53 protein-coding genes (1 of these 53 only partly in view) are annotated in these 56,949 nt (G+C 74.3%); 22 read left to right on the top strand and 31 right to left on the bottom strand.

All coding sequences use genetic code 11. The features are described from left to right. Positions 1–1,105, top strand: partial view of an amino acid deaminase/aldolase gene (locus AB0442_RS27870; protein WP_366166211.1) — the 3' portion only. Its footprint begins 92 nt before the window's first position; only the last 1,105 of its 1,197 coding nucleotides appear in the window; its start codon lies beyond the left edge, outside the window; the stop codon is at positions 1,103–1,105. 30 nt (positions 1,106–1,135) lie between these two features. Here the strand turns inward: AB0442_RS27870 and AB0442_RS27865 are convergent, their stop codons facing one another. Further along, on the bottom strand, positions 1,136–2,164 hold the full coding sequence (locus tag AB0442_RS27865; protein WP_366166203.1) for a DUF2510 domain-containing protein: 1,029 nt from the start codon (positions 2,162–2,164) through the stop codon (positions 1,136–1,138). Between the two features lie 73 nt (positions 2,165–2,237). Beyond that, positions 2,238–2,897: an SDR family oxidoreductase gene (locus AB0442_RS27860; protein WP_366166201.1), complete on the bottom strand. Its 660-nt coding sequence runs from the start codon at positions 2,895–2,897 to the stop codon at positions 2,238–2,240. 138 nt (positions 2,898–3,035) lie between these two features. On the opposite strand from AB0442_RS27860, the gene AB0442_RS27855 reads away from it, so the two are divergent. The 3 genes from AB0442_RS27855 (at position 3,036) to AB0442_RS27845 (ending at position 6,026) form a co-directional block, all read left to right on the top strand. Next, a complete protein-coding gene (locus AB0442_RS27855; protein ID WP_366166199.1) occupies positions 3,036–3,764 on the top strand; it encodes a gamma-glutamyl-gamma-aminobutyrate hydrolase family protein in 729 nt (242 codons plus the stop codon). A gap of 174 nt (positions 3,765–3,938) precedes the next feature. Beyond that, complete coding sequence (locus AB0442_RS27850; protein ID WP_366166197.1) at positions 3,939–5,057, top strand: cation diffusion facilitator family transporter; 1,119 nt, start codon at positions 3,939–3,941, stop codon at positions 5,055–5,057. Between the two features lie 57 nt (positions 5,058–5,114). After that, on the top strand, positions 5,115–6,026 hold the full coding sequence (locus tag AB0442_RS27845; RefSeq protein ID WP_366166209.1) for a 5'-3' exonuclease: 912 nt from the start codon (positions 5,115–5,117) through the stop codon (positions 6,024–6,026). A gap of 72 nt (positions 6,027–6,098) precedes the next feature. Here AB0442_RS27845 and AB0442_RS27840 read toward each other — a convergent pair whose 3' ends face one another. Beyond that, positions 6,099–8,942 (bottom strand): DEAD/DEAH box helicase, encoded by a 2,844-nt coding sequence (locus tag AB0442_RS27840; RefSeq protein WP_366166195.1) that lies wholly within the window; start codon positions 8,940–8,942, stop codon positions 6,099–6,101. Between the two features lie 466 nt (positions 8,943–9,408). Here AB0442_RS27840 and AB0442_RS27835 point away from each other — a divergent pair, with 466 nt between their 5' ends. The 3 genes from AB0442_RS27835 to AB0442_RS27825 all read left to right on the top strand — a co-directional run bounded on the left by AB0442_RS27835 (position 9,409) and on the right by AB0442_RS27825 (position 12,688). Beyond that, positions 9,409–9,783 carry a hypothetical protein gene (locus AB0442_RS27835; RefSeq protein WP_363543572.1) on the top strand — a complete coding sequence of 125 codons (375 nt, stop codon included), beginning with the start codon at positions 9,409–9,411 and terminating at the stop codon, positions 9,781–9,783. 44 nt (positions 9,784–9,827) lie between these two features. Further along, entirely contained in the window at positions 9,828–10,157 is a 330-nt protein-coding gene (locus AB0442_RS27830; RefSeq protein WP_344621633.1) for a metalloregulator ArsR/SmtB family transcription factor, read from the top strand. Positions 10,158–10,324: 167 nt separating this feature from the next. Beyond that, positions 10,325–12,688: an immune inhibitor A domain-containing protein gene (locus tag AB0442_RS27825; RefSeq protein ID WP_366166193.1), complete on the top strand. Its 2,364-nt coding sequence runs from the start codon at positions 10,325–10,327 to the stop codon at positions 12,686–12,688. Between the two features lie 241 nt (positions 12,689–12,929). On the opposite strand, the gene AB0442_RS27820 is transcribed toward AB0442_RS27825, so the two are convergent. Next, positions 12,930–13,556, bottom strand: a complete 627-nt coding sequence (locus tag AB0442_RS27820) for a TetR family transcriptional regulator (protein ID WP_344621631.1) — start codon at positions 13,554–13,556, stop codon at positions 12,930–12,932. 135 nt (positions 13,557–13,691) lie between these two features. Here AB0442_RS27820 and AB0442_RS27815 point away from each other — a divergent pair, with 135 nt between their 5' ends. From AB0442_RS27815 to AB0442_RS27775, 9 genes are all read left to right on the top strand, one after another. Next, entirely contained in the window at positions 13,692–15,266 is a 1,575-nt protein-coding gene (locus AB0442_RS27815) for an FAD-dependent monooxygenase (protein WP_366166191.1), read from the top strand. Positions 15,267–15,330: 64 nt separating this feature from the next. Next, positions 15,331–16,005 carry a helix-turn-helix domain-containing protein gene (locus AB0442_RS27810; RefSeq protein ID WP_366166189.1) on the top strand — a complete coding sequence of 225 codons (675 nt, stop codon included), beginning with the start codon at positions 15,331–15,333 and terminating at the stop codon, positions 16,003–16,005. Further along, positions 16,002–17,336 (top strand): MFS transporter, encoded by a 1,335-nt coding sequence (locus tag AB0442_RS27805; protein ID WP_366166188.1) that lies wholly within the window; start codon positions 16,002–16,004, stop codon positions 17,334–17,336. Before AB0442_RS27810 ends, AB0442_RS27805 begins: the two co-directional genes overlap by 4 nt. A 167-nt stretch (positions 17,337–17,503) precedes the next feature. After that, the gene (locus AB0442_RS27800) at positions 17,504–17,887 is read left to right on the top strand and encodes a hypothetical protein (protein ID WP_030268693.1); all 384 of its coding nucleotides are present in this window, start codon (positions 17,504–17,506) and stop codon (positions 17,885–17,887) included. Continuing rightward, the gene (locus tag AB0442_RS27795) at positions 17,887–18,900 is read left to right on the top strand and encodes a transcriptional regulator (RefSeq protein ID WP_344621626.1); all 1,014 of its coding nucleotides are present in this window, start codon (positions 17,887–17,889) and stop codon (positions 18,898–18,900) included. The genes AB0442_RS27800 and AB0442_RS27795 overlap by 1 nt, the downstream gene beginning before the upstream one ends. 37 nt (positions 18,901–18,937) lie before the next feature. Continuing rightward, positions 18,938–19,372, top strand: coding sequence for a roadblock/LC7 domain-containing protein (locus AB0442_RS27790; RefSeq protein ID WP_344621625.1), 435 nt, complete (start codon positions 18,938–18,940; stop codon positions 19,370–19,372). Between the two features lie 58 nt (positions 19,373–19,430). After that, positions 19,431–19,805 carry a hypothetical protein gene (locus AB0442_RS27785; protein WP_030268696.1) on the top strand — a complete coding sequence of 125 codons (375 nt, stop codon included), beginning with the start codon at positions 19,431–19,433 and terminating at the stop codon, positions 19,803–19,805. 205 nt (positions 19,806–20,010) lie between these two features. Continuing rightward, positions 20,011–21,471, top strand: a complete 1,461-nt coding sequence (locus AB0442_RS27780; RefSeq protein ID WP_366166208.1) for an aminopeptidase P family protein — start codon at positions 20,011–20,013, stop codon at positions 21,469–21,471. Between the two features lie 232 nt (positions 21,472–21,703). Then, a complete protein-coding gene (locus AB0442_RS27775) occupies positions 21,704–23,200 on the top strand; it encodes an amino acid permease (protein ID WP_366166186.1) in 1,497 nt (498 codons plus the stop codon). Positions 23,201–23,222: 22 nt separating this feature from the next. Here AB0442_RS27775 and AB0442_RS27770 read toward each other — a convergent pair whose 3' ends face one another. Continuing rightward, positions 23,223–23,933 carry a TetR/AcrR family transcriptional regulator gene (locus AB0442_RS27770; protein WP_366166184.1) on the bottom strand — a complete coding sequence of 237 codons (711 nt, stop codon included), beginning with the start codon at positions 23,931–23,933 and terminating at the stop codon, positions 23,223–23,225. A 120-nt stretch (positions 23,934–24,053) separates the two neighbouring features. On the opposite strand from AB0442_RS27770, the gene AB0442_RS27765 reads away from it, so the two are divergent. The 5 genes from AB0442_RS27765 to AB0442_RS27745 all read left to right on the top strand — a co-directional run bounded on the left by AB0442_RS27765 (position 24,054) and on the right by AB0442_RS27745 (position 31,151). Beyond that, a complete protein-coding gene (locus tag AB0442_RS27765; protein ID WP_366166182.1) occupies positions 24,054–24,863 on the top strand; it encodes an urea amidolyase associated protein UAAP1 in 810 nt (269 codons plus the stop codon). After that, on the top strand, positions 24,860–25,465 hold the full coding sequence (locus AB0442_RS27760) for an urea amidolyase associated protein UAAP2 (RefSeq protein ID WP_366166181.1): 606 nt from the start codon (positions 24,860–24,862) through the stop codon (positions 25,463–25,465). Before AB0442_RS27765 ends, AB0442_RS27760 begins: the two co-directional genes overlap by 4 nt. A gap of 9 nt (positions 25,466–25,474) precedes the next feature. After that, entirely contained in the window at positions 25,475–29,080 is a 3,606-nt protein-coding gene (uca, locus tag AB0442_RS27755; RefSeq protein ID WP_366166180.1) for an urea carboxylase, read from the top strand. Further along, the gene (locus AB0442_RS27750) at positions 29,077–30,777 is read left to right on the top strand and encodes an allophanate hydrolase (protein WP_366166178.1); all 1,701 of its coding nucleotides are present in this window, start codon (positions 29,077–29,079) and stop codon (positions 30,775–30,777) included. The genes uca and AB0442_RS27750 overlap by 4 nt, the downstream gene beginning before the upstream one ends. Before the next feature lie 101 nt (positions 30,778–30,878). Further along, positions 30,879–31,151 carry a hypothetical protein gene (locus tag AB0442_RS27745; protein ID WP_363543551.1) on the top strand — a complete coding sequence of 91 codons (273 nt, stop codon included), beginning with the start codon at positions 30,879–30,881 and terminating at the stop codon, positions 31,149–31,151. A 15-nt stretch (positions 31,152–31,166) separates the two neighbouring features. Here AB0442_RS27745 and AB0442_RS27740 read toward each other — a convergent pair whose 3' ends face one another. From AB0442_RS27740 to arc, 25 genes are all read right to left on the bottom strand, one after another. Beyond that, complete coding sequence (locus tag AB0442_RS27740; RefSeq protein WP_363543549.1) at positions 31,167–31,874, bottom strand: GntR family transcriptional regulator; 708 nt, start codon at positions 31,872–31,874, stop codon at positions 31,167–31,169. 40 nt (positions 31,875–31,914) lie between these two features. Further along, the gene (locus AB0442_RS27735; RefSeq protein ID WP_366166176.1) at positions 31,915–32,826 is read right to left on the bottom strand and encodes an ornithine cyclodeaminase family protein; all 912 of its coding nucleotides are present in this window, start codon (positions 32,824–32,826) and stop codon (positions 31,915–31,917) included. Then, entirely contained in the window at positions 32,823–33,863 is a 1,041-nt protein-coding gene (locus AB0442_RS27730) for a proline racemase family protein (RefSeq protein WP_366166174.1), read from the bottom strand. The genes AB0442_RS27735 and AB0442_RS27730 overlap by 4 nt, the downstream gene beginning before the upstream one ends. Further along, entirely contained in the window at positions 33,860–35,200 is a 1,341-nt protein-coding gene (locus AB0442_RS27725) for an aldehyde dehydrogenase family protein (protein WP_366166172.1), read from the bottom strand. Before AB0442_RS27725 ends, AB0442_RS27730 begins: the two co-directional genes overlap by 4 nt. 100 nt (positions 35,201–35,300) lie before the next feature. After that, positions 35,301–36,302, bottom strand: a complete 1,002-nt coding sequence (locus tag AB0442_RS27720; protein ID WP_366166170.1) for a proline racemase family protein — start codon at positions 36,300–36,302, stop codon at positions 35,301–35,303. A gap of 120 nt (positions 36,303–36,422) precedes the next feature. Next, on the bottom strand, positions 36,423–37,331 hold the full coding sequence (locus tag AB0442_RS27715; protein WP_366166168.1) for a dihydrodipicolinate synthase family protein: 909 nt from the start codon (positions 37,329–37,331) through the stop codon (positions 36,423–36,425). Between the two features lie 115 nt (positions 37,332–37,446). Continuing rightward, complete coding sequence (locus AB0442_RS27710) at positions 37,447–38,892, bottom strand: FAD-dependent oxidoreductase (RefSeq protein ID WP_366166166.1); 1,446 nt, start codon at positions 38,890–38,892, stop codon at positions 37,447–37,449. Beyond that, the gene (locus tag AB0442_RS27705) at positions 38,873–39,193 is read right to left on the bottom strand and encodes a (2Fe-2S)-binding protein (protein ID WP_344621609.1); all 321 of its coding nucleotides are present in this window, start codon (positions 39,191–39,193) and stop codon (positions 38,873–38,875) included. The genes AB0442_RS27710 and AB0442_RS27705 overlap by 20 nt, the downstream gene beginning before the upstream one ends. Continuing rightward, the gene (locus tag AB0442_RS27700; RefSeq protein ID WP_366166165.1) at positions 39,190–40,446 is read right to left on the bottom strand and encodes an FAD-binding oxidoreductase; all 1,257 of its coding nucleotides are present in this window, start codon (positions 40,444–40,446) and stop codon (positions 39,190–39,192) included. Before AB0442_RS27700 ends, AB0442_RS27705 begins: the two co-directional genes overlap by 4 nt. A 38-nt stretch (positions 40,447–40,484) precedes the next feature. Then, positions 40,485–40,850, bottom strand: a complete 366-nt coding sequence (locus tag AB0442_RS27695) for a hypothetical protein (protein WP_366166164.1) — start codon at positions 40,848–40,850, stop codon at positions 40,485–40,487. Positions 40,851–41,012: 162 nt separating this feature from the next. Further along, positions 41,013–41,954 (bottom strand): twin-arginine translocase subunit TatC, encoded by a 942-nt coding sequence (tatC, locus tag AB0442_RS27690; RefSeq protein WP_366166162.1) that lies wholly within the window; start codon positions 41,952–41,954, stop codon positions 41,013–41,015. Between the two features lie 67 nt (positions 41,955–42,021). Beyond that, entirely contained in the window at positions 42,022–42,294 is a 273-nt protein-coding gene (gene tatA, locus AB0442_RS27685; RefSeq protein WP_344621605.1) for a Sec-independent protein translocase subunit TatA, read from the bottom strand. 203 nt (positions 42,295–42,497) lie between these two features. Continuing rightward, entirely contained in the window at positions 42,498–42,662 is a 165-nt protein-coding gene (locus AB0442_RS27680; RefSeq protein ID WP_363543532.1) for a hypothetical protein, read from the bottom strand. Between the two features lie 20 nt (positions 42,663–42,682). Continuing rightward, on the bottom strand, positions 42,683–42,913 hold the full coding sequence (locus AB0442_RS27675) for a hypothetical protein (RefSeq protein ID WP_344621603.1): 231 nt from the start codon (positions 42,911–42,913) through the stop codon (positions 42,683–42,685). A 3-nt stretch (positions 42,914–42,916) separates the two neighbouring features. Further along, positions 42,917–43,873 carry a WYL domain-containing protein gene (locus AB0442_RS27670; RefSeq protein ID WP_366166160.1) on the bottom strand — a complete coding sequence of 319 codons (957 nt, stop codon included), beginning with the start codon at positions 43,871–43,873 and terminating at the stop codon, positions 42,917–42,919. A 4-nt stretch (positions 43,874–43,877) separates the two neighbouring features. Continuing rightward, on the bottom strand, positions 43,878–44,852 hold the full coding sequence (locus tag AB0442_RS27665; protein ID WP_366166158.1) for a WYL domain-containing protein: 975 nt from the start codon (positions 44,850–44,852) through the stop codon (positions 43,878–43,880). A gap of 182 nt (positions 44,853–45,034) precedes the next feature. Further along, positions 45,035–45,406: an FKBP-type peptidyl-prolyl cis-trans isomerase gene (locus AB0442_RS27660; RefSeq protein ID WP_366166157.1), complete on the bottom strand. Its 372-nt coding sequence runs from the start codon at positions 45,404–45,406 to the stop codon at positions 45,035–45,037. A 152-nt stretch (positions 45,407–45,558) separates the two neighbouring features. After that, a complete protein-coding gene (locus tag AB0442_RS27655) occupies positions 45,559–46,848 on the bottom strand; it encodes an FKBP-type peptidyl-prolyl cis-trans isomerase (protein WP_366166155.1) in 1,290 nt (429 codons plus the stop codon). Between the two features lie 318 nt (positions 46,849–47,166). Next, positions 47,167–48,162, bottom strand: coding sequence for an FKBP-type peptidyl-prolyl cis-trans isomerase (locus AB0442_RS27650; RefSeq protein ID WP_366166153.1), 996 nt, complete (start codon positions 48,160–48,162; stop codon positions 47,167–47,169). A 120-nt stretch (positions 48,163–48,282) separates the two neighbouring features. Beyond that, a complete protein-coding gene (gene pafA / locus AB0442_RS27645; protein WP_030274214.1) occupies positions 48,283–49,644 on the bottom strand; it encodes a Pup--protein ligase in 1,362 nt (453 codons plus the stop codon). Between the two features lie 165 nt (positions 49,645–49,809). Further along, complete coding sequence (gene prcA / locus AB0442_RS27640) at positions 49,810–50,589, bottom strand: proteasome subunit alpha (RefSeq protein WP_366166151.1); 780 nt, start codon at positions 50,587–50,589, stop codon at positions 49,810–49,812. A 36-nt stretch (positions 50,590–50,625) separates the two neighbouring features. Beyond that, positions 50,626–51,465, bottom strand: a complete 840-nt coding sequence (prcB, locus tag AB0442_RS27635; RefSeq protein WP_366166149.1) for a proteasome subunit beta — start codon at positions 51,463–51,465, stop codon at positions 50,626–50,628. Positions 51,466–51,660: 195 nt separating this feature from the next. Beyond that, positions 51,661–51,879: a ubiquitin-like protein Pup gene (locus AB0442_RS27630; RefSeq protein WP_030274209.1), complete on the bottom strand. Its 219-nt coding sequence runs from the start codon at positions 51,877–51,879 to the stop codon at positions 51,661–51,663. A gap of 137 nt (positions 51,880–52,016) precedes the next feature. Continuing rightward, positions 52,017–53,528 carry a depupylase/deamidase Dop gene (dop, locus tag AB0442_RS27625; protein WP_366166147.1) on the bottom strand — a complete coding sequence of 504 codons (1,512 nt, stop codon included), beginning with the start codon at positions 53,526–53,528 and terminating at the stop codon, positions 52,017–52,019. A gap of 91 nt (positions 53,529–53,619) precedes the next feature. Next, entirely contained in the window at positions 53,620–55,386 is a 1,767-nt protein-coding gene (gene arc / locus AB0442_RS27620; RefSeq protein WP_366166145.1) for a proteasome ATPase, read from the bottom strand. Between the two features lie 245 nt (positions 55,387–55,631). Between arc and AB0442_RS27615 the strand changes: the two genes are divergently transcribed. After that, on the top strand, positions 55,632–55,919 hold the full coding sequence (locus tag AB0442_RS27615; protein WP_344621593.1) for a ferredoxin: 288 nt from the start codon (positions 55,632–55,634) through the stop codon (positions 55,917–55,919). A gap of 70 nt (positions 55,920–55,989) precedes the next feature. On the opposite strand, the gene AB0442_RS27610 is transcribed toward AB0442_RS27615, so the two are convergent. Next, on the bottom strand, positions 55,990–56,577 hold the full coding sequence (locus AB0442_RS27610) for a hypothetical protein (protein WP_366166143.1): 588 nt from the start codon (positions 56,575–56,577) through the stop codon (positions 55,990–55,992). Positions 56,578–56,949: the final 372 nt, after the last annotated feature.

Genomic DNA, 56,949 nt, shown 5'->3' with positions numbered 1-56,949 from the left:
CGCCAACGCGGCCGACCTGGTGCGCCGGGCCGGCGGCAAGCCGGTCCGGGTGGCGAGCAAGTCGGTGCGCTGCCGCGCCCTGCTGGAGCGGGTGCTGGCCACCGAGGGCTTCGCCGGGATCATGAGCTTCACCCTGGCCGAGTCGATCTGGCTGGCCCGCCAGGGCTTCACCGACGTCCTGCTCGCCTACCCGTCGGCCGACCGGGCCGGCTTCGGCGAGCTCACCGACGATCCCGAGCTCGCCGGGGCGATCACCGTCCTGCTGGACGACCCCTCGCAGCTGGACCTGATCGACTCCTCCCGCGGGGGCCCGGAGACCGTCCGGGTCTGCCTGGAGCTGGACACCTCGCTGGAACTGTTGGGCGGACGGGTCCGCTTCGGCGCCCGGCGCTCGCCGCTGCGCACCCCCGAGGCCCTGGGCGCCTTCGCCGAGCTGGTGCAGAACCGGCCGGGCTTCGAGGTGGTCGGCCTGATGGCCTACGAGGGCCACATCGCCGGCGTCGGCGACCGGGTCGCCGGCCGGCCGCTGCGCTCGCAGCTGGTGCGGATGATGCAGACCCGGGCCCGGGCGGAGCTGGCCGAGCGGCGGGCCGCGGTGGTGCAGCGGCTGCGGCAGGTCGCGGAGCTGGAGTTCGTGAACGGCGGCGGCACCGGCAGCGTGGAGTCGACGGTGGCCGAATCGGCCGTCACCGAGGTCGCGGCGGGGTCGGGCCTGTACCAGCCCCGGCTGTTCGACAACTACGCGTCGTTCCGGGGGCGGCCCGCGGCGCTGTTCGCCCAGCCGGTGGTCCGCCGGCCCGGGGTGGGCGTGGTGACGGTGCTCGGCGGCGGCTACCCGGCCTCCGGTCCGGCCGGCGGTGACCGCTCCCCCGTGCCGTACCTGCCGGAGGGCCTGCGCTACGACCCGCAGGAGGGCGCGGGCGAGGTGCAGACGCCGCTGCTCGGCGCGGCCGCCGACGACCTGCTGATCGGCGACCGGGTGTGGTTCCGGCACGCCAAGGCCGGCGAGCTCTGCGAGCGCTTCGCGGAACTCCACCTGATGGAGGGCGACCGGGTGGTGGAGACGGTGCCGACCTACCGCGGCGAGGGGCGCACCTTCCTCTGAGGCGCGCCCCGCCGGGTGGTCGGGGATCCGTCAGGTGCCGCCGGGGCCGGTCGCCTTCGCGGCGGCGATGCCCTTGACGATGGTGTCCATCTGGGCGAGGTCGGGCGCCTTGTCGGCGATGTCGAAGCCGAGGTGGACGGCGACCAGGCTGCCCGCCTTCGCGCCGGGGAAGACCACCGTCTCCACGTAGCCGTCGTTGCCCTGCGGGGCGTCGACCTTCCAGCGGACGAGGTAGCCGCTGCGCCCGGCGACGGTGACCGCCTCCGACTTCAGCTCCTGGTGGGACTTCACGTCGCCGTAGGCCTCCTTGGCCGCGACGGCGATGTCGGTGAGGGCGGCCTGCTTGGCGTCGCTGCCCTCGACGGTGCCGGTGGAGGCGCCACCGAGCGAGCAGGTGCCCTCGCCGTCGGGGCAGGTGTACGAGCCGATGGAGAGCGCGGCATGGCCGTCGGGGGTGGTGGCGCCCTGCCAGCCGGAGGGCACCGGCAGACTGATGCCGTTCACCACGTCGACGGCGGTCGTGGCGTTCCGGCCGCCGCGGCCGAGGCCGTTTCCGCCGCCCTGGCCGTCGCCCCGGCCACCGCCCTGGTCGCCGTTCTGACCGGGGAGGCCGGGGAAACCGAAGCCGTCCGAGCCGTTGCCGCCGAGGCGGTGGCGGCCGTCGAAGGGGCGGGCCGCCGACGCCCGGGCGCCGTCGTCGTCCATGGCCAGGTAGGTGATGCCGGAGCCGACCGCGAGGCCGGCCACCGCGGCCACGGCCGCCGCCACGACCACCGGGCGCGAGGGGCGCCGGCGGGGCTTCGGCGGAGCGGGGACGGCCGTCGGCATCTCCGGGTAGCGCACCGTCGGCCCGTCGTCCAGGACACGGCCCTCGATCACGGTGGGCCCGTCGCCGTCCGCGGCCGCCCCGGGGGCCTCGGCACCGGGTGCGGGCGTCTCGCCACCGGGTGCGGGACGGGTGGTCGCCGTCCAGCCCTTGCCGTCCCAGTAGCGCTCGGGCCGGGGGTCGCTGGTGTCCTTCGGATCCGGGTACCACCCGGCGGGAATCTGCTCGCTCACGCCATCGAATCTAAGGGCGGGCGGATAAGCGCCATATCAGCAGGAGGGCCGAAACGCCCTGTTCGCGATGAGATTACGGTGAGAATCGGACCAGGCTGCCGTTGACCCCGGCGGAGTCGTCGCTCGCGAGCCAGGCCGCCGCGGCGGCGAGCCGTTCCGCGTCGCCGCCGCCGAGCGCGTTGAAGCGGATGCCCTCCGGCCCGAAGGCGTCCGCGAGCTCCCGGGTGAGCGCACCGACCCCGGCCGCGGCGACCGCGGCGGCCAGCCCGCCCTCGGCCGCCGGACCGGCCAGGTTGACCACCGAGCCGTGCCCGTGCCGCCGCAGGTAGGGCAGGGCGGCCCGGCAGCAGAAGAAGACGGCGGTCAGCCGGGTGCCCTGGACGACCCGCCAGGTGTCCGGCGGCACCTCCAGCGCCGGGCCGTCGGCGGGCGGCGCGCCGCACGGGCCGTTCACCACCGCGTCCACCCCGCCGAGGGTCTCGTACGCCTCGTCGAAGAGCGCCTCCACCATGTACTCGTCCAGCGGGTCGGTGTGCACGAACAGGCCGCCCACCGAGCGGGCCACCGACTGCCCCGCCTTCTCGTCCGGGTCCGCGCACACCACCCGGGCGCCCTCCGCGGCGAGCCGCCGGGCCACCGCGGCCCCGGCCTCCCCCGCGAAGCCGCTCACCCCGGTCACCACCGCGACCCGGCCGGCCAACCTCCGGGGTACCCCCGGTTCCGCTCCCGCCATCGGGCACCTCCGCCACTCGCCGAGCACGTTCCGACACGACACGGTTACCGTACGTCGTACCGCCGACGGCGGCGGTGTGGCGCGTGCCGCACTGCCCGATCGCGCCACGGCGGCCCGTGAGGAGGCAGAATGCCCGCCATGACTCCTCGGCCCGTGATCGGCATCAGCACCTCCGTCCTCGACGCGGCCTGGGGCCGCTGGGACAGCATCCGCACCGTCCTGCTGGCCGAGCGCTACCCGTCCGTGGTGCAGGCAGCCGGCGGGCTCGCCGTGCTGCTGCCGCCGGACGCGGCCGAACACGCCGCCGACGCCGTCGCCCGGATCGACGCACTGGTGATCGCCGGCGGCGCCGACATCGACCCCGCCCGCTACGGCGCCGCCCGCCACCCCGAGACCGACGGCGGCGAGCCCGAGCGGGACGTCTGGGAGTCCGCGCTGCTGCGCGCCGCGCTCGCCGCCGAGCTGCCCGTGCTCGGGATCTGCCGCGGCATGCAGCTGCTCAACGTGGTCCGCGGCGGCACCCTGCTGCAGCACCTGCCGGACGTGGTCGGCCACCACGGCCACATCGGCGCACCCGGCACCTACGGGCGCCACGCGGTGCGGCCGGTGCCCGACACCCTGCTCGGCGAGCTGCTGCCGGACCCCTCGGTGGACGTCCCCACCTACCACCACCAGGCGGTCGACCGCCTCGGCCAGGGGCTGTCGGTGTCCGCATGGGCCGAGGACGGCACGGTCGAGGCGATCGAGGGCGCCGGGTTCACCCTCGGCGTCCAGTGGCACCCCGAGCAGGGCGACGACCTGCGGCTGATGACCGCCCTGGTGCGGACCGCGGCCGAGGTGCGCGCCCAGGCCGCCGTCACCGCCTGACCCGCGCCCGGCCCGGCCGCGCGGGGGATCGCGGCGCCGTCGCCCGAACGGCCCTGCGCGGCAACGACAACGGTCACCAGTGCAGGCTTTGGATCTTCGTCCGTTCTGGGGTTCACTTCGGGTGCGGGCGCCTTCCGCCGCCCGCACGGGCAGCACGGGCACGAGAGGACTCCGATGGCCGGCGAGCACCACGAGCACGACCGCGGCGCGCACGGGACGGCCCTGCACGAACACGGCGACCACGACCGCGCGGCGGACGGGCACGGCGCCCACGACGGGCACGGGCACGGCGGGAAGGGCCACGCGCACGGCCACGGGGTGTCCGCCGACGCCGACCGCCGCTGGCTGGTCTCCGCCCTGGTGCTGATCACCGTCTTCATGGCGGGCGAGGTCGTGGTCGGCCTGGCGGCCTCCTCGCTGGCGCTGATCTCGGACGCCGCGCACATGCTGACCGACGCGGCCTCGATCGCGCTCGCCCTGGTCGCCATGCGGCTGGCCGCCCGGCCCGCCCGCGGCGGCTACACCTACGGCCTGAAGCGGGCCGAGATCCTCTCCGCCCAGGCGAACGGCGTCACCCTGCTGGTGCTCTCCGCCTGGCTCGGCTACGAGGCGGTCACCCGGCTGATCGACCCGCCGCAGGTGCACGGCTCGCTGGTGCTGTACACCGCACTGGTCGGGATCGTGGTCAACCTCGCGGCCACCTGGTGCATGTCCCGGGCCAACCGCAGCTCGCTCAACGTCGAGGGCGCCTTCCAGCACGTGCTCACCGACCTCTACGCCTTCATCGCGACCGCGATCGCCGGTCTCGTGGTGATGCTCACCGGGTTCGTCCGGGCGGACGCGATCGCCTCGCTGGTGGTGGTGGGGCTGATGCTGCGGGCCGGCACCGGGCTCGTCCGCGACTCCGCCCGGATCTTCCTGGAGGCCGCCCCGGCCGGCGTCGACCCGGACACGGTGGCGGACCGGCTGGTCGCGGTGCCGCTGGTCGAGGAGATCCACGACCTGCACATCTGGGAGATCACCTCCGGCGAGCCGGCACTGTCCGCGCACATCCTGGTCGCCCCCGGCGGGGACTGCCACGCCGTCCGCCGCGAGCTGCAGCGCCGGGTCCGCGACGAGTACGGGATCGCCCACGCCACCCTCCAGGTCGACCACGTCGGCGAGGAGGGACCGCAGGAGCTGCTGCAGATCGGCCGTTCGGCGGAGGCCGACGGGCAGGCCGCGGCCGACGGGCAGGAGCACTGCGCGGACGCGCACGGCCCCGTGCACCGCAGCGGTCCGCACCGGCACTGACGGCCCCGGCCGTCGGACGGGTACGGCATGATGCGGAGGGTGACCGCACCGCGCCTGATGCTGCTCGACACGGCGAGCCTCTACTTCCGTGCCTACTTCGGTGTCCCGGAGTCCCTGAAGTCCCCCGGGGGCGAGCCGGTGAACGCCGTCCGCGGGCTGCTCGACTTCATCGCCCGCCTCGTCCAGGACCACCGGCCGGACCAGCTGGTCGCCTGCATGGACGCCGACTGGCGCCCGCAGTGGCGGGTCGACCTCGTCCCCACCTACAAGACGCACCGGCTGGCCGCCGAGCCCTCGGTCGAGGGCGAGGAGGAGATCCCCGACACGCTCTCCCCGCAGGTGCCGGTGATCGAGCAGGTGCTCGACGCCCTCGGCATCGCCCGGGTCGGCGCCCCCGGCTACGAGGCCGACGACGTCATCGGCACCCTCGCCACCCGCGCCGCGGGGCCGGTGGAGATCGTCACCGGCGACCGCGACCTCTTCCAGCTGGTCGACGACGCCCGCGGCGTCACCGTGCTCTACCCGGTCAAGGGCGTCGGCTCGGCCGAACGCGTCGACGACGCCCACCTGCTGGAGAAGTACGGCGTCGACGGGGCCGCGTACGCGGACATGGCCGCGCTGCGCGGCGACGCCAGCGACGGCCTGCCCGGGGTCAAGGGGATCGGCGAGAAGACCGCCGCCCAGCTGATCCGGAGCTACGGCGACCTGGCCGGGGTGCGCGCCGCGGCCGCCGACCCGACCTCCAAGCTCACCCCCGCCCGGCGGAGGAACCTCCTGGAGGGCGCCGCCTACCTCGACGTGGCGCCCACGGTCGTCCGGGTCGCCACCGACGTGCCGCTGCCCGCCTTCGACCCGGCCCTGCCCGCCGAGCCCCTCGACCCGATGGCCCTGGAGGCGCTCGCCGAACGCTGGGGCCTCGGCGGCTCGCTCGAACGCGTCGTCGCGGTGCTGGCGGACGCCGCGTCCTGATGCGGCTGCGGAGCGGTGCCGCCGGGCGCGCGGGGACCGCCCCGCACATCCGGCGGCACCGCCGGTGGACCGCTAGCCGACCGAGGAGTAGGCGATGATGCCGCGGCGGAGGGAGTCGACCGCCTTGCGGGCGGTGCTCCGCAGGTCGGTGTCCTCGCCGGCGGCGTCCTGGATCTGGCCGAGGACGTCGATCAGCTGCTTCGTCCAACGGACGAAGTCGCCGGCCGGCAGCTCGGCGTCGCGCAGGACGGCGTCCAGGTTGTGGCCGAGCGCCCAGCGCCAGGCGACCCAGGCGAAGCCGAGGTCGGGCTCGCGCTGGCCGACGCCCTCCGCGGTGGAGATCCGGTGCTGCTCCTCCAGGGCGTCGAGGTGGCCCCAGATCCGGATCATCTTGCCGAGCGCCTCCTTGGCGGCGCCCTCCGGGACGCGCGGGGCGACGGCGTCGTCGGACTGCCGGGCCTCGTACACCAGCGCCGAGGCGCAGGCCGCGAGCTCGGCGGCGGACAGGCCCTTCCACACGCCCTCGCGGATGCACTCCGAGGCGAGCAGGTCGAGTTCGCCGTAGAGCCGGCCGAGCCGCTTGCCGTCGTCGGTGACGGTGTCGCCCTGGAGGTAGCCGAGGTCGGCGAGCAGGCCGCAGACCCGGTCGAAGGTGCGCGCGATGGTGTGGGTGCGCGAGCGCATCCGCCGTTCCAGCAGCTCGGTGTCGCGGTGCAGCCGGTGGTAGCGCTCGGCCCAGCGGGCGTGGTCCTCGCGCTCGTCGCAGCCGTGACAGGGGTGCCGGCGCAGCTCGGTGCGGAGCCGGGTGATCTCCGGGTCGTCCGCGGCGGCGGCGCGGCCGCGGCGGTACCGCTCGGGTTCGAGGTGGCCGGCCTTGGTGCGCAGCGCGGAGGCGAGGTCCCGGCGGGACTGCGGGCTGCGCGGGTTGAAGGACTTCGGGATCCGCACGCGCTCGACGGCGGCGACCGGGTACGGGAAGTCGATCATGGCGAGGCGCTTGACCTGGCGCTCGGCGGTGAGCACCACCGGGCGGGGTCCGTCCTGGTAGTCGGGGTGCCGGGGGCCGCCGCGCCCGCCCCGGGCGACCGGCGGCAGGCCGGGGTCGAGGACGAGGGCGAGGCCGGCGAACTTGCCGGTGGGCACGTGGATGACGTCGCCGGGCTTGAGCTGTTCGAGGGCCTCGACGGCGGCGGCCCGGCGCTGGCTGGTGCCCTCGCGGGCCAGCTCGTTCTCACGGTCCTTCAGCTGTCGGCGCAGCGCCATGTACTCGTCGAAGTCGCCGAGGTGACAGGTCATCGACTCGCGGTAGCCCTCCAGGCCCTCCTCGTTGCGCTGGACCTGGCGGGCGATGCCGACCACCGAGCGGTCCGCCTGGAACTGGGCGAAGGAGGTCTCCAGCAGCTCGCGGGAGCGGTGCCGGCCGAACTGCCCGACCAGGTTGACCGCCATGTTGTACGAGGGGCGGAAGGAGGACCTGAGCGGGTAGGTGCGGGTGCCGGCGAGGCCGGCCAGCGCCTCCGGGTCGAGGCCGCGCTGCCAGAGCACCACGGCGTGGCCCTCGACGTCGATGCCGCGGCGGCCGGCCCGGCCGGTGAGCTGGGTGTACTCGCCGGGGGTGATGTCGGCGTGGGTCTCGCCGTTCCACTTGACGAGCTTCTCCATGACCACCGAGCGGGCGGGCATGTTGATGCCGAGGGCGAGGGTCTCGGTCGCGAAGACGGCCTTGACCAGGCCCTTCACGAAGAGCTCCTCGACGACCTCCTTGAAGCGCGGCAGCATGCCGGCGTGGTGGGCGGCGATGCCGCGCTCCAGGCCGTCCAGCCACTCGAAGTAGCCGAGGACGTGCAGGTCCTCGTCGGGGATGTCCTGGCAGCGCTGCTCGACGATCTCGCGGACCTGACGGCGCTCGCCGTCGCGGTTGAGTCTCAGGCCCGAGGAGAGGCACTGCTGGACGGCGGCCTCGCAGCCGGCCCGGCTGAAGATGAAGGTGATGGCGGGCAGCAGTCCCTCGGCGTCGAGGCGTTCGATGACGTCGATCCGGCCCGGGGTCCAGACCCGGCCGGGCCGGCCGGCGGGCATGGAGCGGCCGCGGCCCTTGGCGAAGCGGTCCCGGCCGCCGCGGTCCAGCTCGGAACGGGCGAGCCGGACGAGCTCGGGGTTGACCGCCTTGGCGGGGTTGCGCGGGGCGTCCTTGGGGCGGCCGTCGCGGTCCGGGTTGGCGAACAGGTCGTACATCCGGTTGCCCGCCATGACGTGCTGCCACAGCGGCACGGGGCGGTGCTCGGAGACGATCACCCTGGTGCCGCCGCGCACGGTGTCCAGCCAGTCTCCGAACTCCTCGGCGTTGGAGACGGTGGCGGAGAGCGAGGCCAGCACCACGGACTCGGGGAGGTGGATGATGACCTCCTCCCAGACGGCGCCGCGGAAGCGGTCGGCCAGGTAGTGCACCTCGTCCATCACCACGTAGCCGAGGCCGTTGAGGGAGCTGGAGCCCGCGTAGAGCATGTTGCGGAGCACCTCGGTGGTCATGACGACCACCGGCGCGTCGCCGTTGACGCTGTTGTCACCGGTGAGCAGGCCGACCTTGTCGGCGCCGTAGCGCTTGACCAGGTCGCCGAACTTCTGGTTGGAGAGCGCCTTGATCGGCGTGGTGTAGAAGCACTTGCGGCCGCTCGCCAGGGCCAGGTGGACGGCGAACTCGCCGACGATGGTCTTGCCGGATCCGGTCGGCGCGGCGACCAGGACGCCCTCGCCGGCCTCCAGGGCCCGGCAGGCCTCGATCTGGAAGGGGTCGAGCGGGAAGTCGTAGAGCTGCTGGAAGCCGTACAGCGCGGTGGCCTGTTCGGCGGCGCGGCGGCGGGAGGCCGCGTAGGCCTCGGCGGGACTGAGCTGCTCCTCGGGCAGGGGGGCGTTCATCGGCGTCACCTTCTCTTCCCGTGGGAGTGCTGCCCGTGCGGGCCGGACGGGTGCGCAGACGGCGACGCCTGCGGCTGCGGGGCCGTCCGGACTGTCCGTCCGGCCGGGGCGCAGCTGGTGTGGTGGGTGTGATCGAGCATCTCGCCCAGAGGTTACCCGGCGTGGCCGACATCGATAGCACCCTTTTCCGGGTCCCTCGCGGACCGCCGCGGCGGGTGGTCACGGGGTGCGGTCGGGCCGCTGCGACGGGTCGCAGATGTGTTCGAAGGCGAGCCCCGGACTGGCAGTTCAATCACATCCTTAGTTGCAAATGTCTTCAAGTCGTCGCCGAATCGACGTCAAATGACCGCCGATCACTCATCCGCGATCGATTCCGGTCATCCAGCGAAGATTCCCGACCGTCTCCCTACAGTCGTTGCCGAACCCGCCCGAACGGTGCGGGGACCGCGACAGCAGGAGGAAGACGATGGCGAACCCGGAGACCGCGCTCAAGGAGGCCATGACGATCGAGGGCGCGATCGGCGTCGCCCTGGTCGACTACGGCAGCGGCATGGCCCTCGGGACGCTCGGCGACTCCGCCGAGCTCGACCTCAACGTGGCCGCCGCCGGCAACACCGACCTCGTCCGGGCCAAGATGCGGACGATGGAGATGCTCAACCTGCACGACAACGAGATCGAGGACATCCTGATCACGCTCAGCAGCCAGTACCACCTGATCAGGCCGCTCACCACCTCCGGCGGCCGCGGCCTCTTCCTCTACCTGGCGCTCGCCCGTAGCCGCTCCAACCTCGCCATGGCCCGCCACCAGCTGCGGCGGATCGAGGCCAACCTTGAGGTCTGAGCCCACCCGCGGCCGCATCGACCCGGAGCCGGAGAGGGGGCCGCGTGCCCGTACCGCTGTACCAGGCCAAGGCGGAGTTCTTCCGGATGCTCGGCCATCCCGTCCGCATCCGGGTGCTGGAGCTGCTGCAGGCCGGCCCCACGCCCGTCCGTGAGCTGCTCGCGGACATCGACATCGAGCCGTCCAGCCTCTCCCAACAGCTCGGCCAGCTGCGCCGGGCCGGGCTGGTGACGGCCACCCGGGAGGGTTCCACCGTCGTCTACGCACTGGCCGGCGCCGATGTCGCCGACCTGCTCCGCGCGGCCCGCCGCATCCTGACGGAGCTCATCCAGGACCAGGGCGTGCTGCTCGCGGAGCTCAGGGCCTCCGACTGACGGCCCGACGGCCGCGCACACCCCTCCTCTCCCATGCACCTCGACGACCACCGTCCGCCGGGCGGGGGATCGATGACGCACGTTCACACGTCTTCCATGTGACCGATGACATGTGAAATATTACCCGCGCTCATCCGACCACTCCCGCCCGGAAGGACCGGTCCCCGTTGAAGCGCACACCCTCCACGGCCCTCGCGGCCGTGCTCGCCCTCGGCGCCCTCGTCGTCGGCATACCCGGCGCCGCGGCCGCGCCGTTACCCGCAGGTCCGCGGCTCGCCGCCGAAGCCGCCCCCGGGACCGAGGGCCCGCAGCCCGACCCCGTCCCGCAGGAACGCCGGCGCCAGGCCCTGCGCGCCGAGGCGCTGGAACGGCTCAACCGCGGCACCGTCGCCCGCACCCCCGACCACCGTGCACCCTCGAAGGTCCGGATCGGCGACGACTACGTCCAGCTCGGCGTGGAGCGCCGCGACAAGGTCTTCGTGATCCTCGCCCAGTTCGGCGACCAGGTGGACTCCACCAGCCAGTGGAACGGCCAGCCCCGCTACGGCGGCGCCCCCGGCCCGCGCCACAACGCCATCCCCCGGCCCGACGCGAGCGACACCCACACCTTCTGGAAGGCCGACTTCGACCGGGACTACTACCGCCGGATGTTCTTCGACGCGACGCCCGGCGCCAACTCCGTCCGCAACTACTACCGCACCCAGTCCTCCGGCCGGTACGACATCGACGGCACCGTCAGCGACTGGGTGACCGTCCCCTGGAACGAGGCCCGGTACGGCAGCAACAAGGGCCCGCAGGGCAGCGGCGCCTGGACGCAGACCCAGGAGTTCGTCCGGGACGCCGTGAAGGCCTGGTACGACGGCGAGATCGCCAAGGGCCGCACCCCGGCCGACGTGAAGGCCGAACTCGCCCGGTACGACGTCCACGACCGCTACGACCACGACAAGGACGGCGACTTCGACCAGCCTGACGGCTACCTCGACAACGTGATCGTGGTGCACGCCGGCGTCGACGAAACCTGGGGCGGCGGCGCCCAGGGCACCGACGCGCTGTGGGCGCACCGCAGTTGGGCCTTCCCCGACCCGACCGGCAGCACCGGGCCGGCCGGCGACCGGATCGGCGGCGTTCCGGTCGGCGACAGCGGCCTCTACGTCTACGACTACCTGCAGGCTGGCGAGAACAGCGGCGTGGGCCTCTTCTCCCACGAGTACGGCCACAACCTCGGCCTGCCCGACCTCTATCCGCTGACCGGCGGCGACAACTCCGTCAACTTCTGGTCGCTGATGTCCTCCGGCTCCTACCTGGGCACCGGCCGGAAGAACACCACCGGCGAGTACCCGGGCGACCTCGACGCCTGGAGCCGCCTCCAGCTCGGCTGGCTGAACTACGACGAGGCGCAGGCCGCCACCCGCTCCAGCCACGCCCTCGGGGTGAGCGGCTACAACACCGACCAGGCCCAGGCCGTCCTGGTGCACCTGCCGCCGGGCCGCACCACCACCGACCTCGCCGACCCGTACGAGGGCGGCGCCCAGTGGTGGAGCGACACCGGGGACAACCTCGACAGCACGCTCACCCGCACCGTCGACCTCGCCGGCCGGACGGGCCCCGCCGCCCTGGACGCAGCGGCCTGGTACGACCTGGAGCAGGACTACGACTTCCTCACCGTCGAGGCCTCCACCGACGGCGGGAAGACCTGGCGGCCGCTGCCCGGCGCCGTCGACGGCGCACCCGTCCCCGCCACCCCGGCCGGCACCCCCGGCCTCAGCGGCGCTTCCGGCGGCTGGCGGAAGCTGCACGTCCCGCTGGACGGACTCGTCGGCAGCAGCGCGGAGCTGCGCTTCCACACCACCTCGGACTCCAACACGCACGGCAAGGGCGCGCTGGTCGACGCCGTCCGGATCACCGCGGACGGGACCGAACTCCTCGCGGACGGCGCCGAGCACGGCGGCGACCCCGGCTGGACGGCCACCGGCTTCTCCGTCGTGCAGGGCCGCGCGGCGGTGCGCGAGCACCCGCGGGCCTACCTGGTCGAGAACCGGCGGTACGCGGGCTACGGCGCCTACCTGCGGACCGGGCCGTACAACTTCGGGTGGACCGGGGTGGCCGGCAAGGCCGGGGTGATCGACACCTACCCCTACCAGGAGGGCGTGCTGGTCTGGCTCTGGGACACCGCCTACTCCGACAACAACACCAAGGACCACCCCGGCGCCGGGCTGATCCTGCCGGTGGACGCGCACCCGGGCGCGATCCGCTTCAAGGACGGCACCCCCGTGAACGGGCGGGCCCAGACCTACGACGCGGTCTTCTCGCTGAAGGGCACCACCGCCTTCACCCTGCACAAGGCGGGCGAAGCCGTCCGGATCGGCGCCGAGCCGGCCGTCCCGGCCTTCGACGACCACCGCGGGGTCTACACCGACCCGGCGCTGCCCCAGCTCGCGGTCGCCGTCCCGGACACCAACACCCGGATCGAGGTCGTCCGGGAGAGCCAGGGCGGCCGGATCACCACCGTCCGGGTCGGCCCGGCCTCCTGACCACCGCCCCGGACGGCCGCACCCCGGCCCTCCGGCAGCACAGAACCGGAGCACCACGGCACGACCGCACCCCGGCCTGACGGTGCGACAGCACGACCGGCTCACCGGCCCCCGGCGGATCTCCGCCGGGGGCCGGTGGCGTTCCGGCCGGCCGGGGTCGGCTTGTCACCGGGAGGTCGGGAGGCCAGGGTCCGGGGGTCGGTGGCCGGGGGCCGGGGCCGGAGGCCTGCGCGGCCCCGGCTCAGTAGCCGAAGCCGGCCGCGCCGGTGCGCAGCAGCGCGAAGGCGGTGCCGGTGTCCTCGACGGCCCGCCGGTGGGCGTCCGCCTCCGGCACGCCGTCGGAGAGCCGCCGCCAGTTGATGCGGGTGAGGTCCTGCCGGACCGAGACGAACTGGGCGGCGAGCAGCCGGGCCGTCAGCTCGCCCTCGCCGCCGAGGGCCTCGGCGAGCAGCTCCGTGTCACGGGCGATCCAGTCCAGCAGGTGGGAGGAGAGGCTGGGCGTCCCGTAGACCAGCCGGTGGAAGGCGAGGACCTCGGGATCCGCGCAGAGGCCGGTGACCGCGTCCCGGGCGGCGAGCCGGTCGAGCTGGTGGCGCTGGAGGGCGTCCAGCGGGGTCTCCTGCGGGCCGCGGGCGGCGACCACCCGGCCGGACTCGCCGAGGTGGTCGGCGATCCGGTGCAGGACGAGCTCCTCCTTGGTCGGGAAGTAGCGGAACAGGGTGGGCTTGGAGACCTCGGCGGCGGCGGCGATCTCGAGCACCGAGACCCCGTCGAAGCCGTGCGCGAGGAACAGGCCGATCGCCGTGTCGGCGATCGCCTGCCGGGTGCGCTCCTTCTTGAGGGTCCGCAGACCGGGCGGCTCGTTCATGGCAGCGATTCTAACCCGGAGAACTGACTCGGACTCTTTTGTTACCGGGTTGCATTTCTTACCGGGTTGCTGTTCCATGGACGTTGTCCGGGCCTTCCAGAAGCCGAGCCCGGGCCCCAGGGGAGGAGTTCCACCATGTCCAACGCGATGTCCGACGCGATGTCCGACGCCACGCCCACCGCCGCGCCCGGGACCACGCCCGCCACCGCCCGCGAGACGACGTCCGTCCTGATCTCGGGCGCCGGGCCGACCGGCCTGACGCTGGCCTGCCTGCTGGCCCGCCAGGGCGTGGCCGTCCGGGTGGTCGAGCTGGCGCCCGAGCCGCACTCCGGCTCCCGTGGCAAGGCGCTCAACGCCCGCAGCCTGGAGGTGCTCGCCGACCTCGGCCTGGCCGACGCCCTGCTCGCCTCCGGCCGGACCAACCTGCCGTTCCGCCGCTACTTCGAGGGCGCCTTCGTCGCCGAGTCCGACCCGGCGGCGGAGACGCCGGCCACCCCGGCCGCCCCCTACCCCGGCTCGCTCTTCCTGCCGCAGGACAGGGTGGAGGCACTGCTGCGGGGCCGACTGGAGGAGCTCGGCGGATCGGTCGAGTTCGGCACCGAGCTCGCCGGGTTCACCCAGGACGGCGAGCGGGTCACCGCCCGGCTCGCCGACGGACGGGAGATCGAGGCCCGGTACCTGGTCGGCTGCGACGGCGGGCGCAGCACCGTCCGCAAGCGGCTGGCCATCCCCTTCACCGGCGACAGCGAGCCGGAGCCGGCCATGGTGGTGGGTGACCTGGAGATCGGCGGCCTGGAGCCCACGGCGTGGCACCAGTGGTTCGGCCCGCAGGGCGCGCTGCTGCTCTGCCCGTTCGGCGACGAGGACGGCCGGTGGCAGGTGCAGGCCACCCCCGAGACCGGCCCCGACGGCACGGCGCTCGCCCCCTCGCTGGAGGGGTTCCGCCGGATCGTCGCCGAGCACACCGGCGACGAGTCCATCGAGGTTCGCGGGGCCGGCTGGCTCTCCAGCTGGCGGGTCAACGTGCGGGTGGCGGAGCAGTACCGGGTCGGCCGGGTGCTGCTCGCCGGCGACGCCGCGCACGTCCACCCGACGGCGGGCGGGCTCGGGATGAACACCGGCATCCAGGACGCGTGGAACCTCGGCTGGAAGCTGGGCCACGTCCTGACCGACCTCGCCCGGCCGGCCCTGCTCGACACCTACGAGGAGGAGCGACAGCCGATCGCCGCCTGGACCTTGCGGACCTCCACCGCCGGGATGGCGGCGGTGGCGGAGGGCGCCCGCACGCCGGGCGTCGGCCTGGAGGCCGTCCGGGTCGACGACCTCACCGGCCTCTCGCTGGGGTACCGCTGGAGCCCGCTCGCGGAGGACGGGCTCGGCACGTCCCTACAGGCCGGCGACCGTGCACCGGACGCCCCCCTCGCCGACGCCGAGGGCCGCCCGATACGACTCCTGGAGACGTTCGTGGGCGACCGGTTCACCCTGCTCGCCTTCGGCCACCAGCCCTCCGCCGACCTGCCCGGACACGTCCGCACGGTGACGGTGGACGCGGACGACCCGGCCGGGCTGCGGGACACCGACGGGCACGCCCGGCGGGCCTACGGCATCGAAGGCGCGGCGCTGGTGCTGGTCCGGCCGGACAACTACGTGGCATTCACCGCACGCCAGGGCGAGGAGCAGGCCGTCCTCGACTACCTGGGACGCCTGTGAGGCACCGCCCGCCAGGAGCCCGGGCTACTTGTAAAGACTTCTTTCTAAAGATAGCTTTAGAAGCATGACCGAGGAGTACCCGGCACCGGACGTGCCACCCACCGTGCAGCTCAGCGACCCTCGGGCGCTGAAGGCGTACGCCCACCCCACCCGGATGGCGCTGGTCGGGCTGCTCCGCCGCGAGGGCCCGCTCACCGCCACCCGCGCCGCCGAGCTGATCGGCGAGTCCGTCGCCAGCTGCTCCTTCCACCTCCGCCAGCTCGCCAAGTACGGGCTGGTGGAGGAGGCGGGCGGCGGGCGCGGCCGGGAGAAGCCGTGGCGGGCCACCGCCCTGTTCACGAGCTGGGACACCGCCGCCGCGGACCCGGCCGCCGCCCGGGCGGCCGGTGCCCTCCAGCGCACGGTGGTCGAGCGGTACGCCGCCCTCGCCCTCCGCTGGCTGGAGGCCCAGCCGGAGGAGGAACCGGCCTGGCGCAACGCCGCCGGAATCGGCGACACCCTGCTGCACCTCACCGCCGAGGAGCTCACCGAACTCGGCGCCCGGATGGACGAGCTGGCCCGCCCCTACCTGGACCGCCTCGGCGCCGGGGCCGACCGTCCGGCCGGCAGCCGCCCGGTGCTGGTCGTCCGGATGGCACTCCCGGTCGACCTGCCGGCCCCCGGCGGCCAACCCCCCGCACCCGACCGCCCGCGCCATTCCGACCACCCGCAGGGCCCCACCGAGGAGGAGGTACGGTGACCGCCACGACCGAGCCCACCGGCACGCACCCCTCCGCGCCGCCCGCCGGCCCCGACCGGCCCAGCCACTCCGACCGCCGCGGACGGCGGCTGATACCCGCCCTCCTCCGGATCACCGAGTTCCGCCGGTACTGGACGGGTCAGACCATCTCGGCCGTCGGCGACCAGATCACCACCATCGTGCTGCCGCTGGTCGCCGTCAGTACGCTGCACGCCGACGCCGGCCGGATGGGCCTGCTCACCGCCGCCGGCTGGCTGCCCAGCCTGCTCTTCGCCCTGCACGCCGGCACCTGGGCGGACGGCCGCTCCGACCGCCGCCGGGTGATGATCGTCGCCGACATCGCCCGGGCGGTGCTGCTGCTCACCGTGCCGCTCGCCTTCCTGCTGGGCGTCCTGACGCTCACCCAGCTGTTCGTGGTGGCCTTCGCGATGGGCGCCTTCGCCGTGCTGTTCGACGTCTGCAACGCGCCGCTGTTCGTGGCGGTCGTCCCGGACGGGCGCTACGTCGAGGGCAATTCGCTGGTCAACGGCAGTCGGGCGATGTCCTCGGCGGCCGGGCCCGGTCTCGGCGGCGGCCTGGTGCAACTGCTCGCGGCGCCGCTGGCGCTGGTCGCCGACGCACTGTCCTTCCTCGCCTCCGCGGTCGCCCTCGGCAGCATCCGGCCGGCCGAGCCGCCCGCCGAACCCAAGGCCCGCGGCCGCATCTCGGCCGGGCTGAAGTTCATCACCACCACCCCGATCATGCGGGCCGCGCTGCTGGGGACGGCGACGGTGAACCTCTTCACCTTCATGATCGCCGCACTGTTCGTGCTGTACGCGACGACCGAACTCGGCCTGTCCGCGGGCCTGCTCGGCGCCGTCCTCAGCGCGGGCGCGCTCGGCGGGCTGATCGGCGCCACGGTGACCGCCCGGATCAGCCGCCGGATCGGCATCGGCCGGGCCGTGGTGCTCGGGCTGATCGCCTACCCGGCGCCGCTGCTGCTCGTCCCCGCTGCGCGCGGCGGCACCCTGCCGGTGGTCGCGCTGCTGCTGGCCGCGGTCTTCGGCTCGGGCATCGGCGTGATGCTCCTCGATATCACAGTCGGCTCGCTCTTCGCGGCAGTAATCCCGGATCGGCTCCGATCCCGGGTCTCCGGCGCCTATCAGGCGGTCAACTACGGCATCCGTCCGCTAGGTTCCCTTCTGGGAGGGGTGCTCGGCAGCACGCTCGGCCTGCGGCCGGCGCTCTGGGTCGCCGCCATCGGCGCGCTCACCTCGTTCCTCTGGCTGCTGCCGTCGCCGATCCCCGGCCTCCGCGACCTGCCCGACGCGCAGGAGGAGAAGGGACTCTGACCCCTCGTCAGGGAAAACCCCGGGAGTCGGGCATATGCCCGAGGAAAGTGCCGGAACCCTCCCCCGCACCGTCCACGGCGCGGTAGCGTTACGCCCCGTTGGGGCTACAGCCAGTAAGGGCGTGGCCACGGACGCGTCACGGGGGCGCTGAGGAGGGGTGCACACCATTGCCGGGGATCGACGACTGCCTGATCGAGGCGATGACCATCACCGGGGCTCTCGGTGCCAGCCTGGTCGACTGGACCAGCGGCCTCGCCCTCGGCGCCGCCGGCGCCGGCCCCGGCGGTGACCACGACGCCGGGGCGGCCGACGCCACGGAGGTGGCCAGGGCCATCACCCAGACCTCGTCCTTCGCCGACCCCGCCGCGAGAACCGCCCCGGCCGAGGACGTCATCGTCACCTCGGCGGGCACGTACCACCTGATCCGCTTCGTGGAGACGGCGTTCGACAGCAGCGTCTTCCTCTACCTGCGCCTCGACCGGGCCACCGCCAACCTCGCCATGGCCCGGTTGCGGCTCGCCACCATCGCCGACGGACTGGTGCTCGCCTGATGCAGCCGACCCTGCAGCCGATGCTGCCACCGGCCCCCCTGCCGGTCGTCCACCGCCCCACGACCAGGCTGCCCCGCAGGCACCGCTCGGGCTTCGCCCCGGCCACCGTCTTCGAGGCCGCCCTCACCGACCTCGCCGCCGACCGGGCCACCGGCGCCCTGCACGGCTCCGCCGGCACCGTCCACCTGGTCGACGGCGAGGTGGTGCACGCCGAGAGCCCGGCCACCCCGGACGTCGGCACCCTGCTCACCTCGGCCGGCCGGCTGTCCGCCCGCACCTGGGCGGACGCGATGGCCGCGACCCGTGGAACCGGCAACGCGGCCGAGCACCTGGTCGCCGCCGGTGCGATCGGCCGCGGCGAACTGGAGCTCTGCCACCTCACCGCCGTCCTGGACGCGGCGTTCTTCGCGCTGCCGCAGAACGACGGCCCGATCGGCTTCCTGCCCGGGGTGCGGCCCGGGCTGACCCTGGTCCGGCCGCTCGACGCCGGCGAGCTGCGCCTCGCGGTCGGCCGGCGGCGGGCGCTGCTGGACCGCACCCACCCGGCCGCGGGCCTGGACGTCTCCCCCGTCCGCGCCCGCACCGAACCGGCGACCCCCGACCGCAGGGCCGCCGCCTGCAGCGGCCGGCGGCGGGCGGTGCTCGCCGCAGCCGACGGGTACCGCACACCCGCCCAGATCGCCCGGCTGCTCGGCCGGTCCGCCTACACCACCCTGCTCGACATCCGGCACCTGGCGGCCGTCGGGCTCGTCGAGACCCCGGCGGTGAGGGACGGGCCCGCGCCGGTCGCCGCGGTCGGCCCGGCCGTCGCAGCCGGACCGGCCACCGGCCCGGTGGCCGCACCCGTCCCGTCGCCCGCACCGGTACGGCCGGGCGGAGTGCCACCGCAGGCCGGGCCGCCCCCGGCCCACCCGGAGGTACTGCTGCCGTCGCCGGCGCTGCACGACTTCCCGCCAGATCCGGAGATCGCCCTGCTGCTCCGGATCCGAGCCGCCCTGGAGGCCCGACTGTGAGCGTCCCACCCGCCCGTACGCCGTTCCGGGCCGCGTCATGAAGCGCGCCCTGCGCCAGTTCACGGCGAAGCGGACACCGGCCCTGCCAGAGCCGGAGGTGCTCAACGAACTGCGCGGGCTGCGCGCCACCGTGCCGCACCTGACCGGCGGGCTGGTCGCCACCACCGACGGGCTGGTGGTCGCGCACGACACCAACGGCCTGGAACCGGAGGGCCTGGCGGCGCTGACCGCGGCCGCCCTCGGCGTCGGTTCCCGGTTGATCGAGGCGAGCGGCCAGGGCGGTTTCCGCGAGCTGCTCACCCGGGGCGAACACGGCTACACGGCGACCTACGCGGCCGGCGGCTACGTCGTGCTGACGCTGTTCGCCGGGCCGGACGCCAATGTCGGCCGACTGCACTTCGAGGCCCGCCGGGCCGGCGGCCGGATCGCCGCGATCGCCGACGCGGCCCTGGAGCGCCAGGACCGCCCCTGACCACGTTTGACCGAGCATCACCGACACACCGTCGATCCACCTCCTGGAAGGAACCACCATGGCCAGCACGGAGCACGCACTCAAGGACGCGATGAGCTCGATCGAGGGCGCCATCGGCGTTGCCCTCGTCGACTACAACAGCGGCATGGCCCTCGGCACCATCGGCGGCGGCCCGGAGCTCGACCTGAACGTCGCCGCGGCCGGCAACACCGACGTGGTCCGGGCCAAGGTCCGGGCGATCGAGATGCTGAACCTCAAGGAGGCGATCGAGGACATCCTGATCACCCTGTCGTCGCAGTACCACCTGATCCGGCCGCTCACCAGCCGCTCCGGGAAGGGTCTGTTCCTCTACCTCGCCATCGACAAGCAGCGTTCCAACCTGGCGATGGCCCGCCATCAGCTCAAGCGCATCGAGGCCGAGCTGGAGGTCTGACAGCAGCACAACGGGCAGCGGGCCGGGGGTGATCCCCCGGCCCGCCGGTGCGTCCGGCGAAAGTGGCGGGGCCGACCCCTGGCCGATACTGAGGTGTCACACATAACATGGCAATGTGAAATTGCACATGCCCTGAGGCCACCCACCCCGCGCCCCGAAGGAGAGCCAGCCCGCCGTGACCACCGACGCCGTGAAAGCCGACGCCGTGACCACCGACGCCGCGAGCACGCCCGCCGTCCCCGCCCCGCCGAACACCGGCAGCCACGACCTTCCCGTCTCCCTCGCCCTGGACGCCTTCATGGGCACCGCCTGGGCACCCAGCCCGTTGCCCGCCTCGGAGCGGGTCGCCGCCCACGGGGTGACGCCGGCCCGCCGCGCCGCCCTGGCCGCGGCCTTCCCCGGCGAGCGCCTGGTGGTGCCCGCCGGGCAGCTGAAGGTCCGCAGCAACGACTGCGACTTCCGCTTCCGGCCGCACAGCGCGTACGCCTGGCTCACCGGGCTCACCGGCGAGGAGCAGGTGGGCCACGTGCTGGTGATCGAGCCGGACGGCGAGGCGGTGCTGCACGTCCGACCGCGTTCGCCGCGCGGCGGCGGCTCCGAGTTCTACCGGGACCGCCGCTACGGCGAGTTCTGGGTCGGGCGGCGGCCGGACCTCGACGAGACCGAGCAGCTGACCGGCATCCGCACCGTCCACCTGGACGCGCTCGCGAAGTCCGTCGGCCCCGGGGCCCGGGTGCTGGCCGGGGTGGACCCGGCGGTGGACGCGCTGACCGGCCGTCCGGCCGCGGCCCGCACGGCCGGGGACGACCGGCTCGCCGCCGTGCTGTCCGAGCTGCGCCTGGTGAAGGACGCCTGGGAGGTCGGCCAGCTCCAGCTCGCGGTGGACCACACCACGGCCGGCTTCGAGGACGTCGTCCGCGCACTGCCCGAGGCCCTGCGGCACCACCGCGGCGAGCGCTGGCTGGAGGGCACCTTCGAGCGGCGGGCCCGGCTGGAGGGCAACGGCACCGGGTACGAGACGATCGTCGCCTCGGGCGCGCACGCCTGCGTGCTGCACTGGATCCGCAACGACGGGCCGCTCGACCCGTCGCGGCTGCTGCTGCTCGACGCCGGTGTGGAGACCGACAGCCTCTACACCGCGGACATCACCCGCACCCTGCCGCTGAGCGGCCGGTTCACCAGCGCCCAGCGGGACGTCTACGAGCTGGTGCTGGCCGCGCAGGAGGCCGGCATCGCGGCCGTCCGGCCGGGCGCGAGCTTCCGCGACTTCCACCGGGCGGCGATGACGGTGATCGCCGAGGGGCTGGCGGAGTGGGGCGTGCTGAAGGTGTCCGCCGAGGAGTCGCTGCGGGCCGAGAGCGGGCTGCACCGCCGGTACACGCTGTGCAGCAGTGGCCACATGCTGGGCCTGGACGTGCACGACTGCGGCCGGGCGCGCGCCGAGACCTATCTGGACGGCCGGCTGGAGGAGGGCCACGTGCTCACCGTCGAGCCGGGCCTCTACCTGCAGCCGGACGACGAGACCCTGCCGCCGGAGCTGCGCGGCATCGGCATCCGGATCGAGGACGACCTGGTGGTCACCGCGGACGGCGCCCGGCTGATGTCGGCGGCGCTGCCGCGCACGGTCGCGGGCATCGAGGAGTGGATGGGCACCCTGGCGGGCTGACGGGCCGGCGGTTCCGGCCCCGGGCGGGGCGCCGGTCCTCGGCGCCCCGCCCGATCCGGCCCTCGCACCGCGGCGGCACCGCCGCCGAGCCCGCCCGACGGCGTCACGGACACCGTCCCGACTCCGGTGAGCACACGGCAACCTCGCGGCAACAGGCGGGCAACGCACGGGAATCCGACCGGCCCTAATTTCTGTCACCCGACAGAAAACGCCTGCGGAAGGCCGGTGCCCCATGACCACCAGCACGTCGCTCGCTCCCGCCGGTGCCACCGGTCCGCCGTCCGCCGGCGCGCTCCCCTACCCACAGCAACTCCACCGCACCATCGGCCGGTTCGGCTCCTTCGCGGCCGGCTTCTCGTTCATCTCGGTGCTGACCACGGTCTTCCAGCTCTTCGCCTTCGGCTACGGCGCGGCCGGCCCGGCCTTCGTCTGGACCTGGCCGGCGGTGCTCGCCGGCCAACTGGCGGTGGCCGCCTGCTTCGCCGAACTCGCGGCCCGCCACCCGATCTCCGGAGCGATCTACCAGTGGGCGACCCGGCTGGCGAACCCGCTGTACGGCTGGTTCACCGGCTGGCTGATGGTGCTCGGCCAGGTGGTCGTGGTCACCGCCGCGGCGCTCGCCCTGCAGGTGGTGCTGCCGGCGCTGTGGCCGGGGTTCCAGCTGGTCGGCGGCGACCCCTCGCCGACCACCGCGAGCGGCGCGGCCAACGCGGTGCTGCTGGGCACCGCGCTGATCGCCCTGACCACCCTGGTGAACGCGGTGGACAACCGGGTGCTGTCGCTGGTCAACGGCGTCGGGGTGACGGCCGAACTCGCCGGCATCGCACTGATCCTGGTGCTGTTGTTCACCCACACCGAGCAGCCGGTGGGCGCGGTGCTGCACACCGCGCCGACCGGCGGCGGCGCCTGGACGCTGCTGGTCGGGGCGTTCACCGCGGCGTACGTGATGATCGGCTTCGACAGCGCCGGCGAGCTCTCCGAGGAGACGGTCGCCCCGCGCCGCACCGCGCCGCGGACCATCCTCACCGCACTGGCCGCCGCCGGGGTCAGCGGCGGCCTGCTGCTGCTCGGCGGCGTGCTGGCCGCCCCCAGCCTGACCGACGGCCGGCTCGCCACCGAGGGGCTCTCGTACGTGCTGACCAGCAGTCTCGGCGACGGGCTGGGCCGGGTGCTGCTGGCCGACGTGGCGGTCGCGGTCTGCGTCGGCACCCTCGCGATGCAGACCGCCGGCACCCGGATGGTCTTCTCGATGGCCCGGGACGGCGCCCTGCCCGGCGCCCGCCGGCTGGCCGAGGTCGCACCCGCCAGCGGCATGCCCCGGTGGGCGGCGCTCGCCGTGGGCGTCCCGGCGGTGGCCTTCCTGCTGCTGAACCTGGCCTCGCCGGCCGCCTTCCTGGCGCTCTCGGCGACCTGCATCGTGCTGGTCTACGCCGCGTACGCGCTGGTGGTCGGCGCGATGCTGGTCCGCCGGGTGCGCCGGCTGCCGCTCGGCGAGGGCGGGCCGGACGCGGACGAGACCGGCCGGCCGCTGTTCACGCTCGGCCGCTGGGGGCTGCCGGTGAACGTGCTCGCCCTGCTGTACGGGGTGGCGATGACGGTCAACCTGGCCTGGCCGCGCGCCTCGGTGTACGACCCGGACGGCGGCCACTGGTACCTGCGGTGGTTCGCGGTGCTGGTGCTCGTCGGCGCGGTCGCGGCGGGTGCCGCCTACCGGCTGCGCCGCCGCTGACGGCGGCGCAGCGGACCCGCGCTCACAGGAGCCGCTCGCCCTCCCGGCGGGCGGCTTCCGCGCGCTCCGGGCCGCAGCCGGCGAAGCGCAGCGCGGCGTCCGCGACGGCCCGGGCCACCGGCTTGGCCGAGCGGCCGCCGCGCTCCCGGGCCACCGCCACCCCGCCCTCCACCAGGCCGAACAGCAGGTCGGTGCGCAGCGCCGCGTCCGTGCCGGGGTCGAGCAGGGCGAGCAGCCGCCCGTACGCCGCCTTCAGTGCCTCGCGGGCGCCGCGGAAGCCGGCGAACCGCTCGCCGCGGACCTCGGGCAGCTGGTAGAGCGCGCCGAGGTTGTAGAGGCCGCCGAAGAGCAGTTCGCAGTCGCGGGCGGCCAGCGCCCACAACCGGGGCGCGGGGTCGGCGTCCGGGTCGGCGAGCAGCGCGGTGGCGAAGGCCAGCGAGGGTTCGACGGTGCTCTCCAGCAGGGTGGCGAGGATGTCCTCCTTGCCCGCGAAGTAGTGGTACATCGAGGCCTGCCGCATCCCGGCGCGTTCGGCAACGGCGCGGGTGGTGGTGGCGGCGTAGCCGTTGCGGGTGAAGAGTTCGGCGGCCGCGGCGAGCACCTGTTCGCGCGGGGGGAGGCCGCTCGCCGAGGGGCCCTGGGCGCGCGGCCGGCCGACGCGGCCCGTGCCGGGGGTGGTGACGGTGCGGGCGGCGCGGACATGCGGGGCGGTCGGGCGGCTGGTGGCGGACACCCGGCGATCCTCGCACACCGGCGCCCCTCACCGCGGCCGCCGGCCCTGGTGAGGGGACGGTAACTCCCGTGTTACGCACGGGCAATGGCGGTGAAGCCGGGCCTCCCTAATTTCTGTCGCATGACAGAAATCCACGAGGCCGAGGCCGGCACCGCCACCACCACGGCCGCCCGCGCCCACGCCAGGTCCCAGGCGGGCACGGTCGTCGACTGCATGCCGCTGCTGCCGCCCCCGCCGGGCACCCTGTGGTCCGAGACCGTCGCCGCCGGCGGCTACACCCACCTCGTCCTCCCGGCCGGCACGGTGGTCACCCTCACCGACCGGGACGGCGACGCCTGCGCCCACCTCCTGCTGTACGTCACCGGGCGGCCGTGGGAGCGGCTGAACGCGGCCGACACCGTCAAGGTGCAGTGGAACGCCTACCTCACCGAGGGCAGCCAGCTGCTCTCCGACCAGGGCCGGGTGCTCGCCACCCTGGTCGAGGACACCTCCGGCCGGCACGACGCGCTGGCCGGCACCTCCACCGCCGCCCGCAACACCGCCCGCTACGGCGACGGCGCCGCGCACGGCCCCTCCCCCGCGGGCCGCGAGCTGCTCACCCTGGCCGCCGCCAAGCACGGCCTGACCCGGCGCGACCTGCCCGCCCCGGTCTCCTTCTTCCGGGGCGTGACCGTCGCCGCGGACGGCACCCTGCACCCGACCGGCTCGGCCGGCCCCGGCGCCCGGGTCGTCCTGCGCCTGGAGCAGCACACCACCCTGCTGCTCGCCAACACCGCCCACCCGCTGGACCCGCGTCCGGCCTGGCACTGCTCGCCGCTGCAGGTCACCGCCGTGCCCGGCGGGGTGACCGGCCCCGGCGACCCGCACTGGGACGCCACGCCCGAACGCCACCGCGCCCACCTCAACACCGCCGCCCTGGGGGCCCGATGACCGTCCTGCTCGACACCGAGGTGCCCGCCCGCGGCGCCTGGTCAGCCGTCGTCCGCCGCGGACAACTGCTCACCGTCACCGACCTGCACGGCAACCAGGCCGTGGACTGCCTGGTCTACGACGCCCACGACCCGTCCGTCCGCTACAGCGCCGCCGACACCCTGCAGGCGCAGGGCTCGGTCTTCGTCGACAAGGGCACCGTGCTGCTCTCCACCGAGCACACCCCGCTGATGACGGTGGTCGAGGACGACTGCGGCCGGCACGACACCATCGCCGGGGCCTGCTCCAAGGAGTCCAACACCCTGCGATACGGCCACCACACCTGGTCGCAGCACGCCTGCGTGGAGAACTTCCTCGCCGAGGGCGCCCGGCACGGCCTCGGCAAGCGCGACCTGGTCTCCAACATCAACTGGTACATGAACGTGCCGGTCGAGGCGGACGGCACCCTCGGCATCGTCGACGGCCTCTCCGCCCCGGGCCTGCGGGTCGTGCTGCGGGCCGAGACGGACGTCCTGGTGCTGGTCTCCAACTGCCCGCAGATCAACAACCCGTGCAACGGCTTCGACCCGACGCCCGTCCGCATGACGATCACCGAGGACTGAGCGGGAACCATGGCCTACGACACCCTGCTGATCGCCAACCGCGGCGAGATCGCCGCCCGGATCGTCCGCACCGCGCGCCGGATCGGCATCGCCACCGTCGCCGTGTACTCCGACCCGGACCGCTCCGCGCCGCACGTCCGGCTCGCCGACCACGCGGTGCGGCTCGGCCCGGCCGCCGCCAAGGACAGCTACCTGCGCACCGACCTGGTGCTGCAGGCCGCCCACGACAGCGGCGCCGGTGCGGTCCACCCCGGCTACGGGTTCCTCTCCGAGGACGCCGCCTTCGCCCGGCGGGTGGAGGCCGCAGGGCTCGCCTTCGTCGGCCCGACCCCCGGCCAGCTGGAGGTCTTCGGCGCCAAGCACACCGCCCGGGCGGCCGCCGAGGCCGCCGGGGTGCCGCTGCTGCCCGGCACCGGGCTGCTGCCGGACCTGCCCGCCGCACTCGCCGCCGCCGAGGGCGTCGGCTACCCGGTGATGCTCAAGGCCACCGGCGGTGGCGGCGGCATCGGCATGCAGGCCTGCCGGGACGCCGCCCAGCTCGCCGACGCCTGGGAGCGGGTGCAGCGGGTCGCCTCCGCCAGCTTCGCCGCCGCTGGGCCCCTCCTGCCCGGCGGCGGGCAAGGAGGGCGCGTCTTCCTGGAGCGCCTGGTCGAGCACGCCCGCCACGTCGAGGTGCAGGTCTTCGGCGACGGCGCCGGCCGGGTGGTCACCCTCGGCGACCGGGACTGCTCGCTGCAGCGCCGCAACCAGAAGGTGCTGGAGGAGACGCCCGCGCCGGGCCTGCCCGACCGCGTCCGCCGGCAGCTCGCCGACTCCGCCCGCCAGTTGTGCGCCTCCGTGGGCTACCGCTCGGCCGGCACCGTCGAGTACGTCTACGACGCCGCCCGCGAGGAGGCGTACTTCCTGGAGGTCAACACCCGGCTCCAGGTGGAGCACCCGGTCACCGAGGCGGTGTACGGGGTCGACCTGGTCGAGTGGATGCTCCGGCTCGCCCAGGGCGACCGCTCGGTGGTCCGCGAGGTCGGCGCCCCGGACGGCCACGCCGTCGAGGCCCGGGTCTACGCCGAGGACCCGAGCCGCGACCACCGGCCCAGTGCCGGTCTGCTCACCGAGGTCGCCTTCCCGCCCGGCGTCCGCGTCGACACCTGGGTGGAGACCGGGACGGAGGTCACCACCGCCTACGACCCGATGCTCGCCAAGGTGATCGTGCACGGCGCCGACCGGGCGGACGCGCTGGCCCGGCTCACCGACGCGCTGGACGGCACCCGGATCCACGGCATCGAGACCAACCTGGGTCTGCTGCGCGCCGTCCCCGCCGTGCCGGCCGTCGCCTCGGCCGTCCACCACACCGGCACCCTGGCGCACGTCGCCGACCCGACCCCGCGGATCGAGGTCGTCCGGGCGGGCACCCAGACCACCGTCCAGGACTGGCCGGGCCGGACGGGCTACTGGCACGTCGGGGTGCCCCCGTGCGGTCCGATGGACGACCTCTCCTTCCGGCTCGGCAACCGGGCCCTCGGCAACCCCGAGGGCGCCCCCGGCCTGGAGTGCACCCTGCTCGGCCCGGCGCTGCGCTTCACCGCACCCACCTGGGTCTGCGTCACCGGCGCACCCACCTCCGTCACCGTGGACGGCCTGCCGGTGCCGCAGTGGGAGCCGGTGCTCGTCCCGGCCGGCGGCCTGCTCGACGTCCCCGCCCCGCCGGGCCCGGGTCTGCGCAGCTACCTGCTGGTCGCCGGCGGCCTGGAGGCCCCGGGCTTCCTCGGCAGCGCCGCCACCTTCACCCTCGGCGGCTTCGGCGGCCACGGCGGCCGGGCGCTGCGCACCGGTGACGTGCTGCACGGCGGCACCGCCGCCCTCGGTGAGGGCGCGGGCCCGGTCGCCGACCGCCCGGAGTTCACCTCCGCCTGGGAGCTGCCCGCGGTCGAAGGCCCGCACGCCGCACCGGAGTTCTTCACCGAGCAGGACATCGCCGACTTCTACGCCGCCGACTGGTCGGTGCACTTCAACAGCGCCCGCACCGGCGTCCGCCTGGTCGGCCCCAAGCCCGCCTGGGCCCGCCCGGACGGCGGCGAGGCCGGCCTGCACCCCTCGAACATCCACGACACCCCGTACGCGGTCGGCGCCGTCGACTACACCGGTGACATGCCGGTGCTGCTCGGCCCGGACGGCCCCTCCCTCGGCGGCTTCGTCTGCCCGGCGACCGTCGTCTCCGGCCAGCGCTGGAAGCTCGGCCAGCTCCGCCCCGGCGACACCGTCCGCTTCGTGCCCGTCACCGCCCGGGGCGCCGCCGCGCTGCGCCGCACCCCGGCCGCCGCACCGCGCGCCTGTCGCCCGGCGGTCGTGGACGGCGGGATCCTGCACCGCACCCCCGCCGGCCCCGACCGGCCGAGCGTCACCTACCGGCGCAGCGGCGACGACAACCTGCTCGTCGAGTACGGGCCCATGCAGCTGGACCTGGCGCTGCGGATGCGCGTCCACGCGCTGGCCGAGCGGCTCGCGGCGCGGCGGCCGGAGGGCGTCGTCGACCTGACCCCGGGCATCCGCTCGCTGCAGGTGCACGTCGACCCGGACGTCCTGCCGCTGCCCGAACTGCTGGCGCTGGTCCGGGAGATCGAGCGGGAGCTGCCCGCCACCGACCGGCTGGTGGTGCCGAGCCGCACCGTCCACCTGCCGCTGTCCTGGGACGACCCTGCGACCCGGGAGGCGATCGAGCGGTACATGGCGGGCGTCCGCGACGACGCGCCCTGGTGCCCGTGGAACATCGAGTTCGTCCGGCGGATCAACGGCCTGGCGTCCGTGGACGAGGTGTACCGCACGGTCTTCGACGCCGAGTACCTGGTGCTCGGCCTCGGCGACGTCTACCTGGGCGCCCCGGTGGCGACCCCGCTCGACCCGCGGCACCGGCTGGTCACCACCAAGTACAACCCGGCCCGCACCTGGACGGCCGAGAACTCGGTCGGCATCGGCGGCGCCTACCTCTGCGTGTACGGCATGGAGGGGCCGGGCGGCTACCAGTTCGTCGGGCGGACGGTGCAGATGTGGTCGGGCTGGCAGCAGCGCGGCCCGTTCGAGCCGGGCGCGCCGTGGCTGCTGCGGTTCTTCGACCGGATCCGCTGGTACCCGGTCTCCGCGGAGGAACTGCTGGAGATGCGGGCCGACATGGCGGCCGGCCGGTTCGAGCCGAAGATCGAGGAGGGCGAGTTCGCGCTGGCGGACCACCTGCGCTTCCTCGACGAGAACGCCGGGCCGATCGCGGAGTTCCGGGCCGGCCAGGCGGCGGCCTTCGCGGCCGAGCGGCAGGCTTGGGAGGAGGCGGGCGAGTTCGACCGGGCCGAACGGGCGGCCGGCACCGCGCCCGTGGCGGCGCGCACCGTCATCGCACCGCCGGGCGGCAGCGTGGTGGAGGCCGAGTTCACCGCCTGCGTGTGGAAGGTCGACGTGGCACCGGGCGAACGGGTGCGCAAGGGGCAGCAGTTGATGGCACTGGAGGCGATGAAGATGGAGTCGGCGGTCACCGCGGACCGGGACGGCGTGGTCGCGGAGCTGCTGGTCGGCTCCGGCGACCAGGTCGAGGCCGGCAGCCCGCTCGTGGTGCTGGGGGCGGTCGCGTGAGCGCCGTCGTCGCGGCCGTGGAGCGGGTCCGCCGGGCGTACGCGCGGATCGCCGCCGCCGACCGGCCCGAGGTCTGGATCGACCTCCGTCCGCAGGCCGAGGCCGAGGCGGAGGCCGCCCTGGTCGACGCCCGGGTCGCCGCCGGCGAGCACCTGCCGCTGGCCGGCACGGTCTGCGCGGTCAAGGGCAACATCGACGTCGCCGGGCTGCCCACCACCGCCGGCTGTCCCGGCTACGCCCACCTGCCCGAGCGGGACGCCCCGGCGGTGGCCCGGCTGCGTGCGGCCGGCACGGTCGTCCTCGGCACCACCAACCTCGACCAGTTCGCCACCGGCCTGGTCGGCACGCGCAGCCCGTACGGCGCGGTGCGCAACGCCCTCGCCCCGGAGCGGATCGCCGGCGGGTCGAGCTCCGGCTCGGCCGTCGCCGTCGCCCTCGGCATCGCGGACCTGGCGCTCGGCACCGACACCGCGGGCTCGGGGCGGGTGCCGGCCGCCCTCAACGGCATCGTCGGCCTCAAGCCCGCCCCGGGCCGGGTGCCCACCGAGGGCGTGGTGCCGGCCTGCGCGAGCGTGGACTGCGTCTCGGTGTTCGCCCGGACGGTCGACGAGGCGGAGGCCGTGCTGCGGCTGCTCGCCGACCCCGTACCGCCCGCGCCGCCCGCCCGCCGCCCCGGCCCCTGGCGGATCGCCGTCCCGGCCGCCGCCCGGCTGGGCACCCTCGCCGACGGCTGGGCGGAGGCCTTCACCGCGGCGGCCGACCGGTTCGCCGCGGCCGGGGCCGACCTGCGCGACCTCGACCTCACCCCCTTCGACCGGGTGGCGGCGATGCTGTACGAGGGCGCATTCGTGGCCGAACGGTACACGGCGGTGGGCGGGTTCGTGGACGCCCTGGCGGAGAAGGGCGGCGACGGCCTCGACCCGGTGGTGGCCGGCATCATCGGCGCCGCCCGCGACCTCCCCGCCCACCGGCTCTACGCCGACCTCGCCGAACTGGACCGGCTGCGGGCCCTCGCGCTGGCCGAACTCGGCGACGCGGACGCCGTGCTGCTGCCCACCACCACCTGGCACCCGACCTTCGCGGAGGTCGCCGCCGACCCGGTCGGCGGCAACGCCCGGCTGGGGCGGTTCACCAACTCGGCCAACCTGCTGGGCCTGTGCGCGGTCGCGGTACCGGCGGGCACCGTCCGGGGGCTGCCCTTCGGCGTGATGCTGGTCGGCCGGGCCGACACCGAGGCGCGGCTCTGCGCCCTGGCCCGGCTGCTCACCGAACCCCCCGTCCGGCTGGCGGTGTTCGGCGCCCACCTCACCGGCCAGCCCCTCAACGGCCAGCTCACCGCCCTGGGCGGCCGGTTCTGCGGCGAGGTGGCGACGGCCCCGGTCTACCGCCTGTACGCCCTGGACACCGTCCCGCCCAAGCCCGGCCTCGTCCGGGTCGAGGCGGACGGCGCCGCCGTCGCCGGCGAACTCTGGGAGCTCCCGGCCGCCGGCCTCGGCACCCTGCTGGCCGCCCTCCCCCACCCCATGGCCCTCGGCCCCGTCCTCCTCGCCGACGGCACCCGCACCCCCGGCTTCCTCTGCGAACCGACCGCCCTCACCGGAGCCGAGGACATCACCCGCACCGGAAGCTGGCGGTCGTACCTGGACGCCCCGACAGGGGCGCGGGGAACTGCGCAACCCCGGGTACGGCGCACCTGACGGACCGGCCCGCCCCGTCCCACCTCCCGAAAGCCCCGCACCTGACTTGCCCCGAATCGGCCCGGGATGTGAAGGTGTCGTGCACTTGCAAGGAGGTAGCCATGATCGCTGGCCCTGGTTTCTGGGATCAGGAGATCGAGCGGGCGGGCTGGTCGCGCGCACTGTCGGCCGGCCCCGCCGATTTCCCGGAGATCGCGGGCCGCAGGACGGTCTGGGGCCGTAACTGCTACGTCCGCGGACGGGACCGGCTGGTCATCGAGTGGTCGGACCAGGTGACGATAGCCGCGGCCCTCCTGAACGGCCGGCCGTGCCCGCTGGGCTCGCCGGAGGACCTGTCCGCGGCGATAGCGCAGGACCGTCGTCCCGGCTGGTGACCCCGACGGGATCCCTCAGCGGGCGCGGAGCCGCAGCGGCTCCTCCTCGGCTGGGGCTTCGAGTCCGGCCGCCCAGAGCGAGCGGACGTGGCCGAGGTGGCGGGACATGCACTCCTCGGCGGCCTCGGCGTCGCCGGCGATCATCAGGTCGAGCAGTTCGAGGTGCTCCTCGGCGCTGGAGACGAGTTCGCCGCGCTGGTCGAGCCGGGTGAGGCCGTACAGCCGGGACCGCTTGCGGAGGTCGCCGACGGTCTCGACGAGCCGGGCGTTGCCGGCGAGGCCGAGCAGGCCGAGGTGGAAGCGGCGGTCGGCCTCCAGGTAGGCGATGAGGTCGTGCTCGCGGGCGGCGGCGACGATGGCCTCGGCCTCGGGGCGGAGGGCTTCGAGCTGGTCGCGGGTGGCGGTGCGGGCGACCCGTCCGACGGTGGGGACCTCGATCAGGGCGCGGATCTCGGTGAACTCGTCGAGGTCGCGTTCGCTGAGCTCGGTGACCCGGAATCCCTTGTTGCGGACGGCTTCGACCAGGCCCTCGCGGGCGAGGTCGAGCATGGCCTCGCGCACGGGGGTGGCGGAGACGCCGAAGTCGGCGGCGAGGGCGGGCGCCGAGTAGACGACGCCGGGGCGCAGCTCGCCGGAGATCAGGGCCGCGCGCAGGGCGTGGGCGACCTGGTCGCGCAGTCTCTCCTGGACGGAGATGAGGGCGCGGGGCTTGAGGTCCGCCATGGTGTGCCTCCGGAGGTGTACTGGACCCCATCGTACAATGTCACGTTGCGCCGAGCCCTGTGGTGTTCTCGTACTGGGCGGCGGCGACCGCGAGGTCCTCCCAGGCCATGCCGACGCTCTTGAACAGCCGTGGCCGATCATGGGGGACAACTGCCGCGCCCGTCACCAGTTCTGAAAGATTAGCAAGCGGTGCCGGGCCGTCCTCGGCGAAGGCCGCCACCAGGTCCCCGGCCTCCCGCAGTGCCGCCGACCGGGCCTCGGCGTACAGCGCCGACCTGCGGACGAGCGCGGTGTCGACCTCCCGGGCGTCCGGTTCGTGCGAGCCGACCGCGGCGACGGCGGCGTGCGGCGCCACCAGCCGCCCGTCGAAGAGCGGGGTGCGGGCGGTGGTGCAGCAGACGACCAGGTCGGCCCCGGCCACGGCCTCCGGTCCGCCGACCGCCGCGGCGGTGCCGCGGGCCCGGGCGTGCGCGGCGAGCTCCTCGGCGGGGCCGGGGCGGCGGCCGACGACGGTGACCCGTTCCAACGGCCGGACGGCGAGGAGCGCGTCGAGGTGCGCGTACGCCTGCGGTCCGGTGCCGAACAGCACCAGGTGCCGGGCGCCCGGGGCGGCGAGCCGGTCGAGGGCGAGGGCGGTGACCGCGGGGGTGCGCAGTGCGGTGAGGGCGGCGCCGTCCAGCAGGGCGAGCGGTTGCAGGGTGGGCCCGTCGAGCAGCAGGTAGCCTCCGGTGATCCGGGGCAGACCGCGGTCGGGGTTGGCGGGTGCCACCCCGGCGATCTTCACGCCGGCGTAGCGGCCGGCCGCGGCGGGCATGAGCAGCAGTTCGCCGGCCGGCACCGGGACGGCGGTGCGCGGCGGCGCGGTCTCGGGGTCGAGGCCGGCCGCGAGCGCGTCGGCGAGGGCGCGGACGGCCGCGGCCGGGTCGAGGGTGAGCGGCAGGTGGGGGATCACAGCAGGAAGCCCGCTCCGAGGTCGTCGTCGGGGTCGAGCAGGAAGCGGTGCTCGCCGGTGCGGTGGGCGGTGCCGGTGACCTCGGTGAGCAGGCCGCCGTCCCGCTCGCCGAGCACCCGTCCCCTGAAGGCGGTGCCGATCAGCGACTCGTGGCGCAGCGCCTTGCCGGGCGGCAGCAGGCCGTCGGCGGCGAGCAGGGCGAGCCGGGCGGAGGTGGCGGAGCCGCACGGCGAGCGGTCGATCTGGCCGTCGGCGAAGACGGTGACGTTGCGCTGGGCGGGGCCGTCGCCGGTGTCGGGCAGCGTCTCGTACAGGACGGTGCCGTAGACGCCGGAGAGCCGGTCGTCGGCGGGGTGCCGGGTGGCGGGGTGGCCGTCGAGGGCGGCGCGGACGGCCTGTCCGGCGGCGGTGAGGCCGGGCAGCCGGGCGGGGGTGACGCTCAGCCCGAGGTCGGCGGCGCGGACGAAGGCGTAGCAGGCGCCGGCGTGGGCGACGTCGACCGTGCAGGGCCCGTACCGGGTGCTGACGTCCAGGCCGCGGGCGGTGACGAAGGCGGGCACGTTGCGGAAGGCGATGCCGGTGGTGCGCCCGCCGCTGCGGTGCACGGTGGCGGCGACCCGGCCGGAGGGGACGTCGATCCGCACCTCGGCGGTGCCGTCGGCGGGCGCGGGGACCCGGCCGGTGTCGACGGCCCACGCGGCGAGGGCGATGGTGCCGTGGCCGCAGGCGGTGGAGTACCCGTCCTTGTGCCAGAAGAGCACGCCGAGGTGGGCGCCGTCGTCGTCGGGCGGCACCACGAAGCCGCCGTACATCCCGGCGTGGCCGCGGGGTTCGCGGGTGAGCAGGCGCCGCACGTCGTCCAGCGGGCCGGGGCGGGGTGCGGTGGCGGTGCCGCCGGCGCCGATGGCGACGGCGCGGCGTTCGGCGACGGTCTCGCCCGGGACGGGCGGCAGTCCGGCGGTGACGATCCGGAACGGCTCGCCCTCGGTGTGGTAGTCGACGGCCTCGACCACGGCGGGCCCGGGTGCGGTGCTCATGCGCCGGGGAGGAGCGTGACGGTGCGGCTCGCGGTGTAGAACTCGAGGGCCGCGCTGCCCTGTTCGCGTCCGCCGTAGCCGGCCGAGCCGGTGCCGCCGAACGGCAGGTGGAAGTCGACGCCGGTGGTGGGGGCGTTGACCCGGATCATCCCGGCGTCGAGCCGGTCGGCGGCGGCGAGCGCGGTGTCGAGGTCGCGGGTGTGCACGGAGGCGGCGAGGGTGTGCCGTCCGGCGTTGGCGAGCGCGATCGCCTCGTCGAGGTCGGCGGCGGGCAGCAGGACGGCGATCGGGCCGAAGTACTCCTCGGTGCGCAGCGGGTGGTCGGCGGGCACGTCGGCGAGCAGCGCGGGTTCGAAGCCCCAGCCGGGGCCGGGGGTGCGGCCGCCGCCGGTGAGGACGGTCGCCCCCGCGTCGCGGGCGGAGCCGACGGCGCCGGTGAGGCGGTCGAGGGCGGCCTCGCCGATGACCGGGCCGCGGTCGGCGGCGGCGAGCCGCTTGGCGAGGGCCTCGCGGAGCGGTTCGTACGCGGCGCCGACGGCGATCACCTGGCCGGTGGCGGTGCACTTCTGGCCGGCGTACCCGGCGACGGCGACGGCCAGGTGGTCGGCGGCCTGCTCGATGTCGGCGTCGGGCAGCACGATCGCGGCGTTGAGGCCGCCGAGTTCGGCCTGCGCGGGGATGCCGCGGGCGGCGGTGGCGGCGACGACCCGCTGTCCGACGGCGGTGGAGCCGGTGAAGGAGACCACGTCGGCGGCGTCGATCAGGGCGGCGCCCTCCTCGGCACCGCCGGGCACCACGGTGAGCACGCCCTCGGGCAGGGCGAGGAGTTCGGCGAGGCGCAGCGCGCAGGCGGTGGCCTCGGGGGCGGGCTTGAGGACGGCGGTGTTGCCGGTGGCCAGCGCCGGGGCGGCCTTCCAGACCGGGATCGCCAGCGGGAAGTTCCACGGGGTGACGAGTCCGGCGACGCCGTGCGGGCGGCGGCGGGTGAGCAGCAGGCCGGGCCCGGCGGCCGTGTCGTGGACGGCGCCGACCGGCGCGTAAGGCGCCTGGGCGTAGTAGCGGAGGATGGCGACCGCGCGGGCGGCCTCGCCGCGGGCCTCGGCGAGCGGCTTGCCGACCTCGCGGACGGCGAGCGCGGCGAGTTCCTCGGCGGCGGCCTCGACGGCGTCGGCGGCGCGGCCGAGTGCGGCGGCGCGGGCGGCGGCCCCGGCGGCGTACCAGCCGGGCTGGGCGGCGCGGGCCCGCTCGACGGCGGCCCGGGTGCCGGCCGCGCCGGCGGCGTCGACGCCGAGCACCAGGTCGGTCGGGTCGGCGGGGTTGTACGAGGTGACGGTCACGTCGGGTCCTTCGGGTGGGTGCGCGGGAGGACGGGTGCTCACCGGTCTCGGTCGCCGCTCTCGGTCGCCGGTCTCGGTCGCCGGGTCTCGCTCGCCGCTCTCAGAGCAGGAAGCCGGCCGGGAAGGGGTCGTCGGGGTCGAGGAAGTACTGGGCGGTGCCGGTGAGCCAGGCGCGGCCGGTGACGGTCGGCACGATCGCGGGGCGGCCGGCGACGGTGGTGCGTTCCACGATGCGTCCGGTGAACGTGGTGCCGATGAAGGACTCGTTGACGAAGTCCTGGCCGATCGGCAGTTCGCCGCGGGCGTTGAGCTGGGCCATCCGGGCCGAGGTGCCGGTGCCGCACGGGGAGCGGTCGAACCAGCCGGGGTGGATCGCCATGGCGTGCCGGGAGTGCCGACCGGTGGAGCCGGGGGCGAGCAGCTGCACGTGGTGGCAGCCGTTGATGGACTCGTCCTCGGGGTGGACGGGCCGGTCGCTCTCGTTGATCGCCGCCATCACCGCCAGTCCGGCGTCGAGGATCTCCTGCTTGCGGGCCCGGTCGAAGGGCAGGCCGAGCCGTTCCAGCGGCAGGATCGCGTAGTAGTTGCCACCGTAGGCGAGGTCGTAGGAGACGGTGCCGAAGCCGGGGACCTCGGCCTTGAGGTCGAGCCCGGCCGCGAAGGACGGCACGTTGCGGATGGTGACGGCCTTCGCCGCGCCGTCCTCGACCCGTACCTCGGCGACGACCAGCCCGGCGGGGGTGTCCAGCCGGACGGTGGTGACCGGCTCCTGCACCTCGACCATGCCGGTCTCGACGAGGACGGTGGCGACGCCGATGGTGCCGTGTCCGCACATCGGCAGCAGGCCGGACACCTCGATGTAGAGCACGCCGAAGTCGGCGTCCGGCCGGGTCGGCGGCTGCAGGATCGCGCCGCTCATCGCGGCGTGCCCGCGGGGCTCGTACATCAGCAGGGTGCGGAAGTGGTCCAGGTGCTGCTGGAAGTGCACCCGCCGTTCGGCCATGGTGGCACCGGGCAGGGTGCCGAACCCGCCGGTGATCACGCGGGTGGGCATGCCCTCGGTGTGCGAGTCGACGGCGTGGAACACGTGGCGGCTACGCATGGCCGCTCCCCCTCGTCGGGTCTGTCGGTCGGTGGGATCGAGTGCGCTCGGGAGGTCGGTTCAGGGGCGCGGGGGCGCCGGGAGGTACCCCCGCGCCCCTGAGCGGTCAATCCTGCGTCCCTAGGAGAGGCCCTCTGCGAGGGCCTTCTCGGTGGCGGCGCGGACGGCCGCCTCGATCTCCGGGGCGAGCGGTCCGCGGGGCGGCCGGCAGGGGCCGCCGGGCAGCCCGGCGATGTCCATGGACAGCTTGATGGCCTGCACGAACTCGGTCTTGGAGTCCCAGCGCAGCAGCGGGTGCAGGGTCCGGTAGAGCGGCAGCGCGGTGGCGAGGTCACCGGCGACGGCGGCCTCGTACAGCGCGACGGAGGCCGCCGGCAGCGCGTTGGGGTAGCCGGCGATCCAGCCGACCGCGCCGGCCAGGGCGAGCTCCAGCAGCACGTCGTCGGCGCCGATCAGCAGGTCGAGCCCGGGGGCGAGCTCGGCGATCTGGTAGGCGCGGCGGACGTCGCCGCTGAACTCCTTCACCGCGACGATCGAGCCGTCCGCGTGCAGCCGGGCGAGCAGCTCGGGCACCAGGTCGACCTTGGTGTCGATCGGGTTGTTGTAGGCCACGACCGGCAGGCCGGCCTTGGCGACCTCGGCGTAGTGGGCGCGGACGGCCGCCTCGTCGGCGCGGTAGGCGTTGGGCGGCAGCAGCAGCACCGATCCGGCGCCCGCCTCGGCGGCCTGCTCGGCCCAGCGGCGGGACTCGGCGGAGCCGTACGCGGCGACGCCGGGCATCACCCGGGCGCCGTCGCCGGCGGCCTCGACGGCGGTGCACACCACGCGGGCCCGCTCCTCCGGGGTGAGGGTCTGGTACTCGCCGAGCGAGCCGTTCGGGACGACGCCGTGGCACCCCGCGTCGATCAGCCGGCGGACGTGCTCGCCGTAGGCGTCGTGGTCGACCGAGAGGTCCGCGCGCAGCGGCAGCGCGGTGGCGACCATGATGCCGCGCCAGGGCCGGGAGGGGTCGTACGGGACTCGGGTCATGGGGGTTTGCTCCTGAGTGGTGAGGTGTGACATTTTACAGACCTTCATGAGCCGCCACAAGGGCGACCCGCCGCCCGGTGTGCGGGCCGGCCGGCCCTCGCTCCGGACGGCCGGTTCAGGGACCGTCCGGTGGCCGCGGGACGGCGTCGGCGAGATGCGCGAGCGGAACGGGGCAGGCCAGCGGGCGGCTGTCGGGCCGCGGCTCGCCGCCGCCGGCGAGGCAGGCGACCGCGGGACCGCACATCCGGCCCTGGCACCAGCCCATGCCCGCCCGGGTGAGCAGCTTGACCGTCCTGGCGTCGCCGGCGCCGAGCTCCTCGACGGCCTCCCGGACCGCGGCGGCCGGGACCTCTTCGCAGCGGCAGACGTCGGTCTCCGGGGTGAGCCAGTCCGTCCATCCCGGGCCGGGGCGGTGGGCGGCGGCCAGCAGCTCGGCGAAGGCCCGTCGGCGGCGGCGCGCCGCGCGCAGTGCGGCGGGCACCGGCCGGCCGGCGATCTCCCGGGCGGCGATCTCGCCCTCGACCAGGGCGAGGTCGGCGCCGCCGACGCCGCAGGTCTCCCCCGCCGCCCAGAGCCCGGGCAGGCCGGTGCGCAGCCGCTCGTCGACGGCGAGCGCGACGGCGCCGTCCGGGCCGGTGCGGGTGGGGGCGCCGAGTTCGGTGGCGAGCTCGATCTGCGGCAGCAGTCCGTGGCCGACGGCGAGGGCGTCGCAGGCGATCCGCCGCTCGGTGCCGGGGACGGGCCGCCAGGCGGAGTCCAGCCGGGCGACGGTGACGCCGGTGACCCGGTCCTCGCCGTGCACCGCGACGACGGCGGTGCGCGGCCGCAGCCGCACCCGGTGGCGCAGCAGCAGGGCGGCGTGCCGGGCACCCTCGGCGAGCTTGCCGGGGTTGGCGGCCAGGGCGCCGAGCGCGGCGGGGGTGCGGGCGTAGCCGAGGTAGTCGCCGGCCTCGACGACGGCGGGCACCCGGGCGCCGGCCGCGGCGAGCGAGGCGGCGGCGGCGAGCAGCAGCGGACCGCTGCCTGCGACCACGATCCGGCGGCCGGGCAGCACCAGTCCGGCCTTGAGCATGGCCTGGGCGCCGCCGGCGGTGACCACCCCGGGCAGCGTCCAGCCGGGGAAGGGCAGTTGCCGTTCGTAGGCGCCGGTGGCGAGCAGGACCCGGCGGGCCTCGACGACCGCGCTGCCGCTGCCGGCCGGGCCCACGACGGCGTGCAGCCGCCAGGGCTCGCCCTGCTCGGCCGTCCAGACGTGGTGGCCGGTGAGGTGGTCGATCCGGCCGGCCCGCGCCTGGGCGTCCAGGCGGGTCAGCAGAGCGGTGACGGCGGGCCAGTGGTGGTGGAGGCGGTCCGGGCGGGCGGCACCGAGGCCGGGCGCGGGGTGCCGGTAGTACTGGCCGCCCGGGCGTTCGGCGGCGTCCAGCAGGGCGCAGCGCAGGCCGAGTCCGGCGGCGGTGACGGCGGCGGCCAGCCCGGCGGGTCCGGCCCCGATCACCGCGAGGTCGTACGGCTCCGCGGTGGGGACGGGCGGCGCGGTCGGGTCAGACGGCGAGGTCGGCACGGCCGTGGCCCTCCTGGGTGGTGACGACGGTGCCGGGTTCGGCGGGCATCAGGCAGGTGCGCCGGTTGGGCTGCCCGTCGACGGTGGCGAGGCAGTCGTAGCAGACGCCGATGCCGCAGAAGGCGCCGCGCGGCCGTCCGCCGACCCTGGTGCGGCGCCAGGCCAGGATGCCGTCGGCCCACAGGGCGGCGGCGATGCTCTGGCCGGGCAGCGCGGGCACCGGCCGGCCGTCGAACTCGATGGTGTGGCCCGGCCCCGGCCTGGCGTCGGCCAGCCGGGCGGGGGTGCGGTCCGCGGTCATGCCTCTCCTCGGTCGGTGACGGACGGCCCGGTGACGAACGACCCGGTGACGAACGGCCCGGTGGCGGCCTGTTCGGTTGCGGCCCGCTCGGCGCCGGTGCCCGCAGGCGCGGGGGCCGGGAAGCGGTCGGCGCGGAACGGCGCCGGGTCGAGCGCGGTGGGCCGCCCGGTGAGCTGCTGGGCGATCAGCAGGCCGGTGGCGGGGGCGAGCCCGATGCCGGCCCCCTCGTGGCCGCAGGCGTGGTACAGCCCGGGCACCCGCGGGTCGGCGCCGACGGCGGGCAGGTGGTCGGGCAGGTAGGGGCGGAAGCCGCGATAGGCGCGCTGGACGGCGACCCCGCGGAGCACCGGGAACAGCGCGGCGGCCTGCGCGGCGAGCCGCTGCAGCACCTCGACCGACAGGGTGCGGTCGAAGCCGACCCGCTCCCGGCTGGCGCCGATCAGCACCGGCCCGGCAGGGGTCCCCTCGACCACGGCGGAGGTCTGCAGGGCGGCGGAGCCGCTGGCCACGTCGGCCACGTAGTCCGCGGCGTACACCTTGTGCCGGACGATCCGCGGCAGCGGCTCGGTGACGAGCACGAAGCCGCGCCTCGGCATCACCGGCAGGTCGACCCCGGCCAGGGCGGCGACCTCGCCGCCCCAGGTGCCGGCGGCGTTGACCACCGCGGCGGCGGCGAGCTCCCGACGGTCGGTGACCACGCCGCAGACGGCGCCTGCGGCGGTCGTCCGCAGTGCCCGGACGGTCTCGCCGAGGTGGCGGTCGGCGCCGGAGGCGCGCAGCAGGTGGGCGGCGGCGAGGGCGGGCTGGACCTGGGCGTCCTGCGGGTAGTGGACGCCGCCGGCGAGGCCGGGGGCGAGGTGCGGCTCGAGGGCGGGCAGCTCGTCGGCGGGGATCTCCTCGGCCCGCACCCCGACGGCCCGCTGCCGGGCGGCGAAGCCCCGCAGGGCGTCGAAGCCGGCGGGCGCCGCGGCCACCACCAGGCCGCCCTTCGGCTCGTACTCGACGGCCGGGCCGAGCTCCTCGGCGAGCTCGCGCCAGAGGCCGGTGGAGAGCAGGGCGAGGTCGAGTTCGGGGCCGGGCTCCTTGTCGGAGACGAGCAGGTTGCCCTCGCCGGCGCCGGTGGTGCCGCCGGCCACCGGGCCGCGGTCGACCACGGCGACCCGCAGGCCGGCCCGGGCGGCGTAGTAGGCACAGGCGGCGCCGACGACGCCGGCGCCGATCACCACGACGTCGTGGCTGGGTTGCGTGAGCACCAAAGTAATATGTCACATGGCCCAGTGGCTGGGAAGGGTCACCCCGGCCGGTCCTCCGCCGCCGCGGCCACCGCCCGTTCGAAGGCCCGGAGCTGCGCGGTCGGACTGAACTGGACGATCTCCGTGCCGGCCGCGATCCGCGGCACGTGGCCCGGCGGCAGGTGGAAGACGTCGCCCGTCTCGAAGACCTCCTCGTGGTCGGCGAACCGGAAGGCCATCCGGCCGCGGAGCACGTACCCCCAGTGCGGGCAGCTGCAACCGCCGGGCAGGCCGGCCATCGCCGCCGCACCGTCCACCGGCTCCCGGAACTCGACGTGGTCCACCGTCCAGCCCTCCAGCTCTCCGCGCCGGGCCAGGGCGGGCGCGGCCCCGTCGGCCGGGCTCTGCGTGGTCACCTTCGGCATGCTGCGCGCCTCCTCCGGGACGCCCCCGGGCGGGGTTCTTCCCGTCACTCCCATCAGACCCCCATCGGGCCTCAACCGGGCCGCATTCGGACCCGCCGGAACGCAGGAAGCCCCGGTCCGCCGGGTGCTCGGCGGTCCGGGGCTTCCGGTGGAGTGCACGGATCAGGTGATGTCGTCCATCTGCTCGGTGCGGGCGGCCGGCACCGGCGCGGGCGCCTCGGGGGCGGCCGAGGCCTCGATCGACTCGGGGCCGTCCACGCCCTCGACCGAGAGGTCCAGGTGCGAGGCCTCCTCGTCGCCCAGCCCGGCGTCCGGGTTGCGCCGCGCCCGGCGGCGGTCGTTGAGCAGGGCGATGCCCGCCGCCAGGAAGTAGAGCGCCCAGATCGGCGCGGCCAGCGCGAGCATGCTCAGCGGGTCGGCGCTGGGGGTCGCGAAGGCGGCGAACACGGTGATGCCCATGACCATGCCGCGCCACCAGCCCAGCAGCCGCTTGCCGCTCAGCACGCCGATCAGGTTCAGCATCACCAGCAGCAGCGGCAGCTCGAAGGCACCGCCGAAGACCAGCACCATCCGGGTCACCACGTCGAGGTAGTCCTCGGCGGGCATGATCGGCACGGTCTCGGTCGGTGCGAAGGAGATCAGCATCTCCGCGGTGGCGGGCAGGATCAGGTAGGCGAGGACGGCGCCCGCGAGGAACAGCGGGACACCCGCCGCCAGGAAGCTCATCGAGTACTTGCGCTCGTGCTTGTGCAGGCCCGGCGCGACGAACGCCCAGAGCTGGTACAGCCAGACCGGGGTGGCCGCGACCACGCCGGCCGTGAGGCTGACCTTCAGCGCGAGGGTGAACGGCGTCAGCAGGCCGATGGTCGACACCACGCCGCACCGCTCGCCGGTGGCCGTCAGGCCCTTCTCACCGCACGAGGGAAGCGGCTCGAGCAGGAAGTTGGTGAGTTCCCGGTGGAAGTAGAACGCCACGACGGTGGTGATCACGATGGCCAGGACCGACTTGACCACCCGGTTGCGGAGCTCGCGCAGGTGGTCGGCGAGCGCCATCCGGCCCTCGGGGTCCTTCGGCGGCTTCGGCGCCTTGGAAGACTTGCTCAAGCCCGGTCCTCAACTCGTACGACGGAGCCCGCCGGACGGCGGGCCCCCGATGGCCGTGGGTACCGGCTCAGCCCCGGGGGGCCGCGCCGTGGTCGGCGGCACCGACCGGACGGGCGTCGCCCGACCCGGGTGCCCGCTTGATCGTCATCGGTGCCGGCTCCGCCGCGGGCCGCGCCTGCGGCGGAGCACCGGCGCCGTCCGTCCGCAGGGCCTTGGCCTCGCTGCGCAGGATGCGCAGCGTCCGGCCGAGGGCCCGCGCGGCGTCCGGCAGGCGTTTCGCCCCGAAGAGCAGCACCGCGAGGACCGCGACCACCAGGATCGCCGTCGGCGAGATGCGCATGTGCACCACCATTCCCTCAGCGGGGCGCGTCCTCCCCGTTGCGGGCGATGGTAGTCGTTGCCGGCTGCCGCCCGGCAACCGCCGTCCCACTGCGGCCCCGGCCGCACCGCGGGGCCTGCCACGAGGGTACCCGGCCCGCGGGAACACCGGTCCGGTGATCGGCCTCGCAGATCGGAGGCCCGGGAGGTCGGCCGTCCGGCAGGTCAGCGGCCCGGCAGGTCGGCCGCCGCTGCGGCCAGGGCCCGCGAGGCGGAGTCGACCGCGCGGGCCAGCGAGCGGACGTCCGCCCAGAGCCGGACGGCGAGCACGCCCAGGACGAGCAGGCCGGCGGTGGCCAGCAGGACGGCGGCGGTGAGGGTCCACGGCATGGCACGACCCTACCGGTCGGTCAGCCCTCCACCGGCAGCAGGCGCATGGTGCTGACCCCGGCCGCCGTCATCGCCTGCACGATCTTCTCCCCGGCCGGCTTGCGGACGGACACCCCGCACTCCGGGCAGACGAAGCCGTAGAAGGTGCGCTCCCGGGTCGGGCCGAGCACCAGCCGGAAGTCCTCCGCCGGGAGCTCGACCTTCTCCCGGCACTGCGAGCAGTAGACCTGGAATCTGGTGCCGTACCCCACCCGTCAGGCCTGCCCCTCCGGGTAGCCGGCGAGGGCGGCGAGGGCCGCCCCGCGGGCCTGCTCGGCGAGGGCCGGCGGGGAGACGATCCGGCCGTCCCGGCCGAGCCGCAGGGCGAGCGGGCGCAGCCCGGACGGGTCGGCGCTGCGCAGGGTGATCCGCAGTCCGCCGTCGGGCAGTTCCTCGGCCTTGTCGTGGGTGTAGTACTCGGCGACCCAGCGGCCGCCGGGGCCGACCTCGACGATCACCTCGGGGTCGTCGGCGGCCGGGTTGACCAGGCCCGCGGACAGGTCGCGCGGCTCGATCCGCGGCGGGTCGGCGGGCTCGTCGAGCACCTTGATCTCGGCGACCCGGTCCAGCCGGAAGATCCTGCGGTCCTCGGAGGTGCGGCACCAGGCCTCGAGGTAGGTGTGGCCCTCGGTGACCAGGCGGATCGGGTCGACCTCGCGCTCGGTCATGCCGCCGCGGCCGTGCGACCAGTAGCGCAGCCAGAGCCGGCGGCCCTCGGTGAGCGCGCGGTCGATGTCGGCGAAGACCTGGCCCTCGGCCTCGAAGGTCACGCCGACCCGGGCGCTGGACTCGGCGCTCTCGCCGGCCGCGTCCTCGATCTTGGTGACGGCGCGGGTGAGCGCCTCCCGGTCGCGGCGGCGCAGGCCCGGCAGGCCGGCCACCGCGCGGGCGGCGACCAGCAGGGCGGTGGCCTCGTCGGCGGCCAGGCGCAGCGGCTGGGCGACGTCGTCGACGTTGTGCCACCAGATCCGGTCGCCGTCGGTGTCGATGTCGAGCAGGTCGCCGCCGCGGAAGCTGGTGCCGCACATCGGCAGCACGTGGAGGTCGCCGATCAGCTCGCGCTCGGTGATGCCGAAGGCGCGGGCGACCTCGGCCACCTCGGCTCCGGGGCGCTCCCGCAGGTAGGTGACCAGCGAGAGCATCCGCCGGGTCTGGTCGATCGCGTTGCTCATGCCCTTACTCCCCCACTCCGGCGACGGCGCGCAGCCGGTCGATGACGTCCGCCCGCAGGTCGTCCGGTCCGAGGACGACGACGTCGGGCCCGAACTCGGCCAGGTCGGCGCCGAGGCCGTAGCCGTACGGGATCTCCAGCTCGTCCCAGTGCTCGTCGACGCGGGTGGTGGCGATCGCCCGGCCGCGGAGCGGGAAGGCGGCGCCGCGGCGGAGCCGGACGGTGGCGGTGGCGCCCTCGGTGACGGCGCCCTCGCCCGCGAACCGGGCGACGTGGGCGCGGACGTCCACGTGCTCGGGGACCTCGCCGGTGAAGCTGCCGGCCCGGGAGCGGACCTTGCCGGTGATCCGGCTGAGCCGGAAGACCCGGGCGCTCTGCCGGTCGCGGTCGTAGCCGGCCAGGTACCAGTGGCCGCGCCAGCACTCGAGGGCCCAGGGCTCGACGGCGCGCTGCTCGGCGGCGGAGGCGCCGGCCTTGCGGTAGTCGAAGGTGACCGGGCGCCGGTCGCGGGCGGCGACCAGCAGCGGCTCGAAGGCGGCCTCGCGGGCGGGGATCCGCGGCTCGAGCGCGGTGTGCTCGGCGTCCTCGGCGAAGGGCACGCCGGCCGCCCTGAGCTTCTGCAGGGCGCCGCTGGCCGCACCGGACATCTTGGCCTGCTGCCAGACCCGGGCGACCAGGGTGAGGGCGGCGGCCTCCTCGGCGTCGAGGACGATCTCGGGGAGGCGGTTGCGGTCCCGGCGGGCGAGGTAGCCGATCTCGCCGTCGAGCGCGTTCTCGTCGACGTCGATGACCAGGCCGAGCTCGCGCAGGTCGTCCTTGTCGCGCTCGAACATCCGGTTGAACGCGTCCTCGCTGCCCTGCTGCCAGGCCTCCCGGTAGGCCTCGACGGACTCCCGCAGCTCCTTCTTGGAGAGCGGCCGTCTGGTGTTCATCAGACAGAGGGCGAGGTTCATCAACCGCTCCGCCTTCGCGATCGCCATCGCTGACCTTCCTGTCCGTCCGACCGGCACCTTCGTGATCCGGCGGACCCGACCGTACCGGTCCGGGCACGCTGAGCAAAAGCCGAGCCCGTCCGGACCGGACACCGAGCCCGTCCGGACCGGACGACGACAGCGCCGGGCCGCTCCCCCGAGGGGGTGCGGCCCGGCGCTGCGGGGGTGTCTCAGACGCCGAGCAGGTCGACGACGAAGATCAGGGTGGAACCCGCGGGGATCAGCGGGCTCGGCGACTGGTTGCCGTAGGCCAGGTGCGGCGGGATGACCAGCTCGCGCCGGCCGCCGACCTTCATGCCCTGGACGCCCTGGTCCCAGCCCTTGATGACGCGGCCCGCGCCGAGCGGGAAGCGGAAGGTCTGGCCGCGGTTCCAGGAGGCGTCGAACTCCTCGCCGGTGGAGAAGGTGACACCGACGTAGTGCACCTCGACGACCGCACCGGCCTTGGCCTCGGCGCCGTCGCCCACCACGATGTCGCGGATCTGCAGCTCCGCCGGCGGCTCGCCGCCCGGGAAGTCGATCTCCGGCTTGGAAAGGCTCACAACAGACTCATCTCGTTCGGTGGTACGGGCATGACGGGGCGGCAGGCACCGCTGCGGTCCACCGTACGGCGCGCCGCTGCCCGTCCGGGCCATTCCCGGACCGCGCGACGTGTCGCGCGGTCCGGGAACGGCCCCGGTCGTCCGCCCCGGGACTAGTCCTGGGCGCCGACGCCGGCATCCAGGATGTCGATCACGAAGACCAGTGTCGAATTGGCGGGGATGTCGCCCTGCGCCTGGTCCTTGTAGGCGAGCGAGGCGGGGATCACCAGCTCGACCCGGCTGCCGACGGTCTGGCCGGTGATGCCCTTGTCCCAGCCCTCGATGACGCCGCCGCCACCGGTGACGAAGGTGAAGGCCTGACCGCGCTTGAGCGAGGAGTCGAAGACCTTGCCGTCCTTGTAGAGCGCGCCGGTGTACTGGACGAGGACCTTCTCGCCGGCCTCGATCTTGCGGCCCTTGCCCTGGATCAGGACGTGCGACTTGAGGTCCTTGACCTCGGGGGTGCCGGGCACCGGGGTGATGTCGGCGGGCTTCTTGCCGTTGTCCTTGACCTTCGGCATGTCGGCCGGCGGGGCCGTCATGTCGCCGCTGAGCACGGTGTCCGGGGCGGTGGCGTTCTTGATGTCGATCACGAACACCAGGGTGTCCTTGGCACCGACGCCCATCTGGCTGTTGCCCTGCGCGCCGAAGGCGGCGGCCGGCGGGGCGACCACGAGCAGCCGGCTGCCCGCCTTGTGGCCGGTGACGGCCTGGTCGAGGGCCGGGATCAGCTTGCCGGCGCCGGCCTGGAAGAGCTGCGGCTTGCCGCTCTTGTAGGAGCCCTCGATCTCCTTGCCGGTGCCCCAGTCCATGGCCGAGAAGTCGGCGGTCACCCAGGTGTTCTTGTCGACCTTGGCACCGTCGCCGGCCTTCAGCTCCTTGACCACGAAGGTGCCGTCGGCGGCCTCCTTGGGCAGGGTGATGGTCGCCTTGGAGCCGAACTCGCCGGTGACGGTCGGCAGCACCTTGGCGTTGTCCTTGATCGGCGGCACCGGGTCGACGGACGGCGTCGGCGATGCGGTGGCCGCCGCGTCCGGGGTGGAGGCCGCGGAGGACTTCCCGTCGTCCTTGTTCACCATGTACAGCGTGATGCAGCTGCCGACCAGCAGGACGGCCAGCACGGTGCCGAGGATCGCGCCCAGTCGGCCGGCGCCGGGCGGGTCCTCGTCGTAGCCGGCCTCCGACAGGTCCTTGCGGCGCACGGTCGAGGCGAAGACCTGCGGCTCCTCGTCCTTCTCGCCGGCGGGACGGGCAGGGGCCTGGCCCCAGCCGGCCTGCTGCTTCAGGATCGCGGGCGGGACGACGATCGACTCGCCGTCGCCGGGCAGCGGGCCGCCGGGCCGTGCGGCCGCGGGGTCGGCGGCGGTACCGGCCTCGCCCGGGCTCGACGCTTTCTCAGACATTGCTCCCCATCCATCTCGCCCGCCACGCCCTCGCCGGACCTGACGGCGCTGCCACGGTGCCGAAAACGCCAGCAGTATGTCAGGTCCGCATGAGGACGGGCCCTCCCGGTGCGCGATCGTTGTGCCCGTCACCCGGCCCCGGACGTGTCGGACCGGTCGTACGGGGACCGATCTCCCGCGGGCCTCTCCCGAACCTGCCCGGAACCTCCGCGGGGCCGGTCCGGAACCCGGCCCCCGGCCCGTCCGGAACCCGCCCCCGGGGCGCGCTCGGAACCGCCCGGGGCGCGCCCTGCGCGCGCCCCGGGCCCGGGCGGGCCGCTACACGGCCTCCAGGATGTCGATGACGAACACCAGCGTGGCGTCGGCCGGGACGGGGCCGCTGGACTGGTTCCCGTAGCCCAGCGAGGGCGGCACCACGAGCATCACCCGGCTGCCGACGGTCTGGCCGACCAGGCCCTGGTCCCAGCCCTTGATCAGGCTGCCGGTGCCGACCTGGAGGGCCTGCGCGCCGCCGTGCGAGTAGGAGGAGTCGAACTGCGAGCCGTCCGACCACAGCACGCCGGTGTACTGAACCAGCAGCTGCTGACCGGACTGCACCGGCTTGCCGTCGCCCTTGATCAGCACGTAGGTCTGCAGCTCGGTGGGCGGGCTCTGCCCGGCCGGGATGGTGATCGTCGGCGCCTGTTTGCCGTTGTCCTTGACCTGCGGTGCGGTCGCGGGCGGCTGGGTCATCTCCCCGGAGACGGTCGAGTCCGGCGGCACCACGTCGAGGATGTCGAGGACGAAGACCACGGTGTCCTGGCCGCCCACCCCGGCCGCGGTGTTCCCGGAGGTGCCGAAGCCCGCCGCCGGCGGCGCCACCACCAGCAGCCGGCTGCCGGCCTTCTTGCCGAGCACCGCCTGGTCGAAGGCGGGCACCAGCTGGCCGCTGCCGGCCTGGTAGAGCTGCGGCTTGCCGCCGGTGTCGTAGGAGCTGGAGACGTCCTTGCCGGTCGTCCAGTCCTTGGCGGTGTAGTTGACCGTCACCCAGTCGCCCTTGGCGACGGTCGCGCCGTCGCCCTCGTGCACGACGCTCACGACGAACTCGCCGCTCGGCTGGCCCTGCGGCAGGGTGATCTGGGCCTTGGAGCCGAAGTCGCCGGAGACGGTGGGCATCGGGTCCGCGGACTCCACCGGGCTCGGCACCGCGGTGGCCGAGGCGGAGGCGGCGGGCGAGGCGGCGGAGGATCCGGAGGAGCCGCGGCTGCACGCGGCGAGCACCGCGACGAGCAGGGCGGCGAGGGGCACGGCCGGCAGTCCGGCGATTCGTCGCATGGTCGCCAGCGTATGGCCCGGGGGCGCCGCAGCCGGGGAGGCGCAAGCACGCACGCGAGGGGTGGCGCCCGGACCCACCCGGACGCCACCCCTCGTGGCCGCCTGTGCCCGGCGCGGGCGTCACATGCCCGCGATGAGCTTCTCCACCCGCTCGTCGACCGACCGGAACGGGTCCTTGCACAGCACGGTCCGCTGCGCCTGGTCGTTCAGCTTCAGGTGGACCCAGTCCACCGTGAAGTCGCGCCGCTGCTCCTGCGCCCGGCGGATGAAGTCGCCGCGCAGCCTGGCCCGGGTGGTCTGCGGGGGCACCGACTTGGCCTCGAAGGTCTTGAGGTCGGTGGTGACCCGGGCCGCCCGGCCCTTGTTCTGCAGCAGGTAGAACAGGCCGCGGCGGCGGTGGATGTCGTGGTACGCGAGGTCGATCTGGGCGACCCGCGGGTTGGACATCGTCATCTGGTGCTTCTCGCGGTACTGCTCGATCAACCGGTACTTCATGATCCAGTCGATCTCGGTGGAGACCTTCTCCAGGTCCTCGGTGCGGACGGCCTCCAGGGTGCGCCCCCAGAGGTCGAGCACCCGGGCCACCGTGCCGGTGTTCAGGCCCTTGCGGTCCGCGAACTCCAGCGCCTTGGTGAAGTACTCCTCCTGGATGTCCAGCGCGCTGGCCTCGCGGCCGTTGGCGAGCCGGACCTGGTGGGTGCCGGTGAGGTCGTGGCTGACCTCGCGGATCGCCCGGATCGGGTTCTCCAGGGTGAGGTCGCGCATCACCACGCCCGCCTCGATGAGGCGCAGCACCAGGTCGGTGGCGCCGACCTTGAGCAGGGTGGTGGTCTCCGACATGTTGGAGTCGCCGACGATGACGTGCAGCCGGCGATAGCGCTCGGCGTCGGCGTGCGGCTCGTCGCGGGTGTTGATGATGGGACGGGAGCGGGTGGTCGCCGAGCTGACGCCCTCCCAGATGTGCTCGGCCCGCTGGCTGACGCAGTAGACCGCGCCGCGCGGCGTCTGCAGCACCTTGCCGGCGCCGCAGATGAGCTGGCGGGTCACCAGGAAGGGGATGAGGACGTCGGCCAGCCGGGAGAACTCGCCGTGCCGGGCCACGAGGTAGTTCTCGTGGCAGCCGTAGGAGTTCCCGGCCGAGTCGGTGTTGTTCTTGAACAGGTAGACGTCGCCGGCGATGCCCTCCTCGTGGAGCCGTCGCTCGGCGTCCACGAGCAGGCCCTCCAGGATGCGTTCGCCCGCCTTGTCGTGCGTCACCAGCTCGGTGACGTCGTCGCATTCGGGAGTGGCGTACTCGGGGTGCGAGCCCACGTCGAGGTAGAGGCGTGCACCGTTGCGCAGGAAGACATTGCTGCTGCGGCCCCAGGAAACTACGCGGCGGAAGAGGTACCTGGCCACCTCGTCAGGAGACAGACGCCGTTGTCCCCGGAACGTACACGTGACACCGTACTCGTTCTCCAGCCCGAAAATTCGGCGGTCCATGAGGCATCTTTTCTCTTCCGGGGGCATTTCGAAACCCCTTCGGCGGAGCCGAAAAGGTCACGGTGTCGCCGGCAATCCGACCACGGCGCCGCGTCAAATCCCGGAAGGCGCACGTGAATCCCGTACGGCACCGGTGGGGTGCCGTACGGGATTCACACGTGCGGGCTATTCGGCGGCGGGCGCCCCGCCCTCGGCCACCGGCGGCTCGTCGGCGACGGGCTCCTCGTCCTCGGCGGCGGAGGCGTCGCCGCCGAGCAGGCGGCCGAGCTGGCCGCCCAGGATGCGCTTGAACTTGCGCTGCTGGACGCGCTTGCGGTCCAGCACCGCGACCTCCAGCTGTTCCGGCGTCAGGGCGCGCGGGCTGCCCCCGTTGGGGTCGCGGGCGAGGCCGTCGACGGCCAGCTTGAGGGCCTCGGTGAGGGCCATGCCGGCCCGGTGCCGCTGGCCGAGGTAGTTGCCGATGGAGTCGGCGTTGCCGCCGACCACGACGTAGTTCTTCTCGTCGACGACCGAGCCGTCCGGGGTGAGCCGGTAGATCTGGTCGTCGCCGTCGGTGCGGCCGACCTCGGCGACGACCAGCTCGACCTCGTAGGGCTTGTCGCCGACCGAGGAGAAGATGGTGCCGAGGGTCTGGGCGTAGACGTTGGCGAGGCCGCGGGCGGTGACGTCGGCGCGGTCGTAGGAGTAGCCGCGCAGGTCGGCGTAGCGGACGCCGCCGATGCGCAGGTTCTCGAACTCGTTGTACCGGCCGACCGCGGCGAAGGCGATCTTGTCGTAGATCTCGGAGACCTTGTGCAGCGCCCGGGAGGTGTTCTCCGCGACGAAGACGATGCCGTCGGCGTAGGTGAGCACGACCACGCTTCGGCCGCGGGCGATGCCCTTGCGGGCGTACTCCGCGCGGTCCGCCATGGCCTGCTGAGGCGAGACGTAGAACGGTGTGGACACCGGCGGTCGTCCCCTTCTTCCTGGGTGGGTGGCGGACTAGAGCAGCGGGGCCTGCGGCCCGTTGGGGTGCTCGCGGCGGCCGGCGGTGACGGACACGGCGATCTCCGACACCTCGTCGTCGGTGAGCCGGCGGAAGCCGTCCTCGGTGATCAGCGAGACGATCGGGAAGATGCCGCGGGCCAGGTCGGGGCCGCCGGTGGCGGAGTCGTCGTCGGCGGCGTCGTAGAGCGCCTGCACCGCGAGGGTGGCGGCCTGCTCGCCGCCGAGGTCCTCGCGGTAGAGCTTCTTCAGCGAGCCGCGGGCGAAGACCGAGCCGGAGCCGGTGGCGGCGAAGCCGCGTTCCTCGGAACGGCCGCCGGTGACGTCGTAGGTGAAGATCCGGCCGCGCCCGAGGTCGAGGTCGTAGCCGGCGAAGATCGGCACCACGGCCAGGCCCTGCATGGCCATCGCCAGGTTGGACCGGATCATGGTGGTGAGCCGGTTGGCCTTGCCCTCCAGGGAGAGCACGGCGCCCTCGATCTTCTCGTAGTGCTCCAGCTCCAGCTGGAAGAGGCGGACCATCTCGACGGCGAGGCCGGCGGTGCCGGCGATGCCGACGGCGCTGTACTCGTCGGCCGGGAAGACCTTCTCGATGTCGCGCTGGGCGATCACGTTGCCCATGGTCGCGCGGCGGTCACCGGCGATCACCACGCCGCCGTCGAAGATCGCGGAGACGATGGTGGTGCCGTGCGGCGCCTCGAGCACGCCCTCGGGCAGGCGGCGGTTGCCGGGCAGCAGCTCCGGCGCCTGGCGGCCGAGGAAGTCCATGAACGACGAGGACCCGGGGGTCAGGAAGGCGGCCGGTAGACGCCCGGTGCCACCAGTGTTGGCTTCCACACGATTCCTTCCGTGTTGACGGTCAAGCAGTCGGTCGAGCAGCTGATGCCCGGACCCTACCCGCGTCGGCGCCCCTTGATCCACACGATCGGCGGCGCCGCTGCGGGCGGTGGGAGCAGAGCGCGCTGCAGGCATGCCGTGACACACCTGCAGCGCGGTCTCCGCGGCGCGGTTTCAGGAAGGGAATGCCCCCTCCTACTCGCCACCCTTCTGCACGAATCCGCGGACGAAATCCTCGGCATTCGACTCGAGGACCTCGTCGATTTCGTCCAGGACGGCGTCGACGTCGTCGCTGAGCTTTTCCTGGCGCTCCTTCAGGTCGTCGGAGGCCTGCGCCTCTGCGGACTGCTCCTCGACCTCTTCGGAGGAGCGGTTCGCCCGCTGCTGGCCGCCGCCGGTGTCCTTACCAGCCATTTCCCTCACCCCGCTCGCTCTGTGTGGTCAGACCCTATCCGCCGGGTACGGCATTCGCGCCCGGTTTACGTTCAACGCCCGGCGCTCACCGGAATGATTCCCCTTCGGCGGGGATTTCACCCCAGGTGATCGAAGAGTTACCCTCCGGACAGTACACGAACCAGATCCTCGGCCGTCCGGCAGCGGTCCAGGAGTTCCTTGACGTGGTTCCTGGTGCCGCGCAGCGGCTCCATGGTGGGCACCCGCTGCAGCGAGTCACGGCCCGGCAGGTCGAAGATCACCGAGTCCCAGGAGGCCGCGGCGACGTGCTCGGCGTACTGCTCCAGGCAGCGTCCGCGGAAGTACGCCCGGGTGTCCTCCGGGGGCTTGGAGACCGCGCGGGTGACCTCGTCCTCGGTGAGCAGGCGCTCGAACCGGCCGCGGGCCACCAGGCGGTTGTAGAGGCCCTTGTCGGCCCGCACGTCGCTGTACTGCAGGTCCACCAGGTGCAGCCGGGGGTTGTCCCAGTCCAGCCCGTCGCGCTGGCGGTAGCCCTCCAGCAGTTCGCGCTTGGCGATCCAGTCGAGCTCCCTGGACAGGCTCATCGGGTCGCGCTCCAGCCGGCCGAGCACGTCCTCCCAGCGGGCGAGCACGTCCATGGTCTGGTCGTCGGCGTCCTGGCCCCAGCGGTCCTCGACGTACTTGCGGGCCAGCTCGCAGTACTCCATCTGCAGCTGGACGGCGGTGAGCTTGCGGCCGCTGCGCAGCTGGAGGAGGTGGGTCAGGCCGGGGTCGTGCGAGACCCGGTGCAGGGTGCGCACGGGCTGGTCGACGGCCAGGTCGACGGCGATGAAGCCGTCCTCGATCATCGCCAGCACCAGCGAGGTGGTGCCCAGCTTGAGGTAGGTGGAGATCTCCGAGAGGTTGGCGTCGCCGATGATCACGTGCAGTCGGCGGTACTTCTCGGCGTCGGCGTGCGGCTCGTCGCGGGTGTTGATGATCGGCCGCTTGAGGGTCGTCTCCAGGCCCACCTCGACCTCGAAGAAGTCGGCGCGCTGACTGATCTGGAACCCGTTCGCGGAGCCCTCCTGGCCGAGCCCGACCCGGCCGGCGCCGGTGACCACCTGGCGGGAGACGAAGAACGGGGTGAGGTGGCGGACGATGTCGGCGAACGGCGTCGCCCGCTTCATCAGGTAGTTCTCGTGGGTGCCGTAGGAGGCGCCCTTGTTGTCGGTGTTGTTCTTGTACAGGTGGATCTTCTGCCCGTTGGGCAGCTCCAGGGCGCGGGCGGCCGCCTGGGCCATGATCCGCTCGCCGGCCTTGTCCCAGAGGACCGCGTCGCGGGGGTTGGTCACCTCGGGCGAGCTGTACTCGGGGTGCGCGTGGTCCACGTAGAACCGGGCGCCGTTGGTGAGGATGACGTTGGCGAGGCCGATGTCCTCGTCGGTGAGCTGGCTGGCGTCCGCCACCTCGCGCGCGAGGTCGAAGCCGCGGGCGTCGCGCAGCGGGTTCTCCTCCTCGAAGTCCCAGCGGGCCCGGCGGGCCCGGTGCATCGCCGCGGCGTAGGCGTTGACGATCTGGGACGAGGTGAGCATGGCGTTGGCGTTCGGGTGGCCGGGCACGGAGATCCCGTACTCGGTCTCGATGCCCATCACGCGGCGTACGGTCATGCGGCCCTCCTTGCCCGTAGTGGTCCTGTGAGACGCGCCGTCCGGCTGCGGGGCGGGTGGGCACCGCAGCCGGACGGAGGGTTCGCGGTCCTTACAGGTACTGCCCGGTGTTGGCGACAGTGTCGATGGACCGACCGGACTCGGCGCCCTGCTTGCCGGTGACGAGGGTGCGGATGAAGACGATCCGCTCGCCCTTCTTTCCGGAGATCCGGGCCCAGTCGTCCGGGTTGGTGGTGTTGGGCAGGTCCTCGTTCTCCTTGAACTCGTCCACGCAGGCGGCGAGCAGGTGGGAGACGCGGAGGCCGCGCTGGCCGTGGTCGAGGAAGTCCTTGATGGCCATCTTCTTCGCCCGGTCCACGATGTTCTGGATCATGGCGCCGGAGTTGAAGTCCTTGAAGTACAGGACTTCCTTGTCGCCGTTGGCGTAGGTGACCTCGAGGAAGCGGTTGTCCTCGGTCTCCGAGTACATCCGCTCGACCACGGACTGGATCATGGCGCCCACGGTGGCGGGCACCGAGCCGTCGTGCTCCTTGACGTCGTCCGGGTGGAACGGCAGCGAGTCCTTGAGGTACTTGGAGAAGATGTCCTTCGCCGCCTCGGCGTCCGGCCGCTCGATCTTGATCTTGACGTCCAGGCGGCCGGGCCGCAGGATCGCCGGGTCGATCATGTCCTCGCGGTTGGAGGCGCCGATGACGATGACGTTCTCGAGGCCCTCCACGCCGTCGATCTCCGCCAGCAGCTGCGGGACGATGGTGTTCTCCACGTCCGAGCTGACGCCGGAGCCGCGGGTGCGGAACAGCGACTCCATCTCGTCGAAGAAGACGATGACGGGCGTGCCCTCGCTCGCCTTCTCCCGGGCCCGCTGGAAGACCAGGCGGATCTGCCGCTCGGTCTCGCCCACGTACTTGTTGAGCAGCTCGGGGCCCTTGATGTTGAGGAAGTAGCTCTTGCCCTGGGGCCGGCCGGTGACCTCGGCGACCTTCTTGGCCAGCGAGTTCGCGACCGCCTTGGCGATCAGCGTCTTTCCGCAGCCGGGCGGGCCGTACAGCAGGACGCCCTTGGGCGGGCGCAGCTCGTACTCCTTGAAGAGGTCGGCGTGCAGGTAGGGCAGCTCGACCGCGTCGCGGATCTGCTCGATCTGGGTGCCCAGACCGCCGATCTGCCGGTAGTCGATGTCCGGGACCTCTTCGAGGACCAGCTCCTCGACCTCGGACTTCGGGACCACCTCGTAGACGTAGCCGGAGCGGGCCTCCAGCAGCAGCGCGTCGCCGGGCCGCAGGGTGAGGTCGCGCAGCGGCTCGGCGAGCCGGACGACGCGCTCCTCGTCGGTGTGGCCGATCACCAGGGCGCGCTCGCCGTCCTCCAGGACCTCCTTGAGGGTGACGATGTCGCCGATGCTCTCGAAGGCCATCGCGTCCACGACGTTCAGGGCCTCGTTGAGCATGACCTCCTGGCCGCGGCGCAGCTCCTCGGGGTCGATGCTGGGGCTCACGTTGACCCGCAGCTTGCGGCCGCCCGTGAAGATGTCGACCGTGCCGTCCTCGTTGGCCTCGAGGAAGGTGCCGAACCCGGCCGGCGGCTGGGCGAGGCGGTCGACCTCCTCCTTGAGAGCCACGATCTGGTCGCGGGCCTCGCGGAGGGTGGCGGCGAGCCGCTCGTTCTGGGCGGTGACACCGGCCAGGTTGGTCTGGAGCTCGACGATGCGCTCCTCGAGGATTCTCGAGTTGCGCGGCGAGTCGGCGAGCTTGCGACGCAGGACGGCGATCTCCTGCTCGAGGTACGAGACCTGCGCGGCCTCGTCGGAACCACGAGCGGGCCGGCCGGCGCTGCGGTTGTAGTCGTCATCGTGGGCTGCCACGGTCCTCACCTCCTCCTGGGGGAGCTGGACGACCCAAACCTACCTGCAGCCAGGGGTCTGTAAACCCCTAGATCAGAAAGATGGATCGGGCGTGTCCGATCTTCGCCCTTGCGTTGCGTCCCCTCTGGTAGTGGATGTGCCCACCGCTCAACGGTTCAAAGCAGGGCGGGGGTAAGGTCGGCTCTGGAGTGCGAGTGGAAATGCCACGCAAAGCGGGGCGTTCCGTGACAGAAACGGCAGGGAACATGTCGGCCACCGGCGAAGAGCTCGAAGTCTGGATCGACCAGGATCTGTGCACGGGCGACGGCATCTGCGCGCAGTACGCGCCGGAGGTCTTCGAGCTGGACATCGACGGCCTCGCCTACGTGAAGGGCGAGGACGACGAGCTGCGCCAGCAGCCCGGCGAGACGGTGCCCGTCCCGCTGACCCTGCTTCAGGACGTGGTGGACTCCGCCAAGGACTGCCCCGGCGACTGCATCCACGTGCGCCGGGTGCACGACCGGGTCGAGGTGTACGGCCCCGACGCCGAGTGAGCGCGGCCGGGCTGAGCCCGGCTCAGCCCGGCCCCCGCAGGACGGCCCGTCAGCCCGCCCGGGCGCCCGGTCAGACCTGTCCGGCGGGCACGGCGCTCTGCGCCCGCACCCAGTCCTCGCCCTGCCGCGTCCAGCTGAGGTCCACCGCCCGGTCGGGGCAGCAGCGCGGCACGTCGTCCGAGGACCAGCCCTGGGCGTGGCCGCGGATCGCGCCGTCGCTGCGGATCGTGAGCGCGGTGACGGTGAGGCCGTCCTTCACCGGGTCGAGCAGCGTCTCGGCGACCTTCGGCCGGCCGTCCGGGCCGTTGGTGAGCAGGTAGACGCCGTCCGGCGGGGTGCCGTTGCCGGCCGCGCAGTGCGCGGCCACCACCGTGCTGGGCACCCCGTCCACCGTCGCGCTGGCCCGCAGTGCCACGGACACCCCGAAGGGCCCGCAGTCAAGGGGAAGTTCGGCCTTCCCCGGGTCGGGTGCGGCGGCCGCGGGCACCGGCTCGGCGGTGGGCCGCACCGGCGTCGGCGTGCCCTGCGCCGGGTCCGCCGCGAGCGCCCCGGCCACCACCGCGCCGCACCCGGCGGCGACCAGTGCCCAGTGCTTCAGCCCGCTGCGCGCATGCCCGGGTGCCTTCGGTCCGCCGCTGGTCATGCCGCTCGTGGTCATGGTCTGCTCCGCCCTCGGCCGCTGCTGGTGCTCGCTGTCAGGGCTCCCCCGGGCCCGGGTGCCCGCCGTCCCCGCGAGGGGTCTCCCCCCACCTCGCCGCGCCCGCCGGACAGACCTCTCCCCCGGTCGCTGCGCCCGGCACGGACAGGCCCGGGGCGCGAAGGAGGGGGTGTCGTGAGCGAGCATCCTGCCACATGATCGGCCGCCGCGGGACACCGGGCCGACGGCTCTTCCGGGGGGAGCTCCGCGGAACGCCGCGAGGGGCGGCGCACCGGAGCGCTCGATCCAGCAGGCGTACCAGCACCTCGGAGGGCGCCGTCGGGTTGAAGGCGATGCCGCGCAGCCACGGTTCGTGAAGGGAGTCGGACACCA

Origin of the sequence: Kitasatospora sp. NPDC085895, assembly GCF_040702125.1 — a bacterium.
In the GTDB taxonomy this organism is placed as follows: Bacteria; Actinomycetota; Actinomycetes; order Streptomycetales; family Streptomycetaceae; genus Kitasatospora; species Kitasatospora arboriphila.
Note: the sequence above shows the minus strand (reverse complement) of the source record. Positions and strands in the feature narration are given on the sequence as shown.

Coding starts and splice junctions, on each gene's coding strand:
- AB0442_RS27860 (WP_366166201.1), bottom strand. CDS start 2,897: ATGGCGGGAGCGGAACCGGGGGTACCCCGGAGGTTGGCCGGCCGGGTC.
- AB0442_RS27855 (WP_366166199.1), top strand. CDS start 3,036: ATGACTCCTCGGCCCGTGATCGGCATCAGCACCTCCGTCCTCGACGCG.
- AB0442_RS27850 (WP_366166197.1), top strand. CDS start 3,939: ATGGCCGGCGAGCACCACGAGCACGACCGCGGCGCGCACGGGACGGCC.
- AB0442_RS27845 (WP_366166209.1), top strand. CDS start 5,115: ATGCTGCTCGACACGGCGAGCCTCTACTTCCGTGCCTACTTCGGTGTC.
- AB0442_RS27840 (WP_366166195.1), bottom strand. CDS start 8,942: ATGAACGCCCCCCTGCCCGAGGAGCAGCTCAGTCCCGCCGAGGCCTAC.
- AB0442_RS27835 (WP_363543572.1), top strand. CDS start 9,409: ATGGCGAACCCGGAGACCGCGCTCAAGGAGGCCATGACGATCGAGGGC.
- AB0442_RS27820 (WP_344621631.1), bottom strand. CDS start 13,556: ATGAACGAGCCGCCCGGTCTGCGGACCCTCAAGAAGGAGCGCACCCGG.
- AB0442_RS27815 (WP_366166191.1), top strand. CDS start 13,692: ATGTCCAACGCGATGTCCGACGCGATGTCCGACGCCACGCCCACCGCC.
- AB0442_RS27810 (WP_366166189.1), top strand. CDS start 15,331: ATGACCGAGGAGTACCCGGCACCGGACGTGCCACCCACCGTGCAGCTC.
- AB0442_RS27795 (WP_344621626.1), top strand. CDS start 17,887: ATGCAGCCGACCCTGCAGCCGATGCTGCCACCGGCCCCCCTGCCGGTC.
- AB0442_RS27790 (WP_344621625.1), top strand. CDS start 18,938: ATGAAGCGCGCCCTGCGCCAGTTCACGGCGAAGCGGACACCGGCCCTG.
- AB0442_RS27785 (WP_030268696.1), top strand. CDS start 19,431: ATGGCCAGCACGGAGCACGCACTCAAGGACGCGATGAGCTCGATCGAG.
- AB0442_RS27775 (WP_366166186.1), top strand. CDS start 21,704: ATGACCACCAGCACGTCGCTCGCTCCCGCCGGTGCCACCGGTCCGCCG.
- AB0442_RS27765 (WP_366166182.1), top strand. CDS start 24,054: ATGACAGAAATCCACGAGGCCGAGGCCGGCACCGCCACCACCACGGCC.
- AB0442_RS27760 (WP_366166181.1), top strand. CDS start 24,860: ATGACCGTCCTGCTCGACACCGAGGTGCCCGCCCGCGGCGCCTGGTCA.
- uca (WP_366166180.1), top strand. CDS start 25,475: ATGGCCTACGACACCCTGCTGATCGCCAACCGCGGCGAGATCGCCGCC.
- AB0442_RS27745 (WP_363543551.1), top strand. CDS start 30,879: ATGATCGCTGGCCCTGGTTTCTGGGATCAGGAGATCGAGCGGGCGGGC.
- AB0442_RS27740 (WP_363543549.1), bottom strand. CDS start 31,874: ATGGCGGACCTCAAGCCCCGCGCCCTCATCTCCGTCCAGGAGAGACTG.
- AB0442_RS27730 (WP_366166174.1), bottom strand. CDS start 33,863: ATGAGCACCGCACCCGGGCCCGCCGTGGTCGAGGCCGTCGACTACCAC.
- AB0442_RS27720 (WP_366166170.1), bottom strand. CDS start 36,302: ATGCGTAGCCGCCACGTGTTCCACGCCGTCGACTCGCACACCGAGGGC.
- AB0442_RS27715 (WP_366166168.1), bottom strand. CDS start 37,331: ATGACCCGAGTCCCGTACGACCCCTCCCGGCCCTGGCGCGGCATCATG.
- AB0442_RS27705 (WP_344621609.1), bottom strand. CDS start 39,193: ATGACCGCGGACCGCACCCCCGCCCGGCTGGCCGACGCCAGGCCGGGG.
- AB0442_RS27695 (WP_366166164.1), bottom strand. CDS start 40,850: ATGCCGAAGGTGACCACGCAGAGCCCGGCCGACGGGGCCGCGCCCGCC.
- tatA (WP_344621605.1), bottom strand. CDS start 42,294: ATGCGCATCTCGCCGACGGCGATCCTGGTGGTCGCGGTCCTCGCGGTG.
- AB0442_RS27680 (WP_363543532.1), bottom strand. CDS start 42,662: ATGCCGTGGACCCTCACCGCCGCCGTCCTGCTGGCCACCGCCGGCCTG.
- AB0442_RS27670 (WP_366166160.1), bottom strand. CDS start 43,873: ATGAGCAACGCGATCGACCAGACCCGGCGGATGCTCTCGCTGGTCACC.
- AB0442_RS27665 (WP_366166158.1), bottom strand. CDS start 44,852: ATGGCGATCGCGAAGGCGGAGCGGTTGATGAACCTCGCCCTCTGTCTG.
- AB0442_RS27655 (WP_366166155.1), bottom strand. CDS start 46,848: ATGTCTGAGAAAGCGTCGAGCCCGGGCGAGGCCGGTACCGCCGCCGAC.
- AB0442_RS27650 (WP_366166153.1), bottom strand. CDS start 48,162: ATGCGACGAATCGCCGGACTGCCGGCCGTGCCCCTCGCCGCCCTGCTC.
- pafA (WP_030274214.1), bottom strand. CDS start 49,644: ATGGACCGCCGAATTTTCGGGCTGGAGAACGAGTACGGTGTCACGTGT.
- AB0442_RS27630 (WP_030274209.1), bottom strand. CDS start 51,879: ATGGCTGGTAAGGACACCGGCGGCGGCCAGCAGCGGGCGAACCGCTCC.
- dop (WP_366166147.1), bottom strand. CDS start 53,528: ATGACCGTACGCCGCGTGATGGGCATCGAGACCGAGTACGGGATCTCC.
- AB0442_RS27615 (WP_344621593.1), top strand. CDS start 55,632: ATGTCGGCCACCGGCGAAGAGCTCGAAGTCTGGATCGACCAGGATCTG.
- AB0442_RS27610 (WP_366166143.1), bottom strand. CDS start 56,577: ATGACCACGAGCGGCATGACCAGCGGCGGACCGAAGGCACCCGGGCAT.